The sequence below is a fragment of the Pandoraea bronchicola genome (genome assembly GCF_902459805.1).
Taxonomy (GTDB): domain Bacteria; phylum Pseudomonadota; class Gammaproteobacteria; order Burkholderiales; family Burkholderiaceae; genus Pandoraea; species Pandoraea bronchicola.
Genome location: NZ_CABPST010000008.1, coordinates 1 through 57,281, shown reverse-complemented (window position 1 = coordinate 57,281; position 57,281 = coordinate 1). Strand labels below are relative to the sequence as shown.

49 protein-coding genes, 1 other RNA gene, 1 pseudogene and 1 riboswitch (1 of these 52 running past the window's edge) are annotated in these 57,281 nt (G+C 64.4%); of the genes and pseudogenes, 23 read left to right on the top strand and 28 right to left on the bottom strand.

What is annotated here, in order from left to right; all coding sequences use genetic code 11:
• Positions 1-208 carry the start of an FAD-binding oxidoreductase gene (locus PBR20603_RS15460; protein ID WP_150560405.1) on the bottom strand. The gene continues 1,229 nt to the left of window position 1, outside the view, so 208 of the gene's 1,437 nt are visible here — the first part of the coding sequence; it begins with the start codon at positions 206-208; the stop codon falls past the left edge of the window.
• A 260-nt stretch (positions 209-468) separates the two neighbouring features.
• On the opposite strand from PBR20603_RS15460, the gene PBR20603_RS15455 reads away from it, so the two are divergent.
• From PBR20603_RS15455 to PBR20603_RS15440, 4 genes are all read left to right on the top strand, one after another.
• A complete protein-coding gene (locus PBR20603_RS15455) occupies positions 469-1,926 on the top strand; it encodes an aldehyde dehydrogenase family protein (protein ID WP_150560404.1) in 1,458 nt (485 codons plus the stop codon).
• Between the two features lie 157 nt (positions 1,927-2,083).
• Entirely contained in the window at positions 2,084-2,842 is a 759-nt protein-coding gene (locus PBR20603_RS15450) for an SDR family oxidoreductase (RefSeq protein ID WP_150560403.1), read from the top strand.
• Positions 2,843-2,937: 95 nt separating this feature from the next.
• Positions 2,938-4,254 (top strand): MFS transporter, encoded by a 1,317-nt coding sequence (locus PBR20603_RS15445; protein ID WP_246174732.1) that lies wholly within the window; start codon positions 2,938-2,940, stop codon positions 4,252-4,254.
• A 146-nt stretch (positions 4,255-4,400) separates the two neighbouring features.
• Positions 4,401-5,912: an MDR family MFS transporter gene (locus PBR20603_RS15440; RefSeq protein ID WP_174977940.1), complete on the top strand. Its 1,512-nt coding sequence runs from the start codon at positions 4,401-4,403 to the stop codon at positions 5,910-5,912.
• A 108-nt stretch (positions 5,913-6,020) separates the two neighbouring features.
• Here the strand turns inward: PBR20603_RS15440 and PBR20603_RS15435 are convergent, their stop codons facing one another.
• Positions 6,021-6,254, bottom strand: a complete 234-nt coding sequence (locus PBR20603_RS15435) for a hypothetical protein (RefSeq protein ID WP_174977939.1) — start codon at positions 6,252-6,254, stop codon at positions 6,021-6,023.
• Here PBR20603_RS15435 and PBR20603_RS15430 point away from each other — a divergent pair.
• Positions 6,253-7,482, top strand: a complete 1,230-nt coding sequence (locus tag PBR20603_RS15430; RefSeq protein WP_174977938.1) for a hypothetical protein — start codon at positions 6,253-6,255, stop codon at positions 7,480-7,482. The genes PBR20603_RS15435 and PBR20603_RS15430 overlap by 2 nt on opposite strands.
• Positions 7,483-7,590: 108 nt before the next feature.
• On the opposite strand, the gene PBR20603_RS15425 is transcribed toward PBR20603_RS15430, so the two are convergent.
• Genes PBR20603_RS15425 through hemC form a run of 4 tightly spaced genes read right to left on the bottom strand, consistent with a single transcriptional unit; the run spans position 7,591 to position 11,887 of the window.
• Positions 7,591-8,763 carry a heme biosynthesis protein HemY gene (locus PBR20603_RS15425; protein WP_150560399.1) on the bottom strand — a complete coding sequence of 391 codons (1,173 nt, stop codon included), beginning with the start codon at positions 8,761-8,763 and terminating at the stop codon, positions 7,591-7,593.
• Between the two features lie 10 nt (positions 8,764-8,773).
• Positions 8,774-9,928, bottom strand: coding sequence for a uroporphyrinogen-III C-methyltransferase (locus tag PBR20603_RS15420; RefSeq protein WP_174977937.1), 1,155 nt, complete (start codon positions 9,926-9,928; stop codon positions 8,774-8,776).
• Positions 9,915-10,922, bottom strand: a complete 1,008-nt coding sequence (locus tag PBR20603_RS15415) for a uroporphyrinogen-III synthase (protein WP_174977936.1) — start codon at positions 10,920-10,922, stop codon at positions 9,915-9,917. Before PBR20603_RS15415 ends, PBR20603_RS15420 begins: the two co-directional genes overlap by 14 nt.
• The gene (gene hemC / locus PBR20603_RS15410; RefSeq protein ID WP_150560396.1) at positions 10,919-11,887 is read right to left on the bottom strand and encodes a hydroxymethylbilane synthase; all 969 of its coding nucleotides are present in this window, start codon (positions 11,885-11,887) and stop codon (positions 10,919-10,921) included. The genes PBR20603_RS15415 and hemC overlap by 4 nt, the downstream gene beginning before the upstream one ends.
• Before the next feature lie 79 nt (positions 11,888-11,966).
• Between hemC and ppc the strand changes: the two genes are divergently transcribed.
• The 3 genes from ppc (at position 11,967) to argH (ending at position 17,458) form a co-directional block, all read left to right on the top strand.
• The gene (gene ppc / locus PBR20603_RS15405; RefSeq protein ID WP_174977935.1) at positions 11,967-14,924 is read left to right on the top strand and encodes a phosphoenolpyruvate carboxylase; all 2,958 of its coding nucleotides are present in this window, start codon (positions 11,967-11,969) and stop codon (positions 14,922-14,924) included.
• A 194-nt stretch (positions 14,925-15,118) separates the two neighbouring features.
• Positions 15,119-15,928: a gamma subclass chorismate mutase AroQ gene (gene aroQ, locus PBR20603_RS15400; protein ID WP_150560395.1), complete on the top strand. Its 810-nt coding sequence runs from the start codon at positions 15,119-15,121 to the stop codon at positions 15,926-15,928.
• 132 nt (positions 15,929-16,060) lie between these two features.
• Positions 16,061-17,458, top strand: a complete 1,398-nt coding sequence (gene argH, locus PBR20603_RS15395; protein WP_150560394.1) for an argininosuccinate lyase — start codon at positions 16,061-16,063, stop codon at positions 17,456-17,458.
• Positions 17,459-17,581: 123 nt separating this feature from the next.
• Here argH and gltS read toward each other — a convergent pair whose 3' ends face one another.
• The 4 genes and pseudogenes from gltS to apbC form a co-directional block, all read right to left on the bottom strand.
• Entirely contained in the window at positions 17,582-18,796 is a 1,215-nt protein-coding gene (gene gltS, locus PBR20603_RS15390; protein ID WP_150560393.1) for a sodium/glutamate symporter, read from the bottom strand.
• Between the two features lie 352 nt (positions 18,797-19,148).
• A complete protein-coding gene (locus PBR20603_RS15385) occupies positions 19,149-21,434 on the bottom strand; it encodes an arginine/lysine/ornithine decarboxylase (RefSeq protein WP_150560392.1) in 2,286 nt (761 codons plus the stop codon).
• 104 nt (positions 21,435-21,538) lie between these two features.
• Positions 21,539-22,108: a dCTP deaminase gene (dcd, locus tag PBR20603_RS15380; protein WP_150560391.1), complete on the bottom strand. Its 570-nt coding sequence runs from the start codon at positions 22,106-22,108 to the stop codon at positions 21,539-21,541.
• A gap of 123 nt (positions 22,109-22,231) precedes the next feature.
• Positions 22,232-23,323 (bottom strand): annotated as a pseudogene (gene apbC, locus PBR20603_RS15375) (iron-sulfur cluster carrier protein ApbC); the annotation flags it as partial.
• Positions 23,324-23,589: 266 nt separating this feature from the next.
• Here apbC and PBR20603_RS15370 point away from each other — a divergent pair.
• Positions 23,590-24,249, top strand: a complete 660-nt coding sequence (locus tag PBR20603_RS15370; protein WP_150560389.1) for a YiaD family glycine zipper/OmpA-like lipoprotein — start codon at positions 23,590-23,592, stop codon at positions 24,247-24,249.
• A gap of 396 nt (positions 24,250-24,645) precedes the next feature.
• Positions 24,646-26,763, top strand: a complete 2,118-nt coding sequence (metG, locus tag PBR20603_RS15365; RefSeq protein WP_150560388.1) for a methionine--tRNA ligase — start codon at positions 24,646-24,648, stop codon at positions 26,761-26,763.
• Positions 26,764-26,910: 147 nt separating this feature from the next.
• Here metG and PBR20603_RS15360 read toward each other — a convergent pair whose 3' ends face one another.
• Positions 26,911-27,639: a class I SAM-dependent methyltransferase gene (locus PBR20603_RS15360; RefSeq protein WP_150560387.1), complete on the bottom strand. Its 729-nt coding sequence runs from the start codon at positions 27,637-27,639 to the stop codon at positions 26,911-26,913.
• 92 nt (positions 27,640-27,731) lie between these two features.
• The gene (locus tag PBR20603_RS15355; protein WP_036662003.1) at positions 27,732-28,193 is read right to left on the bottom strand and encodes an Lrp/AsnC family transcriptional regulator; all 462 of its coding nucleotides are present in this window, start codon (positions 28,191-28,193) and stop codon (positions 27,732-27,734) included.
• 117 nt (positions 28,194-28,310) lie between these two features.
• Here PBR20603_RS15355 and PBR20603_RS15350 point away from each other — a divergent pair, with 117 nt between their 5' ends.
• Entirely contained in the window at positions 28,311-28,544 is a 234-nt protein-coding gene (locus PBR20603_RS15350) for a DUF6356 family protein (protein WP_150560385.1), read from the top strand.
• Positions 28,545-28,583: 39 nt separating this feature from the next.
• On the opposite strand, the gene bamE is transcribed toward PBR20603_RS15350, so the two are convergent.
• The 3 genes from bamE to PBR20603_RS15335 form a co-directional block, all read right to left on the bottom strand.
• Positions 28,584-29,120: an outer membrane protein assembly factor BamE domain-containing protein gene (gene bamE, locus PBR20603_RS15345; protein ID WP_150560384.1), complete on the bottom strand. Its 537-nt coding sequence runs from the start codon at positions 29,118-29,120 to the stop codon at positions 28,584-28,586.
• Positions 29,121-29,247: 127 nt separating this feature from the next.
• Entirely contained in the window at positions 29,248-33,375 is a 4,128-nt protein-coding gene (locus tag PBR20603_RS15340; protein WP_150560383.1) for a translocation/assembly module TamB domain-containing protein, read from the bottom strand.
• Complete coding sequence (locus PBR20603_RS15335; RefSeq protein WP_425495823.1) at positions 33,375-35,132, bottom strand: autotransporter assembly complex protein TamA; 1,758 nt, start codon at positions 35,130-35,132, stop codon at positions 33,375-33,377. Before PBR20603_RS15335 ends, PBR20603_RS15340 begins: the two co-directional genes overlap by 1 nt.
• 315 nt (positions 35,133-35,447) lie before the next feature.
• Between PBR20603_RS15335 and PBR20603_RS15330 the strand changes: the two genes are divergently transcribed.
• From PBR20603_RS15330 to panD, 4 genes are all read left to right on the top strand, one after another.
• Positions 35,448-35,630, top strand: a complete 183-nt coding sequence (locus PBR20603_RS15330) for a DUF3460 family protein (RefSeq protein ID WP_039373917.1) — start codon at positions 35,448-35,450, stop codon at positions 35,628-35,630.
• A gap of 234 nt (positions 35,631-35,864) precedes the next feature.
• A complete protein-coding gene (locus PBR20603_RS15325) occupies positions 35,865-36,728 on the top strand; it encodes a segregation and condensation protein A (protein WP_150560522.1) in 864 nt (287 codons plus the stop codon).
• A 170-nt stretch (positions 36,729-36,898) separates the two neighbouring features.
• The gene (gene panC / locus PBR20603_RS15320; RefSeq protein ID WP_150560382.1) at positions 36,899-37,735 is read left to right on the top strand and encodes a pantoate--beta-alanine ligase; all 837 of its coding nucleotides are present in this window, start codon (positions 36,899-36,901) and stop codon (positions 37,733-37,735) included.
• Between the two features lie 127 nt (positions 37,736-37,862).
• Positions 37,863-38,285, top strand: a complete 423-nt coding sequence (gene panD, locus PBR20603_RS15315; protein WP_150560381.1) for an aspartate 1-decarboxylase — start codon at positions 37,863-37,865, stop codon at positions 38,283-38,285.
• A gap of 79 nt (positions 38,286-38,364) precedes the next feature.
• Here the strand turns inward: panD and PBR20603_RS15310 are convergent, their stop codons facing one another.
• Both PBR20603_RS15310 and PBR20603_RS15305 read right to left on the bottom strand, forming a co-directional pair.
• Positions 38,365-38,988, bottom strand: coding sequence for a ParA family protein (locus tag PBR20603_RS15310; protein WP_150560380.1), 624 nt, complete (start codon positions 38,986-38,988; stop codon positions 38,365-38,367).
• Positions 38,989-39,076: 88 nt separating this feature from the next.
• Positions 39,077-40,585, bottom strand: coding sequence for a cobyric acid synthase (locus PBR20603_RS15305; protein ID WP_150560379.1), 1,509 nt, complete (start codon positions 40,583-40,585; stop codon positions 39,077-39,079).
• Between the two features lie 40 nt (positions 40,586-40,625).
• Between PBR20603_RS15305 and cobU the strand changes: the two genes are divergently transcribed.
• The 4 genes from cobU to PBR20603_RS15285 all read left to right on the top strand — a co-directional run bounded on the left by cobU (position 40,626) and on the right by PBR20603_RS15285 (position 43,693).
• Entirely contained in the window at positions 40,626-41,177 is a 552-nt protein-coding gene (gene cobU / locus PBR20603_RS15300; RefSeq protein WP_150560378.1) for a bifunctional adenosylcobinamide kinase/adenosylcobinamide-phosphate guanylyltransferase, read from the top strand.
• 6 nt (positions 41,178-41,183) lie between these two features.
• A complete protein-coding gene (gene cbiB, locus PBR20603_RS15295) occupies positions 41,184-42,164 on the top strand; it encodes an adenosylcobinamide-phosphate synthase CbiB (RefSeq protein ID WP_150560377.1) in 981 nt (326 codons plus the stop codon).
• A gap of 26 nt (positions 42,165-42,190) precedes the next feature.
• On the top strand, positions 42,191-43,243 hold the full coding sequence (gene cobD, locus PBR20603_RS15290; RefSeq protein WP_150560376.1) for a threonine-phosphate decarboxylase CobD: 1,053 nt from the start codon (positions 42,191-42,193) through the stop codon (positions 43,241-43,243).
• Between the two features lie 225 nt (positions 43,244-43,468).
• On the top strand, positions 43,469-43,693 hold the full coding sequence (locus tag PBR20603_RS15285) for a hypothetical protein (protein WP_150560375.1): 225 nt from the start codon (positions 43,469-43,471) through the stop codon (positions 43,691-43,693).
• A gap of 241 nt (positions 43,694-43,934) precedes the next feature.
• Here PBR20603_RS15285 and PBR20603_RS24170 read toward each other — a convergent pair whose 3' ends face one another.
• Positions 43,935-44,099: a hypothetical protein gene (locus PBR20603_RS24170; protein ID WP_174977934.1), complete on the bottom strand. Its 165-nt coding sequence runs from the start codon at positions 44,097-44,099 to the stop codon at positions 43,935-43,937.
• A 254-nt stretch (positions 44,100-44,353) separates the two neighbouring features.
• On the opposite strand from PBR20603_RS24170, the gene PBR20603_RS15280 reads away from it, so the two are divergent.
• Positions 44,354-45,289, top strand: coding sequence for a cobalamin-binding protein (locus tag PBR20603_RS15280; RefSeq protein WP_150560374.1), 936 nt, complete (start codon positions 44,354-44,356; stop codon positions 45,287-45,289).
• Positions 45,290-45,344: 55 nt separating this feature from the next.
• Here the strand turns inward: PBR20603_RS15280 and cobC are convergent, their stop codons facing one another.
• The 7 genes from cobC to PBR20603_RS15245 all read right to left on the bottom strand — a co-directional run bounded on the left by cobC (position 45,345) and on the right by PBR20603_RS15245 (position 52,511).
• Complete coding sequence (gene cobC, locus PBR20603_RS15275) at positions 45,345-45,944, bottom strand: alpha-ribazole phosphatase family protein (RefSeq protein ID WP_150560373.1); 600 nt, start codon at positions 45,942-45,944, stop codon at positions 45,345-45,347.
• Positions 45,935-46,804, bottom strand: coding sequence for an adenosylcobinamide-GDP ribazoletransferase (locus tag PBR20603_RS15270; protein WP_150560372.1), 870 nt, complete (start codon positions 46,802-46,804; stop codon positions 45,935-45,937). Before PBR20603_RS15270 ends, cobC begins: the two co-directional genes overlap by 10 nt.
• The gene (gene cobT / locus PBR20603_RS15265) at positions 46,801-47,883 is read right to left on the bottom strand and encodes a nicotinate-nucleotide--dimethylbenzimidazole phosphoribosyltransferase (protein WP_150560371.1); all 1,083 of its coding nucleotides are present in this window, start codon (positions 47,881-47,883) and stop codon (positions 46,801-46,803) included. The genes PBR20603_RS15270 and cobT overlap by 4 nt, the downstream gene beginning before the upstream one ends.
• A 31-nt stretch (positions 47,884-47,914) precedes the next feature.
• A complete protein-coding gene (gene cobO, locus PBR20603_RS15260; protein WP_150560370.1) occupies positions 47,915-48,571 on the bottom strand; it encodes a cob(I)yrinic acid a,c-diamide adenosyltransferase in 657 nt (218 codons plus the stop codon).
• Positions 48,572-48,663: 92 nt separating this feature from the next.
• The gene (locus tag PBR20603_RS15255) at positions 48,664-49,488 is read right to left on the bottom strand and encodes an ABC transporter ATP-binding protein (RefSeq protein ID WP_150560369.1); all 825 of its coding nucleotides are present in this window, start codon (positions 49,486-49,488) and stop codon (positions 48,664-48,666) included.
• Positions 49,485-50,480 (bottom strand): FecCD family ABC transporter permease, encoded by a 996-nt coding sequence (locus PBR20603_RS15250; protein WP_150560368.1) that lies wholly within the window; start codon positions 50,478-50,480, stop codon positions 49,485-49,487. The genes PBR20603_RS15255 and PBR20603_RS15250 overlap by 4 nt, the downstream gene beginning before the upstream one ends.
• 30 nt (positions 50,481-50,510) lie before the next feature.
• A complete protein-coding gene (locus PBR20603_RS15245; RefSeq protein WP_150560367.1) occupies positions 50,511-52,511 on the bottom strand; it encodes a TonB-dependent receptor plug domain-containing protein in 2,001 nt (666 codons plus the stop codon).
• A gap of 151 nt (positions 52,512-52,662) precedes the next feature.
• Positions 52,663-52,914, bottom strand: a riboswitch (cobalamin riboswitch).
• Between the two features lie 89 nt (positions 52,915-53,003).
• Between PBR20603_RS15245 and PBR20603_RS15240 the strand changes: the two genes are divergently transcribed.
• From PBR20603_RS15240 to ssrS, 3 genes are all read left to right on the top strand, one after another.
• Positions 53,004-53,315 carry an ATPase gene (locus PBR20603_RS15240; protein WP_150560366.1) on the top strand — a complete coding sequence of 104 codons (312 nt, stop codon included), beginning with the start codon at positions 53,004-53,006 and terminating at the stop codon, positions 53,313-53,315.
• The gene (locus PBR20603_RS15235) at positions 53,312-53,623 is read left to right on the top strand and encodes a cell division protein ZapA (protein WP_150560365.1); all 312 of its coding nucleotides are present in this window, start codon (positions 53,312-53,314) and stop codon (positions 53,621-53,623) included. The genes PBR20603_RS15240 and PBR20603_RS15235 overlap by 4 nt, the downstream gene beginning before the upstream one ends.
• Positions 53,624-53,658: 35 nt before the next feature.
• Positions 53,659-53,840: non-coding RNA, 6S RNA (gene ssrS / locus PBR20603_RS15230), on the top strand.
• 207 nt (positions 53,841-54,047) lie between these two features.
• Here ssrS and PBR20603_RS15225 read toward each other — a convergent pair.
• The 3 genes from PBR20603_RS15225 to PBR20603_RS15215 all read right to left on the bottom strand — a co-directional run.
• Complete coding sequence (locus PBR20603_RS15225) at positions 54,048-54,617, bottom strand: hypothetical protein (protein ID WP_150560364.1); 570 nt, start codon at positions 54,615-54,617, stop codon at positions 54,048-54,050.
• A 415-nt stretch (positions 54,618-55,032) separates the two neighbouring features.
• Positions 55,033-56,814 (bottom strand): acyl-CoA dehydrogenase, encoded by a 1,782-nt coding sequence (locus PBR20603_RS15220; protein ID WP_150560363.1) that lies wholly within the window; start codon positions 56,812-56,814, stop codon positions 55,033-55,035.
• Between the two features lie 179 nt (positions 56,815-56,993).
• The coding region (locus PBR20603_RS15215; protein ID WP_217425969.1) for an electron transfer flavoprotein subunit alpha/FixB family protein at positions 56,994-57,281 on the bottom strand (288 nt) is incomplete at its 5' end.

Genomic DNA, 57,281 nt, shown 5'->3' with positions numbered 1-57,281 from the left:
GCACACCTGCGGCAGCGCACAGCTTCACGACATCGCTCACTTGCGCGGTCGACGACGGCAGCACGACACACAATGCCTCGCCGCGATAGCGTCCGCGCCAGTCTTCCGTGTAACCGGCGGTATCGGGCCCGCCGCTGAGTACGGCATCCACGCCAAGTGCGTCTTGCAACCGTTGGACCAGCGTCTCGCGCGTCACTGCATCACTCATTTCCTGCCGACTCCTGAATGCTTCGGTTCAACTGGCTCGCCATGACGTCTGTGACAACCCGCAGCGAGCGGTAATGCTCATCCAGACGCACGTCTGGCGATTCGATGTGATCAAGGATAGGCGATAAAAAATTGCAATAAAATATCTTTAATTGCAATGCGCTCGTTTTAGGTGTTTATGCGGATGTGACCGATACGACGGTCAACGCCCTCGTGAGTTAAGTGATAATGAGTGCCACCCCCACACGAGGTGACGTCGACATGCCCGAAGCTACACACTTCATCGGCAATCAATGGGTCGCTAGCGCGAAGCGTCCTGCCATTTCCGCCGCGCCCGCGATCCCGGTTATCGACCCGTCCGACGGTCAACCCTTTGCCGAAATCGCCCGAGGCGACGCCGAAGACATCGACCGCGCCGTGAAGGCCGCGCGTGCCGCCTTCGAAGGCGACTGGGGACGCACCGCCGCCGCAGAGCGCGGCCGCGTGCTGTATGCACTGGCGAATACGCTCGCCAAACATCACGAAGAACTGGCGCAACTCGAAGCCCGCGACACCGGCAAGCCGCTCAAGCAGGCGCGCGCCGACGCTGCCGCCATCGTGCGCTACTTCGAGTTCTACGCGGGGGCCGCCGACAAGCTGCACGGCGAGACGATCCCCTACCAGCAGGGCTTCACCGTGTTCACCCTGCGTGAGCCGCATGGCGTGACCGGCCACATCATTCCGTGGAACTACCCGCTGCAGATCTTCGGACGCAGCGTGGCCGCCGCCCTGGCGACCGGCAACGCCTGCGTCGTCAAGCCGGCCGAAGACGCTTGCCTGTCGCTGTTGCGCGTTGCCGAGTTGTCGCTGGAGGCGGGACTTCCCCCCGGGGCCCTCAATATCGTGACGGGGTATGGCGCGGAAGCCGGTGCGGCGCTCGCGCGGCATCCGGGGATCGATCACCTCTCGTTTACCGGCTCGCCCGCGACAGGCACGCTGATCTCGCAGACGGCCGCCGAGAACCATACGCCAGTCACGCTGGAGCTTGGCGGCAAGTCGCCCCAGATCGTTTTCGCCGATGCCGACATGAACGCCGTGCTGCCGGTCGTCGTCAACGCCATCGTGCAGAACGCCGGGCAGACGTGTTCGGCAGGCAGCCGTCTGTTGGTCGAGCGAGACGCCTACGAGACCGTACTCGCGCATCTGGCCGAGGCGTTCGCGCACCTGCGCGTCGGGCCGTCGCGTGACGATCTCGATCTCGGCCCGCTGATTAACGCCCGTCAACAGCAGCGCGTGTGGGACTTCCTGTCCGAAGCACAACACGACGGCATTGCCGTGATGTCGCAGGGTGAAGTCGTCGGCAGTGCGCCGGAGGCTGGCTTCTATCAGGCGCCCACGCTCCTGCGCGACGTGCCCGCGACGCATCGTCTCGCCCGTGAAGAAGTGTTCGGCCCGGTACTCGCGGCCATGCCGTTCACCGATGAGGCCGACGCCGTGCGTCTGGCCAACGGCACCCTCTACGGGCTTGCGGCCGGCGTGTGGACGCGCGACGGCGCACGCCAGATGCGCATGGCGCGTGCCATCCGCGCAGGCCAGGTCTTCATCAACAACTACGGCGCAGGCGGTGGCGTGGAGCTGCCCTTCGGCGGCATGCGGCACTCCGGTCACGGACGCGAAAAAGGCTTCGAAGCCCTTTATGGCTTCACCACGCTCAAGACGGTCGCCATCCGGCACGGCTAACGTCCATTCGGCAATTCGGCAATTCGGCAATTCGGCAATTCGACGATTTCTTAGCAACACCCTGCGGCACGCAACCTGACTTAGATCGCAGCGACACGCGGGACACCGCTGATCGGCCCCGCGCTTCGCCACAACAAGGCAACTCAGGAGACAAGGCATGCGTTTGCAAGAGAAAGTGGCCATCGTGACCGGCGCCGGTTCCGGCTTCGGCGAGGGCATCGTCAGGACATTTGCGCGTGAAGGCGCAGCGGTCATCGTCAACGACCTGAATCGCGAAGCCGGCGAGCGCGTAGCGAGCGATATCGTCAACGCGGGCGGGCGCGCCGCGTTCGTGTACGGCGACGTGTCACACGAAGACGATCACGTCACCCTGCTCGATGAAGCCGTCACACGTTTCGGTCATCTCGACATCGTGGTCAACAACGCTGGCACCACGCATCGCAACAAGCCGCTGCTCGAAGTCACGGAGGCCGAGTTCGACCGCGTCTATGCCGTGAACGTCAAAAGCATCTTCTGGAGCGCTCGCGCCGTCATCCCGTACTTCATGCAACGCGGCGCCGGCGTGATGATCAACATCGCCTCGACGGCGGGCGTGCGCCCGCGCCCCGGACTCGTCTGGTACAACGGCAGCAAAGGGGCCGTGATCACCGCGAGCAAGGCCATGGCCGCCGAGTTCGGCCCGCACAATATCCGTGTGAACTGCGTCAATCCGGTGATTGGCGACACGGGACTGACCGCCGAATTCATGGGCGTGCCCAATACCCCCGAGAACCGGGCCAAGTTCCTCGCCGGCATTCCGCTCGGGCGCTTCTCCACGCCGCAGGACATTGCCAATGCCTGCCTCTATCTCGCCAGCGACGACGCCGCCTTCATCACCGGCGTCTGCCTCGAGGTCGACGGCGGACGTTGCATTTGAGCCGTCCACCGCTTCTTTGCAGTCTGTAGCACTCGTAGTTGTCGCACTCACACCATAACGACAGACAACACAACGTCAAACCGGAGGAGATCCGTATGAACAGCGTTCCGACGCCCCCCTCGCCCATGGCCAACACGCCGTCGGCGGACTTTGAAGCGAGCACCTACCGCAAGGTCGGCTGGCGGCTGATTCCGTTCTTGCTGCTGTGTTATGTGGTCGCGTATCTCGACCGCGTGAACGTCGGCTTCGCCAAGTTGCAGATGGTTGGCGAGCTGCAATTCTCCGAGACAGTGTTCGGTCTCGGCGCGGGCATCTTCTTCATCGGCTACTTCATCTTCGAAGTGCCGAGCAACGTGATCCTGCATCGTGTGGGCGCGCGCGTATGGATCGCACGGATCATGATCTCGTGGGGCATCATTTCGGGCGCGATGATGTTCGTCACCACCCCCGCGATGTTCTACATCATGCGATTCCTGCTTGGCGTGGCCGAGGCGGGCTTCTTCCCGGGCATCATCCTGTACATCACGTATTGGTACCCGGCCTCGCGGCGCGGACGCATGACCGCCTGGTTCATGACGGCCGTGGCGCTGTCGGGGCTGATCGGCGGACCGCTCTCGGGATGGATTCTCAAGGACATGAGCGGCGTGTCCGGCCTCGCCGGCTGGCAGTGGATGTTCCTGATCGAAGCCGTTCCGTCGGTGCTGATCGGCATCGCCGTGCTGTTCGTGCTCGACGACCGTATCCGCGACGCCAAATGGCTTAGCGAGGCCGAGAAGTCGATGCTCGAGCGCAACATCGCCAGCGACGTGCTCACCAAGGAGGACCTTCCGCTGCGCCAGGTGTTCTCCAGCCCGCGCGTCTGGATGATGAGCCTCATCTACTTTTCGTTCGTGATCGGCCTGTACGGCGTGGGCTTCTGGCTGCCAACGATCATCAAGGGTACGGGCGTGACCGATCCGTTGCAGATCGGACTGCTCACGGCAATTCCGTACTTCTTCGCGGTGATTGCGATGGTCGTGGTCGGGCGTCGCTCCGATCTGCGCGGCGAGCGCCGCTGGCACATCGCGATTCCCGCGTTCCTCGGTGCGATTGGCCTGTTCCTGTCGACGGTCTGGAGCCACAACACGCAGCTCGCCATGGTCGCACTGACGCTCGCCACGATGAGCATCATGATCGTGCTGCCGCTGTTCTGGAGTCTGCCCACCGCGTTTCTCGGCGGCACGGCTGCCGCCGCCGGCATTGCCATGATCAACTCGCTGGGCAACCTGGCCGGCTTCGTTGGCCCTTACCTGATCGGGTTTCTCAAGGATGCTACCCAGAGCACCAACAGCGGCATGTTCCTGCTCACGGTCTTCATGATTCTGGGCGGGCTGCTCACGCTGTCGGTGCCCGCGCGGCTTGTGAACAAATGATGACCACGCGGATCGCCTGATGAAACCTCGTCTCGGCAACCGAGACCCAGGCGCCACGGGGCCGCTGGCCCGGCGGCACCCTTGGGAGTAACATGCGTGAGGCCGTCCCCGCCGGGACGGCCTGTTTTTTGCCCCCAAAGATCCGCATGCCCGCCAACGACTCACAGACGACGCCGGCCAGCGTCTCGCTTACCCCCGCCGAGGTCAAGTCGATCCTCTCCGGCCTGCTGCTCATCATGTTTCTCGGCTCGCTCGATCAGACCATCGTCGCGCCTGCCCTGCCGACCATCGCCCGGGACCTGGGCAGCTTCGATGCCGTTTCGTGGGTCGTCACCGCGTACCTGCTTTCCTCCACCGCCATTACCCCCATCGTCGGCAAACTCTCCGATCTGTTCGGACGCCGCGTCGTCATCGCCGTGAGCGTGGCAGTCTTCCTCGTGGGATCGGTGTTGTGCGCACTGGCGCCGAGCATGCTCGCGCTGATCCTCGCGCGCGGCGTTCAGGGCCTGGGGGGCGGCGGCCTCATTGCCCTGTCCAACACGGTCATCGCGGATATCGTCTCGCCACGTGAGCGAGGCCGGTATCAGGGCTATATCTCCGGCATGTTCGCCGTCTCCGGGGTGGCCGGCCCCGTCACCGGCGGCGTGTTCGCACAGTACCTGAACTGGACGCTTATCTTCTGGATCAACCTCCCGCTCGGCGTGCTCGCCATCTACCTGAGCGACCGGGCGCTGCGCCGTCTGCCCCGCCGCGAAGGCAAGCCGAGCATCGATTATCTCGGGTCGCTTTTGCTCATCGTTGCCACCGTCTGTCTGTTGCTCGCGCTGACATGGGGCGGGCATCGCTACGCTTGGCTCTCGACGGAGATCGGTGGTCTGATCGCCGCCGCCGTCATCGTGGGCGCCGTCTTTCTGCGTCATCAGCGCGCGGTGCGCGAACCGCTACTGCCGCTCGCGCTGCTCGCCAACCCGGTGTTCCGGATGACGTCGACGATGGCAGTGCTGGTGATGATGGTCAACATCAGCATCGGAATCTACGTGCCGCTGTATCTTCAGTTGCAGCGTGGCGAATCCGCCAGCAGTTCGGGGCTGATGCTGATCCTGCCGCTGCTGGGTATCGTGGCAGGCGCGCTCGGCGCGGGGCATTACATGCGCCAGACGGGACATTACAAACGTCCGCCGCAGATCGGTTTGCCCGTGGCATTTCTCGGGCTTGCGACGATCGCGCTGGGTGTGCAGTCGCTTCCGCTCGTGGTGATCGGGTTGTGCCTGGGGCTCGTCGGCATCGGTTTCGGCTCGGCCATGCCGGTCATGACCGTGGCGACGCAAAACGCCGTCGCGCCTCGCGACATCGGCATCGCAACGGCGGCGCACGCGTTCTTCCGGGCACTGGGCGGGATGATCGGCGTGGCGATGTTCGGTGCACTCATCGTCGGCCTGCTGGTCTCTGGCGACGACGGCAGCGCACCGCGCGAACTCACCGACTTTTTGCGCCCGGGCGGCGCACCGGCCGGAATGGCGGAGCATCTGCGGCTCGCCTTCGGCGCCTTCTTCGGCGGGAGCGCACTGATCGCAGCGCTCGCCATCGTCGCACTCGCGCGGCTGCCGGAATTGCCGCTGCGTCAGAGTTCGGGGAACGAGGCGACGGCCATCGAGTAACAAAGCAGCCAGCGCCGCACGCGCGCTGCGCGGTTCTGCAAAGCCCGGACACACGCCGCAAAGTCGTGCGTCCGGCACCACGGCACAGTGCGGACTCCCGTTATCACTTCAGGAGTCCGTATTGTTCCCGTCTTCACCTTCGAGCACCACCGCGTCGTTTACCTCGACAACCAACACGACTACTGCCACCACCACCGCCACCGCCACGACGGCCAGCGGCCCGGGAACAACCACGGCAGCAGCGTCACATGCCGCCTTTCTGGCAGATTTCTGGCAGGCAACGCAATTCTCACTGAGTCCGCCGACGCTCCCTGCAACGACGCAGGCCGGCGCGCCCGACATGGCAACCGCGACCGGCCTCTCAAGGCCCGACATGGGTTACGCGTTTACCGGTCTCTTCCAAAATCCCGACGCGAACTTCCTCACGTTTGAAAGACCCGGCGGATCGGACCTGACGACGCCGTGGCATGCCATGCTGCCGCAAACGGCCAAGCGGCCTTTCGATGTGGCATTCAGCGACGAAAGCCGTGCCGCCTTGGCGGCGAGCCGGGTTCGGCTCATGGCCTTGCCGGAGATCCCCGCGCTGGAGCCTGCGCCGTCAACCTCCGGGATCGGGCGCAGATCCGGCATTTCGGTCTCGGATAACGTATTGCGTAAGACGCTGCTCGCCCTGTCCGACGCGGGCACACAGGCCGCCGACTGGCTTGCCACACTCGAGTCGCGGGCGGTCGACACCGCACTGGAACAAGGGCCGTATCTGGATGCGCGCTACCTGCTCGAAGGGCTTGTCAGGCGATTGGAGGCCGAACAGGCAATCGATCCCTGGCCGGTAGCATTCGAGCGCGTCGTGTCGCTTATCACGCGCTTCGAGTCTCGTACGATGGATGCCGCAAAGACGCTGTTGCTCACCCACGACAGCGCATCTCGCGACGAGGCACAACTCCTCGCCAGCGCGTCGACGCACGCGAGCATCGATCGCCTGATCGCCCATCGGCTTCATGCGATTGCGGATATGCCTGCGGAGATCCGTACAAGCGCGTGGGCCGATATGCTCGCCAGCCTCCAGCGTTCGACGGCAGGGGGCAACACCGAGCGGCTCGTGACGCTGGCGACATTTATCACACTGTTACCCGAGTCCGAGCGGCGAAGGGCCGCCGAGTCGATCGTCACCGCGACCCGCACGCTAAGTGAGCGTGACGGATGGAGCGAACTCACGAAAACGCTCCTGGAAGCCGTGCCGCCCGCCGACAAGACGGCAATCGCACGCGCGATGGTTCATCCGGACCGGGGGGTGTACGGCATTCCCATGAAAGCCACGGTTGCGGTGATCTCCGACCATATCGAACGGATCCCGTTGCAAGATGCCCGCCCGTTGCTCAGACATCTCATCGAAATCGCCACGATGGCGGGCGAGTTCGATCACCTCGTCTTCTCGAGCGGCGAGTGCATCGAGATGCTCCACGATCTGCATTCGACGTGCCTGAGCCGGCGCTTCGGCGACCTCGTCACGGAAGTGCAAGACAAGCTCGTCGAGGCGTTCGACGATTACAAGGCCGCCGTGCTGGACTGACCGGCGGGAGAAAACGAAGACTGGGAGGGATCGGTGCGCTTCGGAGCGCTCCTGTGACAGGCACCGATGCAGCCGCATTGCGCGGATGCCATCGGTGCCTCGCAGGGCTTACGCGGTCGCGCAGGCCCGATAGTGACGGTTGGCCTGATCCATCTGGCCAAGACCTTCGAAGAGTTGCGCCAGCGCCAGATGCACGCGCTGCTGCAACTGACGCTCGTCGGTGTGACGCAGCGCCCCTTCGAGGAACGTCTGCGCCTTGCCCCACAGACGTTGATGCTGACACAGCTTGCCCAGCGCGAAGAGCAGATCGGGATCGTTCGGATGGCGCTGCTGCCACGCCTCGGCCTTCTGGATAAGCGGCAGCGCGTCGCCCCCTGCACACTCCGCATACCGCCGCAGCAGACGCGGGTCCCAATGCTCGGCCAGGGCGGCTTCGACGATGTCACGCGCCTCACGCGGCCGGTCGAGCGAAATCAACAACTCCGCCGCCACATCGGCGATTCGCGCCGACGTGCGGGTGTCGGCCGGCAGTTCCTGCCAGCACTTGAGCAGTGCGTCGGCGTCGTGCCGGTGATCGCGCAGAATCCCCTCGCTGGCCGTTTGCTTGAGCTTGGCCGCCAGCGCCGGATGCAGCGCCTCGCGCTTCTCCAGCACCTTGAGCAGGTTCAGCACTTCCGGCCAATGCTTCAGATGCTGATGCGCCCGCAGCGCGACAAGTTGTGCCTGCATGCGACGTGCGCCCTGCGCCCGCATCTCGGTGAGCGCTTCGAGCGCCCCTTCCGCATCGCGGGTGTCGACGCGCAACTCCGCCGTCTGCAACAGACGCGCCTCTTCCAGATTCGCCCCTTGCGCCTCGGCCAGCCATGCGTCGCGACGCGCAAACTCACGCATACGATGTGCCGCCCTCGCCCCGATAATCGCCGCCACACCGCGATTGTCGTCTTGCTCGGCGGCCTCACGCGCGGCCTTCTCCGCACGCGTGTAGCGCCCCGCGAAGAGGTTGGCGACCGCGTCGCGCAACGCAATGTTCGCGCGACGGCTGCGTTGGCGATTGCGGTAAGCGGCCACACGCTCGGGCATCTTGTAGATGTTGCGCAAGATACGAATGATGACGTACAGCGCAACGAACAAGGCCAACAGCGCCAGCACGAAAAGGTTCAGCGACACGTCCACACGGTACGGCGGCACCAGCATCACCACCTGCCCGTGATTGAACGTGGCCAGCACGGCGAAGCCGGCCGCCACCGCGAACAGGAGCGTCAACCAGATCAATCCTCGCATGCCCGGCTCCTTACGGCTTTTCCTTGACGTCCTTGACCTGACCGATGGCGGTCAGGCTGGCGTCAAGGGTCGGCAGTTCGATCGTGCGCGAGCCCGAGTCGATCTGATCGAGCAGCGTTTTCACGGCAGCGATGCGGCGTGATTTCGCATCGAAGTACTTGTCGAGTGCAGCTTGCGCGACCAGCACGTCGCTATGTACCGCCGACGCGTTGCGCGCCAGCAGCGCCAGACGCGCGTTCAGCAAACGCAGCTTCAGATTGGCGCGCAGGAATGCGCCTTGCTCCGGCGCTACGAGCATCACGTCCGGATCGTCCAGACGGCGCACCTGCACCAGTTGCTTCAGGCTGCCCAGCATCTCGGACGACAGGCGGTGCCACGTCGCGGTCCAGCCCGTCTCGCCAGCACCGCTCGGGCCGCTGATGTCCGTCTTCGGCGCGGCGCGTTGCTCCTCCGCCTGCAACGGCAGCGTGTCGATCATGGCGATCGCCTGATCGAGCTTGCCCGTCAGTTGCGGCAGATCGGCGGCCGGCACAGCCTTCAGGCGGTCGATGTCCTTCTTCAGCGCATCGCGCACACCCGCGAGTTGCGGAGCGCCGGTACGGGCCAGACGGGCGTCCGCGCCCTCCAGCGCAATCAGCGCGCCACGCACGTTACCGGTGAGTTGCAACTGTTGGTTGGCACTCGTGACGATCTGCTCGGTTTCCGCCAGCACCCATTCGTCGCGGTTGTGCGCGAGTTCCTGGTAAAGCTGTTCGAGCGCCGCCTGCTGGCTGCGCGAGTCGGACACGCGGCCCTCGAGCGACGTCAGCCGGTTTTGCAGATCGCGTTGATTGTCGAGCGCCTGCGCAGTCCGGACTTGCGCCTGCATGAGCTGTGCGTCGCCCGCCTGCTGACGGCGCGCCATTTCCTGCTGCACGCGGTCGAGCTTCTGGTTGAGCGACCAGCCACCGATGCCGGCCCCCGCCGATACGAGCACGAAGAGCAGCCACGGCAGCGCGGCCCCCGAGCCGCGACGCTTCTGCGGCGGCTCAGGCGGTTGCCACGCGGGTGGCACGCCTGCCGTGCCGTAGGAGGCACCGCCGGTCGCAGTGGAATTCGACGCCGCCGGGCCGGTCGACGCCGACGGGTTCTGGGAAGACTCTGGAACGCGATTATCTGTCGTCATGCTTGACTTGAATGGGATCCGCCCATGTTTTGAGTGCCGCCAGCAGGTTCTCATCGCCGGGCGCGCATTGCGTAATCCTATCAAACCCCGCTGCGCGCGCGGCATCTGCGATGCGCGCATGTGACGTAAAGCACGCCGCAGCAAGGATTTGCGCCAGCACTTGCGGGGTGCCCGGCGTGTGAAGGCCCTCGCGCGTACCGTAACGCGCAGCGAGCAATGTGGCCAGATGCCGCACGGCCTCGGAGCTGGTCAGCACCCAGGCGCAGCGTGCAGGCGAGGCCAGCCGGGCTTCGAGTGCGGCCCAGGCGGCGGCGTCCGGCGCGGGTGCGCGGCGCGTGTAGGCGCTCACGATGTCGACCTGCGCGCCACTCGCGCGCAACGTATCGGCCAGCAGATCGCGGCCGCCGTCGCCCCGCACGAGCAGCACGCGCTGTCCGGCAAGCGCCGTCAGATCGAGTTGTTCGAGCAAGGCTTCCGAGTCGAATCTCGCCGCCGGACCGCCCGGCGGCACGATCACCCGGTGTCTCGGTGCAGCGATGCCCGCATCGGCCAGCGCCTGCGCGCTGCCTGGACCGACCACCGCCACCGGCAACGCAGCCGGCCAGAGGTCTCCGGCGATGCCGCAGGCATCCGTTGCACGGGCAACCCCGCGACCATCGAGCGACTGAAGATGCACCAGCCGCGTCAACGCATGCGCGACCGCATTGGGCGAAACAAACACCGTCAGCGCGTAAGCCGGCAGCGAGCGCAACGCCCGATCGAGAGCCGCCAGCGCGCTGGGGTCGGCTTGCGCCGCAATGTCCAGCAGCGGGAACGCTAGCGTGTCGACGCCTTCAGCATTCAGCGCTTTGGCAAGGGTGTCCGCCTGTCCGTCGGGCCGCGTGAGAATAGCGCACGGCGCGGCTAGCGCAGCAGCACCCGTGACAACGCGGGCAGCAGCAGTCGCCGGCGAAAGACCGGCGGCGGGCGGCAGGACCGGCGCGCGCGGGCTCAAACGGGAGGGTCCTTCGGCTCGGACGGCGGCACCAGCGCCAACCCGCCCGCGTCGATCAGTTCCTGCGCCACACGCTGCCCCAATGCCTCGGCGCCTGCCACATCGCCCTGGGCGATATGGGCCGCACCCTGCGCGCGAAGCACCGTGGCGCCATCGGTCGACGCAATGAAAGCTCGCAACGCCAACTCGCCCTGCGGGGTAAATTCGGCGAATGCCCCCAACGGAACCTGACACGACCCGCCCAGTGCCCGTGAGACTGCGCGCTCGGCGCTGACCGCCAGCGTAGTTCGGGCGTCATGCAGCGGTGCGAGCCAGTGCAGGATTTCGGGACGTCCGGCGCGCACTTCGATGCCAAGCGCGCCCTGTCCGGCCGCCGGCAAGCTGACCTCGGTCGGCATCGTGGCGCGAATGCGTGCGCCAAGCCCCAGCCGCTTGAGGCCCGCCGCAGCGAGAATGATCGCGGCGAAATCGCCCCGGTCGAGCTTGCCCAGACGCGTATCGAGATTGCCGCGCAACGGCGCGACCTTCAGATGGGGATATCGGGCGCGCAAGCTCACTTCACGGCGCAGACTCGACGTGCCGACCACCGCCCCGGCGGGCAGCGCATCGAGGCTGTCGTAGTCATTACTGACGAAAGCGTCGCACGGATCTTCGCGCTCGAGCACCGCCGCCAGCGTGAAGCCGCCGGGCAGTTGCATCGGCACGTCCTTGAGCGAATGGACGGCGAGATCGGCGCGTCCGTCGGCCAGTGCAAGCTCGAGTTCCTTGACGAAGAGCCCCTTGCCGCCGACCTTCGCGAGCGATCGGTCGAGAATCTGGTCACCACGAGTGGTCATTCCGAGAATACTCACGTGACACTGCGGATATAATTTGTGCAGCGCGTCACGCACGTGTTCGGCTTGCCACATGGCGAGCCGGCTCTCGCGCGAAGCGATCACCAGGGTTTCAGGAGCAGCGAAGTTCATTCAGCAACCGCGTGAAGACCAAAAGAAAAAATGGTAACACGCTTGGCCGGCCCGAAAGGCTGGTCTCGAGAGGAGCGACATGAAGAGCAGCGCAAAGGTAAAAGCCCCGCAAGAGGGCCTCGCCACGTCGGTCGGCAAGACTCCCCCCGCGAAGTTGGCAGCCGCGGCCCCATCCACCTCTGATCCGGCATTGGATGTGCCGGCCAAGTCCAAGGCTCGCCGCTCGCGCGAAGACAAGGACGCCCCGTTGCGTGAGGACATACGCTTCCTCGGCCGCCTGCTCGGCGACGTGCTGCGCGAGCAGCAAGGCAGCGCCGCCTTCGATCTGGTCGAAACGATCCGCCAGAACGCCGTGCGCTTTCACCGCGAAGGGGACCGCAGCGCCGCCCGCGCGCTCGACACGCTGCTCAACGGCCTGACCAACGAGCAAGCCATCCAGGTGGTGCGCGCGTTCAGCTACTTCTCGCATCTGGCCAATATCGCAGAGGATCGCCACCACAACCGGCGCCGCCGCGTACACGCGCTCGCGGGCAGCCGCGCGCAGCCGGGCAGCCTGAGCGCCGCCCTGCAAAGCCTGAAAGACGCCGGTCGTGCCGACCCCGCCACGCTGCAGGCGTTCTTCGCCAGCGCGCTCATCGTGCCGGTACTCACCGCACACCCGACCGAAGTCCAGCGCAAGAGTATTCTCGACGCCGAGCGCGAAATCGCCCGTCTGCTGGCGCATCGCGACGACGCCCTCACCGAGCGCGAGTCGTCGCGCAATACCGAATCGATGCGCGCCTATGTCACCACCCTGTGGCAGACCCGCATGCTACGTAGCTCACGGTTGACGGTGGCCGATGAAATCGAAAACGCACTGTCGTATTACCGCAGCACCTTCCTCACGGAAATTCCCGCGTTGTACGACGATGTGAGCGCCGAGCTGCACGACGCCGTGCCGAGCGTACGCGCCGAAGGTCTCGGACGCTTCCTGCAAATGGGCAGTTGGATTGGCGGCGATCGCGACGGCAATCCGAACGTCACGGCGCAAACGCTGCAACTGGCGATCACGCGTCAGGCCACCGAGATCTTTGCGCATTACCTCGAGGAAGTGCACTTGCTGGGCGCGGAACTGTCCGTCTCGCAATTGCTCGCCGGGGCAAGCGACGCGTTGCTCACACTCGCCCGCCGCTCGCCCGACGACTCGCCGCACCGCACCGACGAGCCCTATCGACGCGCCCTGATCGGTGTGTACTCGCGGCTGGCCGCCACCGCGCGCGAGTGGGTTGGCCACGTGCCTCACCGCGGCGCCGTCGGCGACGCCCGGCCGTATCTCGACGCCAGCGAATTCATCTCGGATCTGAACACGGTCGTCGCGTCGCTCATGGCGCACCACGGCGGGGCGCTCGTCTCGCAGCGGCTTGGCCCGCTCGTGCGCGCCGCAGAGGTGTTCGGCTTCCATCTCGCGAGCATCGACCTGCGCCAGAGTTCGGATATTCACGAAGCGGTGATCGCCGAGTTGTTCGCCAAGGCGGGCGTCGAAGCGAATTACGCGAAGCTCGACGAAAACGAGAAGCTCGCGCTGCTGTTGCGCGAACTGCGCGAGCCGCGCCCGCTCTTCTCGCCGTACCTCGACTACTCGCAGCGCACCCGCGACGAGCTGGCCGTGTTCGCCGCCGCGCGCGACATCCGTGCCCGCTTCGGGCCGCGCGCGGTACGCAACTACATCATTTCGCATACGGAAACCGTCAGCGATCTGGTGGAAGTCATGCTGCTGCAAAAGGAGACAGGGCTCTTTCAAGGCGCGCTCGGCAGCGACAGCACCCGGGCCGTCGAGCCCAAAGTCGGCGCCATGGTCATCCCGCTCTTCGAGACGATTGCCGACTTGCGCAATGCGCCCGTCATCATGCGCGAGTTGTTCGACATTCCCGGCATGTCAGATGTGGTGACGCAGCAAGGCGGCGAGCAGGAAGTCATGCTCGGCTATTCCGATAGCAACAAGGACGGCGGATTCCTCACGTCGAACTGGGAACTGTACAAGGCGGAACTCGCGCTGGTACGTCTGTTCGAGGAGAAGGGGATTCGCCTGCGTCTGTTCCACGGCCGGGGCGGTACGGTGGGACGCGGCGGCGGCCCGACCTATCAGGCCATCCTGTCGCAGCCGCCGGGCACGGTCAACGGACAGATTCGCCTCACGGAGCAAGGCGAAATCATCGCGAGCAAGTTCGCCAACCCGGAAATCGGGCGGCGCAACCTGGAGACGATCGTGGCGGCCACGCTCGAAGCGACGCTGCTGCCGAGCCGCAACCAGCCGCCGCGTCTGGCCGTGTACGAGAAGGTCATGCAGACGCTCTCCGACACGGCCTTTGCGGCGTATCGCAACCTCGTCTACGAGACGCCGGGCTTCACCGATTACTTCTTCTCGGCAACGCCGATTGCGGAAATCGCCGAGCTGAACATCGGCTCACGTCCTGCATCGCGCAAGTTCTCGGACCCGAAAAATCGCCGCATCGAAGACTTGCGCGCCATTCCCTGGGGATTCTCGTGGGGCCAGTGCCGTCTGCTCATCACCGGCTGGTACGGCTTCGGCAGTGCAGTCAGCGCGTATCTCGACAGCGACGAAGCGCAGGACGGCCAAGCGGGTCGCGAGAAGCGTCTTGATACGCTGCGACAGATGGTCAAACGCTGGCCGTTCTTCGCGAACCTGCTCTCGAACATGGACATGGTGCTGGCCAAGACCGATCTGGGCGTGGCATCGCGTTATGCCGAGCTGGTGGCGGACGAGAAGCTGCGCAAGCGCGTTTTCGATCGCATCGTGAGCGAGTGGCACAGCACGTCGCAGGCGCTCGCCCTCATCACCGGTCACGAGGAACGGCTTGCAGACAACCCGCTGCTCGCACGCTCGATCAAGAACCGCTTCCCGTACCTCGACCCGCTCAACCACTTGCAGGTCGAGTTGTTGCGACGGCACCGGGCGGGCGAATCGGACGAGCGCGCACGTCGTGGCATCCATCTGTCCATCAACGGCATCGCGGCCGGTCTGCGTAACACGGGCTGAGGCCCGCAATCGTCCGCAATGGGCGACGCCGCGCCAGCCCCGTAGCACGCGGGGTTGGCGCGGCGCATCGGCTCGCCGGAGACCTCGGCCAGTCAACCTGCAAGGCCCTTGGGATTCTCCCCAACGACAGTCGACCGATAGGACGGTATATTTCGTCGGATTCGACACGATGGCTGCCGGGGGGCCCATCCATCATGCATTCCGATTCCAACGCACTACCAACCTACCCGTCGCGCATGCCACGCATTGCCCTGGCGCGACGTGCCACAACGCTCGTCACGGCGACGGCGCTCGCGCTGCTGTGCGCCGGTGCGCAGGCTGGCACGGCGTCCACGATGCCGTCACGCGACGCCCATACCCATGCGTCGCCCTCGAATTCGCCCACGGCCGCCGCACCGCATGGCGTGCGGGGTCTGGCCGTGCGTCTGGTCTCGCAGACACTGGCGGCCGCGCCCGGCACGCCGGCCAAGCCACGGCCGGTCGTCGATCCGGTGCTCGATCCGTTGATGAACGGCATCCTGGAGCGTCTGGCCATTAGCGAAGCGGTGGCGCGCACAAAGTACGCGTCGGGCAAACCGGTTCAGGACACGCCGCGCGAACAGGCGCTGCTTGACAACGTAGGAGAGCGAGCGACCCAGTTCGGCCTGACGTCCGCCCAAGCCCGCACCTTCTTCCGCTTGCAGATCGAGGCGGGCAAGCTCGTGCAGACCGCCCTGCTGGCCCGCTGGGCGCGTGAGGGTCGAGCCCCGGGCGAGCCGGTCGATCTGGCCTCGCGTCTGCGCCCGGCCCTCGACCGGCTCGGCACCTCGCTCCTGCACGATCTCGGACGCCTGTGCGCGCTGCCCGACGACCCGTCGCGCATGGCGCGCATTCATCAGGCCCGTGAGCGCATTGCGAAGGCGGCGAAGCTCGAAGCACTGCAACGCGCGGCGTTCGACGAAGCGACCTCGGGCCTTTGCCTGTCGGCGCCGCCGCGCGTCTGGACGCTGTCGATGGCGAACTGACCCGGGCCGCCCTGCCCCGGCGCCGGGCGTGTCGTGGCGACGCCGCCGGGGTTGTATAATCACGGTTTGCCGTGTTTCGCCACGGTTCGCTTCAATCTGCTCTCACGGGCAACGATTCGCCACCCTACGACAATGACCTCCCAACTCCACAAGAAGGGCGAAGCCTGGTCGGCCCGCTTTTCCGAACCCGTTTCCGAACTCGTCAAGCGCTATACGGCGTCGGTGTTCTTCGACAAGCGCCTCGCGCTGTTCGACATCGAAGGCTCGCTCGCCCATGCCGACATGCTCTCGGCGCAAGGCATCATCAGCGCTCAGGATCTGGCTGACATCCAGCGCGGCATGACGCAGATTCGCGGCGAGATCGAGCGCGGCGAGTTCGAGTGGCAACTGGATCTCGAAGACGTTCACCTGAACATCGAAGCGCGCCTGACCGCCCTCATCGGCGACGCCGGCAAGCGCCTGCACACCGGCCGCTCGCGTAACGATCAGGTCGCGACCGACATCCGTCTGTGGCTGCGCAGCGAAATCGACCGAATCGGCGATCACCTTGGCGATCTGCGCCGCGCGCTGCTGGATCTGGCCGAGCAGCACAGCGCCACGATCCTCCCGGGCTTCACCCATCTGCAAGTGGCGCAGCCGGTGACGTTCGGCCATCACCTGATGGCTTACTTCGAGATGTTCAGCCGCGACGCCGAGCGCATGCTCGACGTGCGCCGCCGCGTGAACCGCCTGCCGCTGGGTGCTGCGGCGCTGGCCGGCACGAGCTATCCGATCGATCGTGAACGTGTCGCCGCGACGCTCGGCTTCGAAGAAGTCTGCGCGAACTCGCTCGACGCCGTGTCGGATCGCGACTTCGCCATCGAATTCACGGCCGCTGCGGCCCTCGTGATGACGCACGTCTCGCGCTTCTCGGAAGAACTCGTGCTGTGGATGAGCCCGCGCGTGGGCTTCATCGATCTGGCCGACCGCTTCTGCACCGGCAGCTCGATCATGCCGCAGAAGAAGAACCCGGACGTGCCCGAACTGGCACGTGGCAAGACCGGCCGCGTCAATGGCCACCTGATCGCCCTGCTTACGCTGATGAAGGGCCAGCCGCTGGCGTACAACAAGGACAACCAGGAAGACAAAGAGCCGCTGTTCGACACGGTCGATACCGTCATCGACACGCTGCGCATCTTCGCCGACATGGTGCCAGGCATCAAGGTGCGCGAAGCCAATATGCGCAACGCTGCGCTGCAAGGTTTCTCGACGGCGACCGATCTGGCCGACTACCTTGTCAAGAAGGGCCTGCCGTTCCGTGACGCCCACGAAATCGTGGCCCATGCCGTGAAGATCTGCTCGGATCGTGACATCGATCTGGCCGACCTGTCGCTCGCCGAGCTACAGAAGTTCTCGCCGCTGGTCGGTGAAGACGTCTTCGATTACCTCACGCTCGAAGGCTCGGTCGCCAGCCGTAACCATATCGGCGGCACGGCCCCGGCACAGGTGCAACGCGCGATTGCCGCAGCACGCGCAAAGCTCGCCAAGTAAGGCCGTCTGAGCGCGAGCCTCGCGCTGCCCCGGACTCGCTCCGGATCCGCCTGCACCAACGAAAATGCCACCCGCTTCGGGTGGCATTTCTTATTGGCACGAGACAGTGTCACCCGCCTCGCATCAGAACAGCGGCAACGACAGGAATCCCTTGATGATGAGCGCGTTGAGGATGTCGATGAAGAACGCCCCCACCATCGGCACGATCAGGAACGCGATGTGCGACGGACCGAAACGCTCGGTCACCGCCTGCATATTGGCAATGGCCGTCGGTGTGGCGCCCAGCCCGAAGCCGCAATGGCCCGCTGCGAGCACCGCTGCATCGTAGTTGCGCCCCATCACGCGGAACGTGACGAAAATCGCATACGAGGCCATCGCCACCGCCTGCACGACGAGAATCACAATCATCGGCAAAGCCAGCGTCGAGAGATCCCACAGACGCAGGGTCATGAGCGCCATCGCCAGGAACAGCGACAGACTCACGTTGCCCATCACCGACAGCGAGCGCTCGAACACTTCGTAACCCACCAGCGACAGCAGATTGCGCACGACGACACCGGTAAACAGCACGCACACGAACGTCGGTAATTCGAACGCCGTTCCCGAGAGCCAACGGGCAATGACCTCGCCGCCGAGCAGACAAATCGCAATCATCGCAACCGTTTCGATCAGCGCCTGCGCGGTGATCAGACGCACGGTATGCGGTTGCTCGAAGCCTTCCGGCGCAGCATCCTTTGCGGCATCGAAGCCCGGCACCTTGTTGCCCAGACGGCCCACCAGATAACGCGCCACCGGCCCGCCCAGCAAGCCGCCGAGCACCAGCCCGAACGTGGCACACGCCATCGCGATCTCAAGGGCCGACTGCACGCCGTAGCGCGCGGTCAGCGTCTCACCCCAGGCCGCCCCCGTGCCATGCCCGCCCGCCAGCGTAATCGACCCGCCCAGCAGACCGACGCCCGGCGCCAATCCCATCAGCGTGGCAAGACCAACGCCGATCGCGTTCTGCATGATCAACATGCCCGCCACGACGGCGAGGAACAGCACCAGACGACGGCCGCCCGCCTTGAGGCTGGCCAGATTGGCCGACAGACCGATCGTCGCGAAGAATGCCAGCATCAGCGGCGTTTGCAGCGACGTATCGAACTTCAGCTCGAAATGCCCGAACTCACGCAGCGCCAAGGTGCCCAGCGCCACCAGCAACCCGGCGGCTACCGGTTCAGGAATGCTGTACGTACGAAGCGGTGTGATCCACTCGACCAGCTTGCGGCCCAGCAACAAGACCAACGTGGCACACACGAGCGTGCCGTAGTTACTGAACACCAGTTGTCCGGCTTCCATGAACCCTCCTGCTCGAAAAAAGTGCGTTGAGTGTAGCAATCGAACCGGCGCAAATTGCTGGGAAATAACCCAAATATTAGAAGTTCAAGCCAAAGCACAAAGCGCGTGTTTTAGATCTCGTCGCGTTAATATACCGGCCTTTTTTCGCCTTTTCGCGCCTATTCGATGTGATTTAGACCGACTTCTCATGGATAACTGAAGTACGTCGGCCTGCGATGTACCGGCCATGAAATCCAGACGCCGCAAACAGGCGTATAAGGCGCCTCCCGTGAGGACGATGGGCGCCCGGACAAAAAAACGGCCCCATGCTTTCACATGGGGCCGTCCTGGACGTCGGGTCAGGTGCAACGAGTTACTGTCGCACGCAATCCACGAAGTACTCGGGGCGTCCGTCCACTTCCTCGACGACCAGACCGTGGATATCGGTATGGAAGCCCGGGAAGCGCTCATTGAAGTCGCGCGCGAAGCGCAGGTACTCGATGATCGCGGCGTTGAAGCGCTCGCCCGGAATCAGCAGCGGAATGCCCGGCGGGTACGGCGTGAGCAGCACGCTCGTCACGCGCCCTTCCAGCTCGTCGATGGGCACCCGGTCGATCTGACGGTGAGCCAGCTTCGAGAACGCATCCGTCGGCTTCATCGCCGGCTGCATGTCCGAGAGGTACATCTCGGTCGTCACGCGCGCAACGTCGTTCGCCTTGTACACGCTGTGAATCTGATCGCACAGGTCACGCAGGCCGATGCGCTCGTAGCGCGGGAATTGCGCCACGAATTCCGGCAGCACGCGCCACAGCGGGCGGTTGTGATCGTAGTCGTCCTTGAACTGTTGCAGTTCGGTCACCATCGAGTTCCAGCGGCCCTTGGTAATGCCGATCGTGAACATGATGAAGAACGAATACAGCCCCGTCTTCTCGACGATGATGCCGTGCTCGGCCAGATACTTGGTGACGATGGCCGCCGGAATGCCGCTCTCGCCGAACTCGCCCTCCACATCCAGCCCCGGCGTGATGATCGTCGCCTTGATCGGATCGAGCATGTTGAAGCCGTCGGCCAGATCGCCGAAGCCGTGCCAGCGGTCGTTCGCGCGCAGCACCCAGTCTTCGCGCTGAATCGTGCCCTCGTCGCCCAGATTTTCCGGACCCCAGACCGAGAACCACCACGAATCGCCGTACTCCTTGTCCACCTTGCGCATCGCGCGGCGGAAATCGAGCGCCTCGACGATCGACTCTTCCACCAGCGCGGTGCCGCCCGGAGGCTCCATCATGGCGGCCGCCACGTCGCACGATGCGATGATCGCGTACTGCGGCGACGTCGACGTGTGCATGAGATAGGCCTCGTTGAAGCGGTACGTATCGAACGTGCGAGCATCCGAGTCCTGCACCACGATCTGCGAGGCCTGCGAGATACCGGCAAGCAGCTTGTGCGTCGAGTGCGTGGCGTAGATGGTCGCTTCCGACGAGCGCGGACGGCCTTCGCCGATGGCGTGCATATCGCGGTAGAAATCGTGGAATGCCGCATGCGGCAGCCAGGCCTCATCGAAATGCAACGTATCGATGTTGTTGCCGAGCACTTCCTTGATCATCTCGACGTTGTAGATCACGCCGTCATACGTGCTCTGGGTGATCGTCAGAATGCGCGGCTTGGCGTTCGGATCGCGCTCGAGCACTTCGCGGGCAAACGGGTTCGCCTCGATCTTGGCGCGGATGACTTCCGGCGAGAACTCCGACTTCGGAATCGGGCCGATGATGCCGAGGTGGTTACGCGTGGGCGTGAGGAACACCGGCACGGCCCCTGTCATCGTGATCGCATGCAGGATCGACTTGTGGCAGTTGCGGTCGACCACGACGATGTCGCCCGGCGCCACGGTCGCGTGCCACACGATCTTGTTCGACGTCGACGTGCCGTTCGTCACGAAGAAGAGATGGTCGGCGTTGAAAATGCGCGCAGCATTGCGCTCGGACGCGCCCACCGGGCCGTTGTGATCGAGCAATTGGCCCAACTCTTCCACGGCGTTGCACACGTCGGCGCGCAGCATGTTCTCACCGAAGAACTGGTGGAACATCTGGCCGACCGGGCTCTTCAGGAATGCCACACCGCCCGAGTGACCCGGGCAATGCCACGAGTACGAACCATCGGCAGCATAGTGCGTGAGCGAGCGGAAGAACGGCGGCGGCAGCGAGTCGAGATACGACTTGGCTTCACGAATGATGTGACGCGCCACGAACTCCGGCGTGTCTTCGAACATGTGAATGAAGCCGTGCAGCTCGCGCAGGATGTCGTTCGGGATATGGCGCGACGTGCGCGTCTCGCCGTACAGGAAGATCGGAATGTCGGGGTTGCGACGGCGCACTTCCTGCACGAAGGCGCGCAGGTTGATGATGGCCAGCGCCAGCTCTCCCTCGCCTTCACCGCCCGCTTCGCTCGAGAAGGTGCCGAACTCGTCGTCGTCGATGGACAGGATGAAGCTCGATGCGCGGCTTGCCTGTTGCGCAAACGAGGTCAGGTCACCGTAGCTCGTGAGACCGTTGACTTCCATGCCCTCGGCTTCGATGGCCTCCGCCAAGGAGCGAATCCCGGATCCGGAAATATTTTCGGAGCGGAAGTCCTCGTCGATGATGACGATCGGAAAACGGAATTTCATTGGCGTTCCTTCGACAAAAGAACGAGCCACGGTCCGAGATGGCCGTGGCTCTTGGGCAGTGCGATTTGGGGGATGCTCACCGGCGGCGAGTCGAGGGTAGCAGGCTAGGTTTTCGGCAGCGTGACACCACGCTGTCCCTGATACTTGCCGCCGCGGTCCTTGTACGAGGTCTCGCAGACTTCGTCGGATTCGAAGAACAGCACCTGAGCCACGCCTTCGTTGGCGTAGATCTTGGCCGGCAGCGGCGTCGTGTTCGAGAATTCCAGCGTCACGTAGCCCTCCCACTCGGGTTCGAACGGCGTCACGTTCACGATGATGCCGCAACGCGCATACGTCGATTTGCCCAGACACACGGTGAGCACACTTCGCGGAATGCGGAAGTACTCGACAGTGCGCGCAAGCGCGAACGAGTTCGGCGGAATGATGCAGACATCGCTCTCGACGTCGACAAAGGACTTCTCGTCGAAGTTCTTCGGATCGACGATCGTCGAATTGATGTTCGTGAAGACCTTGAATTCAGGCGCACAGCGGATATCGTAGCCGTAACTCGACGTGCCATAGCTGACGATCTTCTGCCCGTCCTGGGAATACCGGATCTGCGACGGCTCGAAGGGCTCGATCATGCCGTGCGCTTCGGCCATACGCCGGATCCATTTATCGGACTTGATGCTCATGTGTGGGCCTGAACTTGCGTGGTACGTGAAAAAGTGGGCGTATTTTACGCGATTGTTGCGGTGCGGTGACTTTTTCACTCGCACCGCTGCGCGCGGGGCTTCCCGGGTCCCTGCCGGCCGTCCTTACGTGTTCTGAACGACGATCGACGGGAACTTGCTCGTCATGTCCTTCTGCTTGGCCGCGATCTTCACCGCCACCTTGCGGGCAATCGCCCGGTAACGCTCGGCCACCGGGCCATCGGGGTCGCCCACCACGCTCGGCATACCGGCGTCTGCATGCACACGGATGCTCATCTCCAGCGGCAGCTTGCCCAGCAGATCGACGTCGAAATCGTGGCTCATGCGCTCGCCGCCGCCCACGCCGAAGATCGGCTCCTCATGACCGCAGTTCGAACAGATATGCAGGCTCATGTTCTCGATGAGGCCCAGAATCGGCACGCCAACCTTCTCGAACATCTTGAGCCCCTTGCGGGCGTCGAGCAGCGCCAGGTCCTGCGGCGTGGTCACGATGACCGCACCGGTGACAGGCACCTTCTGCGCGAGCGTGAGCTGGATATCGCCCGTGCCCGGCGGCATGTCGACGATCAGGTAGTCGAGGTCGTGCCAGTTCGTCTGGTTGAGCAATTGCTCAAGTGCCTGCGTGACCATCGGGCCGCGCCAGACCATCGGATTGTCCGGTTCGATCAGAAAACCAATGGAGCTCGCCTGCAAGCCGTGGCCGATCATCGGCTCGAGCGTCTTGCCATCCTTCGATTCGGGTTTGCCGTGAATGCCCAGCAGCGTGGGCAGCGACGGACCATAGATGTCGGCATCGAGAATGCCGACGTTGGCGCCTTCGGCCGCCAGCGCAAGCGCCAGGTTCACGGCCGTGGTGCTTTTGCCCACACCGCCCTTGCCCGAGGCCACGGCCACGATGTTCTTCACGTTCGGCAGCAGCTTCACGCCGCGTTGCACCGCGTGCGAGACGATTTTCTGGCTGATCTCGACGGCCACGCGCTCGACACCGGGCAGCTTGCCGACGGCCTCGGTAATGCGCGCGCGCATCGCTTCGAACTGGCTCTTCGCGGGATAACCGAACTCGATCTGGATGCCGACGTGGCCGTGCTCGGCCACGACCTGTTTGACATACTTTCCGGCGATCAGGTCGAGCCCCGTGTCGGGATCGACGATGCCACGCAGCACTTCATTGATTTGGGCGACTTCCATGTGGGTCTCTCGCTCTGTCGAGGCCCGCCGGGAAAGTCCCGGCGAGCGCTAACAACTTGTAACATCCGTGGCGCACGCTCTCGATTAGCATGCGAGGCGCGCGTGTTTTGGGGAACCAGCCGTCGCGGCAATCTGTCCTTGCCTGCGGTTGACACTCAGCGCTATTGTAAAAGACGGCGCGCCCGCAGGTTCAAAACCCCTGCAACGCGCGCGTGCTTCGGCGAAGTGCTCACGCGTTGTTTCATGACTGCTAGCTAATCGAGAAGGAGCCTTAAATGAATAAGAACACTCTGCGCGCTTCAGCGCTCGTCCTGGCCGCTGCCGCCATGCTGGCGGGGTGCCAGACCGAGCAAGGCACCAATACCGCGGTCGGCACCGGTGTCGGTGCAGCGGTCGGCGCAGGCCTGGGCAACCTCATCGGTGGCAATACCACCGGCACGCTGATCGGCGCCGCCGTGGGCGCCGCCGCAGGCGGTGCGACGGGCTACAACTGGGGCGCCATCAAGAACAAGCTGGGCGGCCACACGGCCGGCACCGGCACCACGATCTCCGAGCAGCCGGATGGCTCGCTCAAGGTCGCCGTCCCAAGCGACGTGACGTTCGATACCGGCCGCGCCGACATCAAACCGAACTTCCGCGCCGTGCTCGACGACGTCGCCGCCACGCTCAACCAGAACCCGGGCATCACCGCCAACGTCGTGGGCCACACCGACAGCACGGGCGGCGATCGCATCAATGTCCCCCTCTCGCAGAATCGGGCGGCCAACGTCATCCAGTATCTGAACAGCCGTGGTGTTGCGATGAACCGCATGAGCGGCATGGGCGTGGCCTCGAGCCAGCCGGTCGCCTCGGATGCCACGGCCGAGGGCCGCGCCCAGAACCGTCGCGTCGAAATCCTCCTGCACGCGCCGAATCAGCAAGCCCCGCGCGGCTGATCGGCTCCCGCCTGCCAGCTAACCGTTCAAACGCTTGCCCGGTCCGCCGGGCTTGCGTTTGACGGACGGCCGGCGCCCGCATGTTGCGCCGCAGCATAGAAAATTCCGCACATCGGTTGAACTAAACCCCCGTCACGTCGCTCAGACCCTTCGGAAGTGCCTACCGTGGGCGCTTCCATCTCCTCTTTGTTATTGACGTTACGTGTGCCTAGTTATGCCGGAACCTGGTTCCGGCTTTTTTTTGGCCGCGCGATCCCGAATTGAAGCAGCGCACCGGCCAATGCATGCGCAGCCGACTCGCCCCGACGCCCCCGCCGGAACGCCCGGTTGGGCGTCATCCCGCTCTGCCTGCTAGAATCGTCCTTTCCCTGTCCCCTCATCAAACAATCCATCCTCATGTCCCGCCGCATCTTAGTCACCTCCGCCCTGCCGTACGCCAATGGCCAGATTCACATCGGTCACTTGGTCGAATACATCCAGACAGATATCTGGGTACGGTTCATGCGGATGCAGGGCCATGAGGTGTACTACGTGGGTGCGGACGACACGCACGGCACGCCGGTCATGCTGCGTGCCGAGAAGGAAGGCCTCACGCCCAAGCAACTGATCGAGCGCGTCTGGAAGGAGCACAAGCGCGACTTCGACAGCTTCGGCATCTCGTTCGATAACTACTATTCGACAGATTCCGAGGAAAACCGCGAATTGTCGGAAAGCGTCTATCTGGCCCTCAAGGCGCAGGGCCTGATCGAAGCACGCGATATCGAACAGGCGTACGACCCGGTCAAGGAAATGTTCCTGCCGGACCGCTTCATCAAGGGCGAATGTCCGAAATGCGGCGCCAAGGACCAGTACGGCGATTCGTGCGAAGTCTGCGGCTCGACCTACGCGCCGACCGACCTGCTCAACCCGTATTCGGTCGTCTCGGGCGCCACGCCGGTGCGCAAGACGTCTACCCATTACTTCTTCAAGCTCTCTGACAAGCGCTGCGAGCAGTTCCTGCGCAAGTGGGTGGCCGGTCTTGCCCAGCCCGAAGCCGCCAACAAGATGAAGGAGTGGCTCGGCGAAGACGGCGAGTCCACGCTGGCCGACTGGGACATCTCGCGCGACGCCCCGTACTTCGGCTTCGAGATTCCGGGTGCCCCGGGCAAGTATTTCTATGTGTGGCTCGACGCCCCGGTCGGCTACTACGCCAGCTTCAAGAACCTGTGCGCTCAACGCGGCCTGAACTTCGAAGAATGGGTCAAGCCGGGTTCGACGACCGAGCAGTATCACTTCATCGGCAAGGACATTCTGTACTTCCACACGCTGTTCTGGCCGGCAATGCTCGAGTTCTCGGGCCATCGCACGCCGACCAACGTGTACGCGCACGGCTTTCTGACGGTGGACGGCCACAAGATGTCGAAGTCGCGCGGCACGTTCATCACGGCGCAAAGCTTCATCGACACGGGCCTCAATCCGGAATGGCTGCGTTATTACATCGGTGCCAAGCTGGGCAACACGATGGAAGACATCGACCTGAATCTCGATGACTTCATCGCGCGCGTGAACAGCGATCTGGTCGGCAAGTACGTGAATATCGCCAGCCGTGCGGCGGGCTTCCTTATCAAGCGCTTCGACGGCCGTGTGTCGCCGCACGCCATGCAAGCGCCGCTGCTGGGGCAGTTGCGCGCGGTTGCACCGCAGATCGCCGCGCACTACGAAGCCCGCGAGTTCGGCAAGGCATTGCGTCTGGTGATGGAACAGGCCGACGCCGTGAACGGCTACGTCGACACGGTCAAGCCGTGGGATCTGGCAAAGGACCCCGCGCAAGGGGCCGCGCTGCACGAAGCCTGCTCGGTATGCCTCGAGGCGTTCCGTCTGCTCACGCTGTACCTCAAGCCGGTGCTGCCCGTGACGGCCGAGGCCGTAGAGCGCTTCCTGAACATCGCGCCGCAAACGTGGCAAGACGTGAGCCGTCCGCTCACCGCCGACACGGCCATCACCGCTTACAAGCATCTGATGACGCGTGTCGAAGGCAAGCAGGTCGAAGCACTGCTCGCGGCCAACCGCGACTCGCTGCAAGCGAGCGCGCCGGCCACGGACGCTGCCGCCGCCAAGGGCAAGGACAAAGCCGCCAAGGCAACGGAGAAGGCCGACAAGGCAGATAAGGCAGACAAGAGCGCGGACGACGGTGTCATCACCATCGACGACTTTGCCAAGATCGATCTGCGCATCGCGCGCATCGTCGATTGCAAGGCGGTCGAAGGATCGGACAAGCTCCTGCAACTCACGCTCGACGCCGGTGAAGCGCGAACGCGTAACGTCTTCTCGGGGATCAAGTCGGCTTATCCGCAGCCGGAAGTGCTGGTGGGCAAGCTCACGGTGATGGTCGCCAATCTTGCGCCGCGCAAGATGAAGTTCGGTCTGTCCGAAGGCATGGTGCTCGCGGCATCGGCGGCCGACGACAAGGCCGAACCGGGCATCTACATCCTCGAGCCGCACGACGGTGCGAAGCCGGGCATGCGCGTCAAGTAAAGCGGGGCAAACGCAACATCAGGGAAAGTAAGCCGCGTCTCGCGGCAACGCCCTTCCCTGGCAAAACACCCCGGTGCCGGACATTTCGTTCGGCACCGGGGTGTTTTGCTTTGCAATGCCGGGTTCGCGCTCAGCCTACCTCTCAACCTACCGCTCAGCCGACACCATCAACATCATCGGACGCTCCAGCTCTTCGGCCAGCGATGGCATCTCGCGGATCTGCTCGGCGGTCGGTGCAAACTCCTCGACCTTCCGAATCCGAAAGCCAGCATCGATGAGCGTGTTCAGCGTTGTGCCAAGCGTGCGGTGGTACTTCAGCACCCCCTTGGCGAACCAATCGGTGCGACGCTCCCCCTCGACGGCATAGCCGTTGACCGGCCATGTCTTGCGACCGTCCTCGTCGGCGATCCAGTGCGGGCGCGCCGCTGCCATGAAAACCGGGTGCTCGATGGTGAAGACGAAATGCCCCGAAGGCGCGAGTCCCCCATGGATCGCACGCACGAGACGTCCGAAATCGCGCACGTAGTGAAAGGTCAGCGCGCTATAAGCAAGATCGAAGGACGCGGGCGGCAGGTCGAGTGTATCGAGGTCTGCGATGCGAAATTCAATGGCGGTGTCAGACGTGCCGGCCTTCGCGCGATCGATCATGTTCTGCGGCAGATCGAGCCCGAGCACGGACACGGCGCCCTGCTCGCGCATCCAGCGCGACGCCCAGCCGAAACCGCAACCGAGGTCGACCACGCGTTTGCCTCGCAGATCCGGCAACATCGATCGGATGGCGGGCCACTCGGGCGCGCCATCCAGACCCTGCACTTGCCGGGGCAACTGGCTGTAACCAGCGAAGAACTCGGGATTGTCGTAGATGTTCTGAGCCATGAATTTTTCCGAACGAATGCTCCGATGAGGTGACTGCCCGCAGCACATCTCGAATCCTTCGGAACATCGTCTGGCCGATACTGCGCCGCTGGCTAGCGCAAATGATCCACCGGCAATGCCGTGGTGAACTTCACCGTTTCCATGGAAAAACTCGCGCTGATGTCCTGCAGATCGGCCACGCGGATGAGTTTTTTGTAGAAACGGTCGTAAGCGGCAATGTCCGGCAGGTAGACCTTAAGCAGATAGTCGATCTCGCCTGCCATGCGGTGAATTTCGACGATTTCAGGCAATTCCCGCGCCCCCGCGACGAAGCGAACCATCCAGTCCTCGCTGTGTGTCGCCGCCTTGATGAACACGAAGGCCGTCACGCGCAGATCGAGTTGCTGCGGATCGCACAGCGTTACCTGCCCCGTGATGACGCCATTCTCGCGCAGACGCTGCACACGCCGCCAGCACGGCGTAGGCGACAGGTGAACCGCTTCGGCGAGTTCGCCCAGCGAGCGTGAGGCATCGGCTTGCAGATTTTCGAGAATTGCGAGATCGGTTTTGTCCACGATAGCCACCCGGGAGGAAAATTTTTCCAAATCCTACCCGATTCGGCCGAATATTTGAAAGCCTTTACCCTACGTCGGCAAGTAAACTTCACAAACATTCCGAAAACAGGGGATATCATGAAAATCTTCACTCAGCACCCAGCCTCTGTCGGCGAAAACTACCTCCAGCACATGGGATCGGCGCTGTCGTTCGCGCTGCCGTTGCTGGGCGCGTTTCTGGCCTGTCTCGTGCACGCGCTGCTGCCGTTCCTGTTCGCGAAGACGGGCAGCCGGATCATCGGTCGACTGCACGAACGCATGGTGACGAACCGTCACCGGCATGCCCGGCAACCCCAACAGGCGACCCGGTAAGCAACGGCATCCCCCTGCCGTCGCCCTGTCAGCCCTCCATCAAGGACGCTCCGACGCCGGGTCCGGTGAGCGCGACGTGACCGTCACCCGGCCGTCCGGGCCGAAGTGGGCGTTAAACATGCCCGGCGTGTTGACGCCGTCCTCAAGCCAGCGCCAGCTCCACACCGTTTCCTTCTTCAACCGGTATTCCGCCACAGTCGTCGGTTTGCCCAGCAAACGCCGAACCTCATCCTGCGTCATGCCCGGCTGGACCTGCTCGAAGTTCTCCGCCGCGAGCGCCTGAATGACGGCCCGCAGCTTCCCGTCTGGCGCGATGTCGACCATATAGGTCCGCAAGCCGCCCGGCGCGCGCGGATACTCCAGCCGGCGCGAGCCATCGTCGTTCTCCCAGACGATCTCCGGCTTGCCCATCTGCTCACGCACCTGCGCTTCGGTCGTCACGCCCGGCGTGAGGTTGCGCAGCAGCATGTCGTCCGGCTTGATGGCGTTGAACGTGTCGCGCGCCTTCTCGCGCGCCTTGTCGATCTGCTGCTGATCACAGCCGAACAGTCCCAACAGACTCGCAAACAATCCCATGGCGACTCCCCATCGCAAACCTCGGCGCAGCCCCTGCGCCGAATGAACGGAACTACGCGACGTTAGCATTGGTGACATCTCCTCTCCACAGTTGTCCACCGCCCTTGCGCCTGCACCATTGCCTGCGTCAGTCGAAGCGACGGTTGAACAGCACATCGAAGCCGGACAGCGAGCCGGTGCGCAGCACCAGTTGCCAGCGGCGCGAGACCTGCCATGTGATCTTCACGATACTCGCAGCGCTGGTGAGACTCTGCTCGTATCCCAGCGCGAAGTTGTCCGAGATCGCCTTGCCCACCTTCACCACTTGTTCGTCGTCCGACAGACCCGAGTCGCTGGTGCCAATGCTGAACTCGTCGATCCCCAGATCCTTGATGATGCGCTTGCCGCCGGCCGCCCCGAGCAACGCAGTGGCCGCCCCGGCCATCGCCTGACGCTGACCGAGGCCCGCACCGTCCGGGCCGTGGCCGAACATCAGCCACGAGAGCTTCTCCTCGTCCGACACGTTGGGCTCGGACACAAGCGTCACGCGCGGCTGACGCACAGTGCCCGTGACCAGCACGCCAGCGGCGACCTCCTGATTGCGGCGCATCGCCTGGATGTAGAGGTTGGGATTGTCCAGCGGACCGACGAAGTTGATCTGACCGCGCTCGATGGTGAGCTTGCGGTCGAAGGCTTCGTAGGTGCCCTCTGCCACAGTGATCGTACCGAGGGCACGCATTGGCGAGAGCGGATCGCTCTGCACACGCATGCTGCCGCGCAACAGCAGATCGGCGCCCGCACCGACGAAGCGGAAATCCCGCCCCAGATCCACTTCCACGTTGATGTGCGGCGAGAATCGGCTGGCCGGTTTCGCACTGATGCGCGCGGCCTCATCCTTCGGATCGAGCGCTTTGGTGCGGGACTGTGCACCGCCGCGCACGACCACGACGTCGTCGCCCAGCTTCGGTGCGCTCGTGGGCGGCAAGGCAAAACGCGCGCGGTCGATGGTGAACTTGCCGTTCACCGCCATCGCCTCGCCGCTGCCGGTTGCCTTCGCTTCGCCGCTCAGCGAAAGCTGCCGGTCGGGGGCCGAGAAGAGTTGCAGCTTGTCGGCGGAGAGTGTGATGCCGAGCGTCGGCTCGGGCGTGTCGAGACGAATGTTGCCCGTCGCCTTCGCCGTGCCGCCACCGCCGCCCGTCACCGCCACGTCGCGCAGCACGATCTCGGTCGGTGTCAGCGCGATGCGCAGCCGTCCGTCCTTCACGCTCATGCCCGTATCGAACATCTGCGCCGACAGATCGTCGGCCGTCAGCTCGCCCGTGGGGCGCAGCTTGGCCACGGTGCCCGCCAGCGTCACTTGCAGGTTGGCGCGTCCTTTGAAAGCGAATTGCGCACCGGCAAGCGTCTCGAACTTCGAGAGGTCCGGAATGGAGACCGCAATGCGTCCGGTCAGGGGCGCGTCGTCCGGCACATTGGGAATGCCGCCTTGCACACGCAAGCCGGTCTTCAGGTCAGCATCCACCGTACCGACGAGCGACGAGACGGCCTTGACGGTCGCGCGCGCCGTCAGCCCGGACAGGTCGATGCGCGTGCGCAGCTCGGAGATACCGAGCGGCACACGTGCCCCGGCGCCGCCCTTCTCTGCGCTCAGACCGGGAATGCCCGTTATCGTCACCTTCACGTTTTCGTTCACACCGCCGCGGCGCAGCGTCACGTCGCCACTGCGACGCACGATCTCGACAAACCCGTCGGCGCGCTGACCGGCGCGCACGTCCCATTTGCCGTCAAGCACGAGGTCGCTCGCGACCGGCGAGGGCTCGCCCGTGAACGACTGCACCACGCGCAGCACCTGCGCGATATCGAGGGTGTCGATGGTGCCGGCCGTCTTCAGTTGACCGTCGCCATAGTCGAAGTTAGCGAGCGACAACGCGCCGGCGGCCGTCACCAGCTTGGCCGCACCAAGATGCACGCGATCGGCACTCGCTTCGACTTGCCACGGGGACGCCAGATTGAGCTTCGGCACCCCCCGATTCTCGAGCGTCTGAATCGTGCCGCGCCAGCCCGGTTTGCCGCGCGTGTTGGTCACGGCGCCGGCCGCGTCGAGATTCATGTCGAGCGGTGCTTCGTGCAGCTTGCCCGCCGCCTTGAGATGCAGCGTATGTGCGCCTCGGGTGCCTGCCAGCGCTACCGAGAGTTTGTCGAGCCGCGCGAAGTCGCTGGTGAAACCCCGGCCATCGAGCGTCACGTTCAGACGGTCGCCGGGCGCACCGGGCAAGCCACCGCTGACGTCCACTTTGCCGGTCAGATGCTCGAGCTTGCGCGCCCCGAAGACCAGCTTGTCTGCCTCGAGCGTGGCAACCACGGCCGGACGCTCGATCGTGCCCGACACCTGCCCGTCGAGTCGCACACGGCCGGCGAGACCAAAGCCGAGCTTGTCGAGCGACGGTGCATCGATGTTCACGGCCATCTTGTCGCCGGGGGCGCCGAAGCTGCCGCGCAGGGCCACCTTGTTGCCTGCCACGAGCAAGTTGGCGTCGCTCGGCAGCATGCGCGTGCCCGCGAGCCTTACGGTGCCCGCCCCGCTCATCGGCAAGTCCGCGTAGATGCTGTCCTTCAGCGCAAACTTGAGCGCGAGGCCGAACGCCGGGCGCAATGTGCCCTGCGCGTCGAGCTGTCCCGTGACGCTCGCTGCCGGTGTCTTCGCCCCGCGCTTTTGCGGACCATAAAGGTCGTACCACGCGGCCGGGTCGAAACGCGTGAGCTTGATCTGCGCCTGATACGCGCCGGCATCCCCCTTCTCGAGCACGCCGGTCGCGGCGACCTTGCTGTTGCCGGCCTCCAGCGAGAGGCTGTGGAGAGTGGTGCCCCTGGCGTCGAGACCCACGTCGGCCAGCACGCGACGCGCGGCGTCGCGCCAGTCGAGAACCATCCGCTGCCCGGTGGCGTCGAGCTTGATATCGAGGGGGCCTGCCAGCTTCGTCGCTGGCAGCTTGCCGTACAAGGCACGCAGGTCGAGATCTCGCATCGTGAGGGTGAAGCCGCCGACCGTTGCCTCGGCGGGCGCTGCCGCCTGCCTGGCAACGCTGGCGCCGCTCGCGCCCGACGACGCCACGGGCGCGGCAGGCGCCGTCGCAGCGATCTTCTCGCGGCGTAGTTCGCCGCTACCGGTGAGCAGCGCGCGGCCCGCAAGCCTCAATTCGATGCCGGTCAACGCCTGACGCGTCGCATCGAGCAGCACCTGCGTACGCAGGCTCTCCACGGGCAGCCACCCGGCATCGATGGCCCCGGGTTTGGCATTGGTCACGGACACCGGCCCCAGTACGCGGAATTCCTTGGCGCCGGGTTCGGGTCGCAAGTCGGCCTGCACAGCGAGATCGGCTTGCGGCGCACCGGCGGCGAAATCTCGCGGATTCAGGTGATCAAGCGAAATCTGCGCGCGCGATAGCGGCACGGGGCCAAATGGCGACGCCGCGATGTGCGCCGTCCCGTTCAACGTCTCGCCGCTGGCGCGCAGATCGACGACGAGCGCGTCGAGCGAGCCGGACAAACTGGCCTGCAACGCCACCGGAATATCGCCCGCCTTGGCTTGCAAACCGACATTGCCGCCGAGGGCAAACGGACGCTGCCCGTTCAATTGCAGGCTCGCTTGCGCCTCACCGTAGGGCGTGCCGAGGTGCTCGACCTGAATCGTATGTTGCGCGCCGTCGCTGCGCGCTGAGACGCGAATGTCGTCGAGCACCAGCGCGGGCGAATCCAGCGTGAGCTTGGCGACGCGAACGTCGTTCAGCGTCAGGCCGAACGGCAGGCGCAGGCTCGAGGGCATCGTCGTTGGCGTGCTCGAGGGCGGCGACGGTGCGAACGCCATCTCCACATCGCCTGCGTGCAACTTGTCGACGATGAAATGCAGCGGGCGCAGACGCCATTCCCAACGGCTCTCAAGCCGGCTCACGGTAATACGCGTCGCGCCGTCGAGATAGCGCACGTCGCTCACGGTAAAGCCATGGGCAAAGCTGCCGCTGCGCCATTCGCCCGAGAGTTTGCCGCCAAGGGTCGACACAGCGGCCTGCCACAACCAGCGGCTGCCGCGCTCGTTCGACATCGCCCAGAGTAGCGCGCCGATCGCGAGCACGACGATGAGCAACAGCGTGAGCAGGACGCCCGCCAGAGAGCGTCCCCAGCGCCAACGGCGCGGGGGCGGAGGGGAAGGTGGCGAAGGTGGCGAAGGCGGGGGAGCGGGCGCGTCGCCGGGCGTCGGATTGAGGGGCATTGTGCTCATCAGAATGCCACCCCCAGCGAAATGGCCGGACGGAAGCGCCGGTCATGCACGCCGTAGCCGAGGTCAAGATTCACCGGTCCGACCGGGCTGCGCCAGCGCACACCAAAGCCCACGCCGTGATACAGCGGCGTGGGATGCCGATAGTCGTCGGTGGCCGTGCCGACGTCCCAGAACACCGCGCCACCCCAGTCGTGCGTCACCCAGCGTTGGTATTCGAGACTTGCGGTACCGAGATACTTCGTGGGGAATGTGGTGCCGTTCTGCTGACGCCCGATGCTCTGGTACGTGTACCCGCGAATCGACGACGTGCCGCCCGCGAAGAACAGCAGCGACGACGGTATGCGATTGCTGTTGCCGTTCGTGAGCACGGCGCCAAGCTCCAGACGTGCGATCACGAGATCGCGCTGCCCGACCGGAAAGTACTGACGGATACGGCCATACAGACGCGCAAAACTCTGATCGGTAAGCAGCGGCTTCGCGGCAAAGCCGATCTGCGTATTGATGATGTTGCCCTTGCGCGGAAAGATCAGGTCGTCCACGTCGCGGCGGTTCCACGAAAACGCGGGTACGAGCGCCTTGTTGAGGAATCGCTGGCCGCCGTCGGGACGTTCGTCCGTGCGGTAGAAGTCCAGCGTGTAGGCCCAGTCGTAGCGCTCGCGCGAGCGCGAGCGCTTGACGCCGATCTGCGTCGAGCGTTGATCGAGGCCGTTGAGGTAGGTGCGGTCGAACGATCCGCGCAGGCTGTTGGTGTAGCCGATGCTATCGGGTGGCATGCCGATCTCGGCGTAACCGCCCTGCCGGTATTGCTCCAGACGCGCCTGCGTATCGAATGTCCATGCGCGGCCGAACAGGTTGTAGTACGAATACCGGCCATTGACGCTCGCGCCGGTATCCGTCGTGTAACCCACGCCGCTTTGCACGCGCTGCGTCGGAAATTCGCGCACCTTCACTTCGACCGGCGCGTTCTCGGCCTTCTCCGGATCTTCCGTCACCGAGATGATGACGTTCGAGAAATACGGCGTGGCCTGAATCTGGCGTTGCAGTTCCTGCAGACGATCGGCGTCGAACGGCTCGCCCACGGACAGCGGATTGACATTGCGGATGATCTGCTCGGGGTAGCGCCGGGTGCCGGAGACCACGAGCGGGCCGAGCGTAAACGGCGGCCCGCTCTCGAAGGTCGCGGCAAGCGAAGCGGTGTCGCTATCGGCATCGACCACCGCACGCGAGAACGTCATCTTCGACGCGTGATAACGCTTCTGTCCCAGTTGAAACAGCGTGTCGTTTTTCGCCTTGTCCCAGTCGGCCTGGCGGAAAGGAGCATCCACCGGCAGCGCCCAGGCGTTGCGCAATTGCGCGACGCGCTGCGGCTCCTGCTCGAGCACCGGGCCGTCGAATTTCAGGTCGAGATTCTTGATATGCGTGCGCGGTCCCGATTCAACCGTGACGTGGACGTCACGCTTGCCATTGATCGTGGCCACGTCTACATGCGTGACGGGGACGAAATAGCCTTCCGTCGACGTGAGTTCCTGCACCTGCTCACCCACGGTCGCAATGAGGTGCTCGAACTGCGCCTCGCCGATGTCGTCGCGCTCGGCGTAGCGCACCAGGTCGAGATTGTCGTTGAGGAGTTTGGCCAGACCATTGGGAGCGTCGACATGAACGCGATAGTCGGCCTGCGCCACCCCCGGCACCAAGAGGCCACAGGTCAATGTGGCCAGTGTCAGGAGCGCGGCAGGTAGGGTGCGCAAAGGGCGCACACCGAAGCGACGGAAAACGTCGTAACCGGGTTTGATCTGCGAGACGGTCAAAACCTTCCTTGGAGTCTTTAATGCCGCCGCGGGTCGTCCCGCGTGCAGCTCATGATGCCTAATCGAACAATATTGGCAAGCATCGCATAACGACGTAACGTGCGATGCGTATATGTCCCGTATTTGATCATATCCCTGCGGCCGCTTCACCCGCATCTCCCAAATCCGCCAAAAAGGCGAACCGTGACGGGTTTGCGGTAGAATCGGCGTCGATTGGCGCCATTGCGATGGCGCCGCTTCTGCCTATTTTTAAAGCAATCGACCATGTACGAGTCCGACATCACCCAATTCATCAAGCAATTGAAGTCCGAGAAGCCGGCGCTGGAAGCCGAGCAACGTCAGGGCCGCTCGCTGTTGTGGGACAAGCAGCCGATCGATATGGAAGAGCGCCGCCGCGCCCAGCAGTCGCGTGTGGCCCAGCAGCCGTACGTCTACCAAAGCGAGTAAGTCACCGCCTCCCGGCCGAGTTCTGCCTTGAATCCGAGTTCGCCCGACGATCCGTCGCACACGTCCGAGCCGATCCCCGAGATCGCGCCGGTGTCTGCGCACGTCCATGCGACGCCCGGTGTTGAGCACAACGACGACGCGGCCGAAGCGCCGGGCGCCGCCACGGGGGAGTCTGCCGATGCCGATGCGTCGGCCGCCGGGGTAGCGCCGCCGGAGGCATCGGAAGCCCATCCGATCAAGCCCCATCCCATTGTCGTTACGACGACGGAATTGCCTGCGCCACAGAACGGGCAGGACTCCACGCCCGACACGGTGGACGGCGTGGCGCGCGCGCGCCTGTATGGCGAGCCGCTCTTCGCACTGCCGAACGATCTGTACATCCCGCCGGATGCGCTCGAGATCTTCCTCGAAGCCTTCGAAGGCCCGCTCGACTTGTTGCTGTATCTGATCCGCAAGCAGAACTTCAACGTGCTCGACATTCCGATGGCTCAGGTCACGAAGCAGTACCTGCTGTACGTCGAACAGATCCGCCGGACCAATCTCGAACTGGCCTCAGAGTATCTGCTCATGGCGGCGATGCTCATCGAGATCAAGTCGCGCATGCTCTTGCCGGTCAAGAAGGCCGACACGGGCGAAGAAGCCGAAGATCCGCGTGCGGAACTCGTGCGCCGCCTGCTCGAGTACGAGCAGATGAAGCTCGCCGCGCAGAAGCTCGACACGCTGCCGGTGCTGGGGCGCGACTTCCTGCGCTCGCAGGTGTATATCGAGCAGAGCCTCCAGCCGCGCTTTCCCGATGTCGACGCCGAAGATCTGCGCTCGGCGTGGGCCGAAGTGCTGCGCCGGGCCAAGCTCGTGCAGCATCACAAGATCTCGCGCGAAGAGCTGTCCGTGCGCGAGCATATGAGCCAGATTCTGCGACGCCTGCAAGGTGCGCGCTTCATGGAGTTCACCGAACTCTTCGACGTCACGCGCGGCGTACCCGTCGTCGTGGTCAACTTCATCGCCATGCTCGAACTCTCGCGCGAGTCGTTGCTGGAGATCACTCAGGCCGAACCGTTCGCGCCGATCTATGTCCGCCTGACCTATTCCCCTAACTGAGCGCCAGTCGATCCTCGAGGCCGAGGGAGTCCGTTGGATGCGCGCGGTTTTGCGCACGCCCATTGAGATTTCCTCTACAATCCCCCGGACATTTTGGCGGCCGCGCCCTTGCCAGACAAGGCGCGCGCCACTCCTGGACGTCATCAACGTACGCCACGCACGGAACCTCAATGAAAGTCATCCCCTCGATTCACGAACTGCGCGATCAACTGCGCGGACAGAATCGCGTCGCCTTCGTGCCCACCATGGGCAACCTGCATGAAGGGCATCTGTCGCTCATGCGGCTGGCGCGCCAGCACGGTGACCCGGTCGTCGCCAGCATCTTCGTGAACCGTCTGCAATTCGGGCCGAACGAAGACTTCGACAAGTACCCGAGGACGATGGCCGACGACATCGAGAAGCTCACACGCGAGAACGTCTACGTGCTGTTCTCCCCGGACGAGAAGGAGATGTATCCGGAGCCTCAGGAATACCGCGTCGAGCCGCCGCACGATCTGGGCGACATTCTCGAGGGCGAGTTCCGCCCGGGCTTCTTCAAGGGTGTGTGTACGGTCGTCACCAAGCTGTTCTCGTGCGTGCAGCCGCGCGTGGCCGTGTTCGGCAAGAAGGATTACCAACAACTGATGATCGTGCGCAGCATGTGCCGTCAGTTCGCGCTGCCCATCGAAATCATTGCGGCCGAGACGGTGCGCGCCGACGACGGCCTCGCGCTGTCCTCGCGTAACCGCTACCTGTCGGAGACCGAGCGGGCCGAAGCGCCGCAGCTCTATCGTTTGCTGGGCCAGATTCGCGACGACGTGAGCCGTGGCAAGACGGACTACGCTGCACTCGAAGCCGCAGCCATGCAGACGTTGACCGAGCGTGGCTGGAAGCCGGATTACGTGGCGATTCGCCAGCGTGCCAACCTGCGCGCACCGGCACCGGGTGCCGCCCCCGCCGAGAGCCTCGTCGTGCTCGCGGCGGCCAAGCTCGGGGCCACGCGTCTGATCGACAATCTCGAAATCTGAGCGCCGGGCACGCCGCACACGGTCGCATGACCGGTGTCGCGTGCTCCCGACGCAAGCCGCGCGTGCCGGTTGCACGCGCATCTTTCGTCGCGCCGCTTGCGCGACACCGCAACACTAGAGGCAAGCCATGTACCGCACCATGCTCAAGTCGAAGATCCACCGCGCCACCGTGACGCATTGCGAATTGCATTACGAAGGCTCGTGCGCGATCGACGAAAACCTGCTCGAAGCCTCGGGCCTTGTCGAAAATGAGCAAATCGACATCTTCAACGTCAACAACGGCGAACGCTTCACGACCTATGCCATTCGCGGCGAGCGCGGAAGCGGCATGATCTCGCTCAATGGCGCCGCGGCACGCCGCGCGCAGTTGGGCGACATCGTCATCATCGTGTCGTACGCACAGGTCGAGGAAAAGGAAGTGCTGGCCGGCTTCAAGCCGAAGCTGGTGTTCGTCGACGACAAGAACGTGCAAAAGGGCGAACGCGATCACGTGCCGCTGCAAGCGTGGGAAGAGACCCGCGCCTTCGAGGCCGCTCAAGCCGCCAAGTAAAGCCAGCGCTTCGACGCTAACGACAAAAGGGGCCCGAGGGCCCCTTTTTCGTTGGCTTGCCGGCTGCCGGCGCCGGCCCTCACTTCGCCACGAACGCCGTGATGCCCTCCCACTGGGGCAGATCGCGTTCGACACGCCCCGGCGCCACGTCCCACAGCGTGAGGCCGTGCGCGGCGAGTTGCACGTAGTTCTGCGTGTTGCGCAGCATACCCAGCACCGGCAGGCCGGCCTCCTCGCAATAGCGCGAGAGCTGATCCGCTGCGCGGGTGCGGGCATCGACCCGCATGCCGACCACGCCGATACGCACATCCCCCTGACGCACCGCCTTCTCCTCGCCCAGCTTCTGCAGGAAATCACGCGTGGCGAGAATATCGAAAATCGACGGCTGCAACGGCACCAGCACGTGATCGGCGAGTTTGAGGATCGAATCGAGCCGCTTGCCGTGAAGGCCGGCTGGTGTGTCGAGCACCGCGTGAGTGGTGCCCTTGGGGGGACGGGCGACGTCGTTGTGATCGACTTCCCAGGTGCCTATCGGACGCAACGCGGGCGGGCGCAAGCCCAGCCAGGCCCGCGACGACTGCTGCCGGTCGGTGTCGCCAAGCATCACGGCATGGCCCTGTGCAGCCAGATACCCCGCCAGATTCGTTGCCAGCGTGCTCTTGCCCACGCCACCCTTTGGATTCGCCACCACGATCACCGGCATTGCAGACTCCTCGAGGTCGATTTGCCGCTCATCTTACAACGGCTGGATGGCGGCCCGATGTCCCGGCCGCCATCCAGCCGTCTCTGCGCTAGCGCAGGCATGCCCAGACGCGCGGGAGATCGAGATGGGCGGCGAACGAATCCGCGAGCCGGTCGAGCGACGCCTCGCGCAGTGCGTTGTAGTCCTGCGCCTCGAGATCGTGGGCACCGGCCCACGTCAGCAGCGCCTGCAGGGCCTGCGGCGTGTCGAACAAGCCATGCAGATACGTCCCCATCACCTGATCGTCGGCCGAGCGGGCGCCATCGGCACGTTCAGTGCCGCCGTCCTGCAGCCAGACGGCCGGACGTTCGAGCGCCGCCCCGTGCGTGACGCCCATGTGGATCTCGTAGCCGTTCACGGGGGCATCGCCCGCGCTCAGACGTCCCGTCACGACGCGGAGCTGCTTTTGCGTCTGCATGGTGGTCTCGATATCCAGCCAGCCGAGGCCGCCAGTTGTCCCCGCGTCGCCCTCGAGCCCCAGCGGATCGTGAATCGCCGTCCCGAGCATCTGCAAGCCACCGCAGATACCGAGCACCTTGCCGCCGTAGCGCAGATGCCGTGCTATCGCCGGCGCCCAGCCCTGCGCGCGAAGCCACGCCAGATCGGCGCGCACGTGCTTGCTGCCAGGCAAAATCACGAGGTCGCTCGCGGGCCACGATTCGCCTGCGCCCACATAGCGGAAGTCGACTTGCGGATGCGCCCGCAACGCGTCGAAATCGGTGTGATTGCTGATGCGTGGTAAGGCGGGCACCGCGACGCGCAATCGCGTCTCGCCGCTGGCCGCCTTGTGGCGCTCGCCGGGCAGCATGTCTTCGCCGTCTAGATGCAGGCCGTGAAGGTACGGCAGCACGCCCAGCACCGGAACGCCCGTGCGCGCCGCAATCCACTCGAGCCCGCTGGTCAGCAGCGACGGATCGCCGCGAAACCGGTTGATGATGAACCCCTTGATGCGTTCGCGCTCGCTGTCCGACAGACACGCGAGCGTGCCGAGCAATTGCGCGAACACGCCCCCCCGGTCGATGTCGGCGACGAGCAGCACCGGGGCGTCGACCGCCTCGGCAAAACCCATGTTCGCGATATCGCGCGAGCGCAGATTCACCTCGGCCGGGCTGCCGGCGCCTTCGACAAGCACCGCGTCGTAGCCGCTGCGCAAACGCTCGTAGGCGGCCAGTACGGCCGCCATCGCGCGCGGCTTGTACTCGTGATAGGCGCGCGCATCGAGATCGGCCACGACCTTGCCGCCGATGATGACCTGCGCTCCCCGGTCGCTGCTCGGCTTGAGCAGCACGGGATTGAAGTCAGTGTGCGGGGCGACGCCAGCCGCCTGCGCCTGCAGGGCCTGCGCGCGTCCGATCTCGCCGCCGTCGGCCGTCACGGCACTGTTGAGCGCCATGTTCTGCGGTTTGAATGGCGCCACGCGTGCGCCCTCGCGATACAGCAGGCGGCACAAGCCGGCGACCACCGTGCTCTTGCCCGCGTCGGAGGACGTCCCCTGAATCATCAGGGTGCCCCGGTAAGCGCGTGGGGGCGCGCCGAAATTGACAGGGATTTCACTCATGGCGCGAATTATCGCATCGGGCGCTCGTACAATATCGCCCATGAGTGCCCTCGACCTGACTTTCGTGCTGGGTGGCGCGCGCTCCGGCAAGAGTGCGTTCGCCGAACGCCTCGCCGGACAAAGCGGCCTGCCAGTCACCTACGTTGCCACCGCCGCCGTCAGCGACGAGCCCGAGATGCGTGCTCGCATTGCCCATCATCGCGCCAGCCGTCCCGCGCACTGGCAAACCGTGGAGGTCGGGCGCGACCTTGCCGGCGCATTGCACGAAGCGGCCCGCGACGGTCATTGCGTGCTGGTCGACTGCCTGCCCTTGTGGCTGGCCGGCTGGCTGTGTCCGCCCGACGATCATCCCGAGGGCCCCGCCAATGAGGCGCAATGGCATGACGTCGTCGAATCGTTGGCCCGAACGCTGGTGTCGCTGCCCGGCAAGATCGTCATCGTCAGCAATGAGATTGGACTCGGCGTCATCCCCATGGGCTCGCTCACGCGCCGTTATGTCGATGAACTCGGACGTCTTAACCAGCGTGTCGCTGCGCTGGCCCCGCAAGTGCGCTTTGTCGTCGCCGGACTGCCGATGGCCGTCAAAGGATAATCGCCGATGCTCACCGGACTCGCTCCCGAATCGCTCTGGCTCGCCGCGCTGATCGGCGTGCTGCTCGACGCCTGGCTCGGCGAGCCTCGCCGATGGCATCCGCTGGTCGGGTTCGGCTACGTCGCGAACGGCGTCGAGGCCTGGCTCAACGATGCCGAGACGCGCGACAAGCCGTTCAGCGCCATGACGCGCGGCACGTGGGCATGGATGATCATGCTGGTGGTGCCGGTGCTCATCGCCTGGGCGCTGACGTTCCTGCCGGGCTGGGGCGGCATCCTCTGGCAGGCCCTCGCCTTGTACGCGGCGCTCGGTGCCCGCAGCCTGCGCGAGCACGTGATGCCCATCGCCCAGGCGTTGCGCGACGGCGACCTCACAGGCGCGCGTGCGTTGACTGCTCGCATCGTTTCGCGCGACACCGACGACGCGAGTGCGTCCGATCTCGCACGTGCGGCGGTGGAATCGACACTGGAGAACGGCAATGATGCGATCTTCGGCGCGCTCTTCTGGTTCGCTATCGCGGGGGCGCCGGGTGTCGTGCTGTTCCGGCTTGCGAACACGCTCGATGCCATGTGGGGCTATCGCACCGACAAGTTTCTGTATTTTGGCCGGCCGGCCGCGCGCATCGACGATGTGCTCAATTGGATTCCTGCCCGGCTGACGGCGGCGAGCTACGCCATCTTCGGCGATGTGGCTCGTGCCATCGATTGCTGGCGCACACAGGCCGGCGCGTGGTCCAGCCCCAATGCCGGACCGGTGATGGCCGCCGGCGCGGGCAGTCTTGGCGTTCAACTGGGTGGGCCGGCACGCTATCACGGCGAGTGGGAGACGCGTCCGGCGCTGGGCTGCGGCACGCAACCCTCGGCACAGCACATCAAGGCCGCGTGGCGGCTCATCTCGCGCTCGATGTGGATGTGGCTGGTGGTCAGCGGTGCGTTGGCGCTGTTCGCCGCGTCGCATGCCGATGCCATGCCTGTTGGCGTGTGGTAACCGCAGTGGCAGTCCCCGCTTCCCCCATGTCATCCTCATTCATCTCGTCCCCCTCCCAAGCACCTCGCCATGGCGGCAATCTCGGCGAAGCCATCCAGCGCTATCAACGCCCGCGCGAGGACTGGCTCGACCTATCCACCGGCATCAATCCGAATGGCTATCCCGTGCCGATGCCGCCAGCGAGCGTCTGGCGTGACTTGCCCGATGCCTGCGACGATCTTTGCGAGGTCGCCGCGCACTACTACGGCGTGCCCGTTCGCACCGTGGTGCCCTGCGCAGGATCGCAGGCGGTCATCCGCTCGCTGCCCGCGCTGTTGCGTCCGGGACGCGTAGCCATCGCCTCGCTCACCTACAGCGAGTACGCCCCCGCCTTTGCCAAGGCGGGTCATACGCTGGTGCCGTGGCTCGGTCCCGAGGCCGGTTTGCCCGATATCGACTATCTCGTTTGGGTGAATCCGGACAATCCCACGACGCGATGCGTCTCCCGCGAGACCCTGTCGCAATGGCAAGGCTTGCTGTCGGCGCGCGGCGGAATGCTGATCGTCGACGAGGCATTCGCCGACGTCTCCCCGCAAGCATCGATGACACGTCACGCCGGCGAGGATGGCCTGGTCATATTGCGCTCCGTGGGCAAGTTCTTCGGGCTTGCGGGCATTCGCGCGGGCTTTGCGCTGTGCCCGGAAGGGTTGGCGGCGCGTCTTGCCGAGGGACTCGGCGCGTGGACGGTGAGCGGGCCGGCAAGGTTCGCTGTCCGAACCGCCCTGAGCGATACCGCATGGCAGACGAGAACGCGCGAACGTTTGTTGCACGACGGCGAACGGCTCCTCGCGTTGTTGCGCTCGCACGGCTGGCCCGCCAAGGGCACGCCGCTCTTCGCATGGACACCGCACGCGCTGGCCCCGCGATGGCACGAACAGTTGGCGGCAAAGGGCATCTGGACACGCCGCTTCGACGACCGGCCCGTGACGCTGACAAACGGGGAAACACGGACGTTGCCGAGCCTGCGCCTGGGTCTGCCGTCGACCGAGAATACATGGCAGCAACTGCAATCCGCACTGGCCGAATTGCGTCCCGGGTAGCGTTTTCGGGAACTGCTGAAGACCGCGGCCATCCAATTTCCCCGTGGGGCTTCCGACCGGACACACGGACGATGCTTACGTTGTATTAAAAACCGTGCGCTTGGCCCCCTTTTCGTTACAAATTGAAGCATTTTTGCAACAAATGCACACAGTCACCGCTAGATGGCGCCGTTAGACTGAAAGTTCTTTCGCAAGGGCTTTCCCCAGATATAAAAGGACGACCAAATGAAAAAACTGCCTCTGTTGCTTGCTACGCTTCTGACCGCTGCTGTCGTGACGGTCGGTTGTTCGAAGAAGGAAGATCAAACGGCCGCGCCGGCCGCCGACACGTCGGCATCGGCGCCGGCGGCTCCGGCAGAGAGCATGGCTCCGGCCAGCGATGCTGGCGCGGCCATGAGCGCTCCGGCGTCGGATGCAGGCGCCGCAGCCCCGGCGCCGGCCTCCAACTAACGCAGCAGACCGGCTGGCCAGACACTGTCGCGGGCGCCGCGCCATCGTACGGTGTCCTGCCCACCCCGGTATCGCAGTGGCGCTCCAGTAACGCCCTGACGACGCGTTAATGTGTCATTAACGCCCCGCTAACGCGTCGTTCGCGACCGCGCCCCCTGAACTCCGCGGAGTCAGGGGGCGCGGTCGTTTTCGGCCCGTTTTTTGGGCCTGCCGACGTCGAGAGTGGCGAAAGCTCCCTCCGCTATTTCACCAGCGTCACCCCGCCGTCGATCACGCCGTAGGCTTCCACCTTGCTTGTCCCGCCGCTGGCGCTGGACCCCGCGCTGCCGCCGGGGGCGGCACAAGCGCCAAGCATGGTCACCAGGGCTAGCGCCAACGCGCCCATCCATCCGATATTTCGTTTCACGACTTCCACTCCTCGAATCCCGCGCTGACTGGCCGGACACATTGCCTGCCGACGATCTGACGCCTGCCGACACATGACGTCACGCCTCGTTCGACAGCCATCGCGTAACATCGGTTCGTGGCGGCCGCCTATCTAGCCCTTGCCGCACCAGCGCAACACGCCGAGAATGTCGAGTCCGCCGGCCGCGCGGAGCGGCGCTATTACGTTTCGCCATCGCCAATTTATGCCCGCTAACACCTCTGCCACCCGCCTCGATGTCGCTTAACCTTTCGGCCATACGCCACTCCCACCGTCACCTGCTAGCGCTGGTGGCCGCCTGTTTTGCAACGCTCGGCGCCCACGCGAGCGTCAGTGTCAAGGATGACTCCGGCGCCACTGTCACGCTCCCTGCCCCGGCACAGCGCGTGGTCAGCCTCGCGCCGCACGCGACCGAGTTGCTGTTTGCGGCAGGCGCAGGCGACAAGGTGGTGGGCGTCGTGGCCTATTCCGATTACCCCGAGGCGGCACGCAAACTGCCGCGCGTGGGCGACAACAGCGCACTCGACCTCGAGCGCATTCTCTCGCTCAAACCGGACCTGCTCGTCGTGTGGATGCATGGCAATTCGCAGCGGCAGGTCGAAGCGCTGCGTCAATTGAAACTGCCGGTGTTCTACTCCGAGCCGAAGCATTTGACCGACCTGCCCGCGGCCATCGAGACGCTGGGCACGCTCACTGGAACCCCGCTCAAAGCGAAGGCGTCGGCCGAAGCCTTCCGTGCACGCTACGAAGCGTTGCGCAAGCAATACGCGTCGCGCCCGCCGGTCTCCGTCTTCTATCAGGTCTGGATGCAGCCGCTCATGACCCTGAACGGCACCCATATGGTGAGCGATGTGATCCGGCTATGCGGCGGCGTGAATGTCTTTGCCGATGAAGCGCCGCTCGTGCCGCGCGTGTCTGTCGAAGCGGTGCTGGCCAAGCGGCCGGAAGCGATGTTTACTGCTACGCAGGGGGTGACGAAGTCCGACAAGCCGCTTGCCACGCTCGACAGTTGGCGCAAGTGGCCCCAGTTGCCCGCGGTGGCCCGCAACAACCTGTTCGGCATCGACGGCGACCTCATCAATCGGCCCGGTCCGCGCATTCTCGATGGCGCACGCACGATGTGCGAGGACCTCGACATTGCCCGCTCGCGTCGCACGCAGACCTCGCAGTGATGCGGCATCAAGGGCTCGGCGCATCAGTCAGGGGGTGACGACCGGCGCGGGCGCGTTACGCATTCCAGCGAATGAGGCGCGCATGGCCATCGTCGGCGAGGTGAAGGTGGCAAATGCCACCGAAGTCGAGCGACCACGATAGACATGCCGTGGTCGGCATACGCAGTGCAGTCGCTGCGTGCAGACGAATCGGGCCGGCATGCGCCACGGCCACATGCACGTCGTGCGTCGCGCTCGCGGTACGGCGCAAGTCTCTCGCCCAACCGTCCATGCGTTGCACGATGTCGCGCGCCGACTCGCCGCCAGGCGGAGAAAATCCGGCGACATCGCGTGCCCAGGCGTCGAGATCGTTCCGCTCGATCGCGTCCCAAGGCTGCATTTCCCATGCGCCAAAGTCCATCTCGGCAAGGCGCGCATCTTGCGTCACGCCCAGACCCAACGACGTTGCCAACACCTCGGCGGCGCGGCGTGCGCGTTGCAGGGGGCTGCTGTGGATTGCCACCGGCGTACGGCCATCGAGCAACGTCGCGAGCCGGGTCTGCATCGCGCAGACCGACGCATCGAAGCGCGTTACATCGACGGGCAAATCGGTCCGTCCGTAACAAACGCCCGATGCGACCTCCGGCGGCGGATGCCGCATCAGAATCAGATCCATGCGCACACCGTAAGGTACAGCGCGAGTTCGCCGATCTGTTGGGCGAAGCCCAGCGTGTCGCCGGTGTAGCCTCCGAGACGCCGGCGCAAATAGCGGATGAAGCCAGCGCGCACGGCGATCAGCACCATCGCGCCGGTCAACCCGGCCCGCCAGTCCGGCCATAGCCACCACGGCACGCTGCATGCAATGCCGAACATCAATCCGCTTATGCTCAGGCGCTGGGCAACAGGTTTGGCCTTCCCTTCCGGGCGCACGTAATCGAGCGTGCGCAGCAGACTGATCGCCATGCTGCGGCTGGCCGCATGCGCGCCGATCAGCACGACAGCGAACCCGCCCCACCCCGCCGCCGCCTGAATGTCGACGAGCGCCTGCCATTTCACCGCAAGCGCCAGCCACAAGGCCACTGCGCCGTAGGTGCCGATGCGCGAGTCGTGCATGATGTCGAGCACGCGCTCACGTGTGAACGCACCGCCGAACGCGTCGACCGAATCGGCCAGCCCGTCCTCGTGAAATGCGCCCGTGAGCAGCACGCTCACCCCCAACCCCAACGCGATGGCAAGACGAGGCGACCACAACAGGCCCATCGCCACCGTCAGCAAGGCGACGAGCGCGCCGACGACCACGCCGACGAGCGGAAAATAGCGCGTGGCCGCGTTCAATTGCTCGGGGGAGTAGCCGACCCACTGCGGAATCGGTATACGCGTGAAGAACCCCAGTGCGCTCAGGAAAAGCTGCAACTGTCCCTTGATGCCCTCAAACGACGCCGCAGCATCCCCCGCATGCCCCGGGGGATCTTGCGTCACCAGATCGCGCGACGGCTCGGCCGCGCCACGGGAGGGATCGCGAGACGGGGCCGTCATTGTCCCGCCGCCTCGCGATCGCTCACGCCAGCGCCTTCGAACGTCGCCATCTCGCGCAGAAATGCGGCTGCGGCCTGAATCAGCGGCATCGCCAGCGCTGCGCCCGTGCCTTCGCCCAGACGCAGGCCCAGTTGCAGCAACGGTGTGGCGCCGAGAATGTCGAGCATTGCGCGATGGCCGGTTTCGTCCGAGGCGTGCGCGAAGACACAGTAATCAAGCACGGCTGGCGACACACGTGCGGCCACGAGCAGCGCCGACGTACTGATGAAGCCATCCACCACGATCACAAGTCCCAGCTTGGCGGCAGCCAGATACGCGCCCGTCATCATGGCGATCTCGAAGCCGCCGAAGGTGGCAAGCGTTTCCAGCGGATCGGCCTTGTCGCCGGTCGCCGGATGCGCGGCGAGCGCCCGTTCGAGAATTGCCGTCTTGCGCGCCAGCCCCTCGTCGTCCACGCCCGTGCCGCGGCCAACGCAGGCGGCGAGCGGCAAACCGCTCAGACGCTGCATCAGACACGCCGCTGCGGACGTATTGCCAATGCCCATCTCGCCGAAGCCGATCATGCGCGTGCCCCGCGACGCGTGCGCAACGACACGCGCGGCGCCGGCGGCCAGCGCTGTTTCAAGTTGCTCGCGCGTCATGGCCGGTGCTTCGAGGAAGTTCTGCGTGCCGCGCGCCACCGGAATGTCGACGAGCGACGCATGCGACGGGAAATCCGCGGCCACGCCCGCGTTCACCACCTCAAGCTCGATGCCGTGCGTGCGGCAGAACACGTTGATGGCCGCACCGCCGCGCAGGAAGTTGAGCACCATCTGGGCCGTCACGGCCTGCGGATAAGGACTCACGCCAGCGGCCACAACGCCGTGGTCGCCGGCGAACACCAACATGGTCGGGCGCGCGAGATCGGGTGTCGCACTGCCCTGAATCCGGCCGATCTGATGGGCCACGCGTTCTAGCGCACCCAGGCTGCCGGGCGGCTTCGTCTTGATGTCGATAGCGTGCCGGAGCGACGCGTCCATCGCCGTCGAAGGGGCAGCGATATCGAACAGTTCGGTGAGCAACGGGCTGAAAGCGGTCATACGAAGACGTCCTGAAACGATGAAGCGATGGTTACATTTCCACGCCGGCCTGCGCGCGGATGCCCTGGGCAAACGCATGCTTGACGGGCGTCATATCGGTCACGGTGTCGGCGGCATCGATGAGCGCCTGCGGGGCGCCGCGCCCCGTGATCACCACGTGCTGCATGTCCGGCCGTGCCTGCAAATCGGCGATCACGGTATTCACGTCGAGATAGCCGAGCTTGAGCGCGATATTCAGTTCGTCGAACAGCACGAGACCGAACGACGGGTCGCGCAACATCCGGCGCGCCTCGTCCCATGCCGCTTCCGCCTTGGCGATGTCGCGCGAGCGGTCCTGTGTCTCCCACGTATAGCCTTCTCCCATCACATGAAAATCGCACGCCTCAGGAAAGCGTCGCAGGAATTTTTCCTCACCGGTCGGAATCGCGCCCTTGATGAATTGCACGACGCCCGTCTTCATGCCGTGCCCCATCGCGCGCACTACCATGCCGAAGCCGGAACTCGACTTTCCCTTGCCATTGCCTGTGGTGATGACGATCACGCCGCAGTCACGCTGCGCCTGTGCGATCTTGTCGTCGATGAGCGCTTTCTTGCGCACCATGCGCGAGCGGTGACGCTCGTTGCGCCCGTCGTCGTCGGCCTGGGTTTCGGGTGGGGTTTGCGGGGTTTGCGGGGTTTCTTGCGTCATGGACAGCACCTGTGAAAAGCGGGCGTACGGCACACGATGGCCGCACGCGAATGAGAGTGTAAGCCTGCGCATCGTGGCGTCATGCGCGGCGCTCAGGAACGGTGCCGCGGCACGAGCGCCTCGTCGTCGCCATCGCGAATGAGGCGCAGCGGATAGCCGAAGGCGTCGCTGCAATGCTCGGCCGAGAGCACGTCGCGCACCGGGCCGGCGCGCCAGCCGCCGCGACCGTCGAGCAGTAGCGCATGCGTGGCGAAGCGCCGTGCGAGATTCAGATCGTGGCACGAGAAAATGACGGCAGCGCCGTCACGCTCGGCATGGCGCGCGAGCTGTTCGAGGGCATCGATCTGATGATGCAGATCGAGATGCGAGACCGGCTCGTCGAGCAGCAGCAACGGCGTGGCCTGCGCCAGAACGGCGGCCAGCGATACACGCTGACGCTCGCCCCCCGAGAGCGTGGTGACGTCGCGCGTTGCGAAGTCCTCCAGGCCGACTTGCGCGAGTGCAGCCACGGCGGCGGCGATATCGTCATCAGATTCCCAGGCGCCCCAGCGGCCTTGCGCCAGATACGGGTGACGTCCTGCCAGCACGACTTCGAGTGCCGTGGCGCCAAACGCGTCGCGCGTCTGTTGCGGCATGAGCGCGCGCACCTTGGCGAGCGGCGCGGGACGCCACTGCGCCAACGGCTTGCCGCCAATCTCGACACGGCCGCTCGCGCTGATGGCCGAGTCGCGTTGCGCTTTGTCTTCGATGGGACGCAGCCCCGCGAGGGTGCTGAGCAGGGTCGTCTTGCCTGCGCCGTTCGGCCCGGCCAGACACCAGCATTGCCCCGGCGCGACGGCAATATCGAGCCAGTCGACGAGTACGCGCTTGCCGGCATGCAGCGTCAGAGCGTGAGTTTGGAGCAATGGTGTGCTCATCGGATGGCCCGCCGGGAAAGCAGCCACAGGAAGACCGGCACACCGATCATCGCGGTAATCACGCCAACGGGGAGTTGCGTTGGCGCAATGACGGTACGTGCCACAAGATCGGCCAGCATCAACATCGCACCGCCCGCGAGCGCCGCGGCGGGCAACAACATGCGCTGATCGTTGCCGAAACGCAGGCGCAGAATATGCGGCACGACGAGACCGACGAAGCCGATGCTGCCGGCGGTAGTCACGGCAATCGCAGTCGCCAGCGACGCCGCCAGATAGATGCGTGCGCGCAACGGCCCGACCGCCACGCCAACCGCTTGCGCCACCGCGTCACCGCGCAACAGTACGTTCAGGCGGTGCGCGACCGGGCACACCATGAGCAGCGTCGCGGCAAGCGCAATCAACGGCAATGAGGCACGGTCGACACCGTTCAGATCTCCCGTGAGCCAAAACAGCATGCCGCGCAGACTGGCGTCGGGTGCGAGCGTAAGAATGAGGGTCACGAGTGCGCCAAAGCCCGCAGCCATCATCACGCCGGTGAGCAGCAGTTTGGTACTGCTGTCCTGATCGCCGGGACGTAAAAAACTGCGGTGCGAGAGCGCCATCACGATGGCGATGGCGGCGAGGGCGCCGAAGAAAGCACTCGTCTGCACCCAGAAGAAGGGCAGCATGAGCGCCAGCGAGGCAAGCGCTGCAACACCTGCGCCGCCGGAAATACCCAGCACATACGGGTCGGCGAGAGGATTGCGCAACAGGCTCTGCATCAGCGTGCCTGCGACGGCGAGCAGGCCCCCGCAGGCGAACGCCGCGAGCGCACGCGGCAGGCGCAGACGCCAGACCACGTCGCCCGCAAGACCCGCGTCGTGGCCAAGCAGTAACGTACCGATCTCGCGCGGCGAGACCGGCACGCTCCCCAACATGAGAGACGCCAGCAGAATGACCAGCGCAAGGCCGGCCAGTCCTGCCCAGATGGCGAGCGCGCGACGCAGCGTCATGATGCGGCGTGACGCCGCGCCGGCGCGTCGTTAGAACTGCTTCCAGCCGAGCGAGACGTAAATCGCACGCCCGAGGGTGTTGTAGCCATAGACCGTCTGGTAGTTCTTGTTGAAGACGTTGTCCAGGTGCGCCGAGACGTACCAGGATTTGTCGATATCGTAGCGAGCCTGAAGGTTCAGGAGCGTGTAGGCACCGAGATGCTGGCCGCCTGTATCGTAACGCTCGCCGCTGTAAAACACATCGCCGCCAACGGTGAGCTTGTCGAACCGCTTGGACAGCCCCACCGAACCGAACTGCCTGGCACGACGTGCAAGTTGCTTGTCGGCATCCAGATCCGTCGGATTCTGACGCGTGAACGACGCGCGCACATCCACGCCGAACAGCGGACGGCCCGTGTAGGTCAGCTCAAGACCTTCGACACGCGCCTTGGCCACGTTCGCGGCAGTGTACGGGAACACGGTCAGCGACTGAATCAGGTTCGTGTAATTGGTCTGGAAGCCCGTCAACTTGACCAGGCCAAGACGTTCGCCGCCGTTGAACTGAACGCCCAATTCCTTGGAGATCGAACGTTCCGGCTGCAGGTTCGGATTGCCGTAGCCCGGGTAGAACAGTTCGTTGAAGGTCGGCGCGCGGAAGCCGTCGGACGCATTGGCCATGAACTTCCACTGATTCGTCAGGTTGTAGCCGTAGCCGAGCCAGTAGCTGTTCGCCCCACCGAAGTCGGAGTACACGTCGCGACGCACGTTGGCCTGCACCTGATGCTTGCCGAATGTCCCTTCGTAGCCCAGATACGGCGAATCGAGATGGCGGTTGTTGCGGCCATAGTTGGTGTTGCTCTCGAGCGTCTGCTCCAGACGCGTGTAGCCCGCAATCAGCTTCTGATCCGGCATGAAGGCGTATTCGTTGGCCCAGTCGATCTGATTGCTCGACGTGTGGAAGTTGCCGTTCCCCTTGCCGTTCAGATAGTTGTAGCTGTAATCGTCGCCCTGCGTGACGGTGAAGCGCGTGCTCCACTTGTCGGTGATCTTGCCCTTCGCATAACCCGAAATCTGACGCACGCGGGTATCGGTGTCGTTCAGATCGGTCGGTTTGCCGAAGTTGCTATCGTAGCTATAGCTACCGTCGCTCTGGAACATGCGGGCGCCCACTTCCCACGTGTCGCCGAGCTTTCGCGAGACCGACGCCGTGACGCTGGTATTGTCGTCACCATTACGATTAGGGTTCGCATTCCGATTGAAACGCGGGTCCATTGCCGAAATGCCGTTGGTATGGAAACGGGAAACGTCCAGCGAGAAGCGTGTCTTGCCATCATCGAACGAACCGGCGATACCGGCATTGGCCTGCGTCGTGTTGTTCGTGCCATAGCCAACTTCAGCGTACGCGCGCGGCGGGCCGCCATCGCCCTTGCGCGTAAAGATCTGGATCACGCCGCCCACGGCTTGCGAACCGTACAGCGCCGAGACGTTGCCGCGCACGATCTCGATGTGATCAATCTGCGACACAGGAATCTGCGAGATGTTCGTCGTGCCCAGCGAGGCCGAATTGACAGGCACACCATCGATGAGCACTAGCGAGGCGTTCGACGCAGCACCGCGCATGAAGATGCTGGCCGACGTGCCGAAGCCGCCGTTCTGCACGATTTCCACGCCGGCCTGACCGCGCAGCAGCGTCGGCAGGTCCTGCTCCTGGCTTTGCTCGATGTCTTCACGCGTAATCACCGAGGTTGCAGCCAGCGTGTCGGCCAGCTTCTGCTCGGTACGCGAGGCCGTCACGACGGTCGTCTTGAGCTGGGCGGCCGTCGGGCTGTCGACGGTGTTGGCGGCAACGACAACCGGGGCTGCGGGAGCCACCGGAGCAGCGGGCGTGGCATCGGCCGGCTGGGCCGACTGTGCATGGGCGCCGACACTGGCGGCCAGCATGGCAGCGGCGAAAGCGACGCGATGCAGGGTGGGAACAAAAGCGGCAGGTGCCGAGGCTAGGCGTGCAAAAGCAGGCGCGTGCGGCGCCATCGCGCGAACGTGGGTGCGCATGGTCTGGTGTGACTTCCGTAGTTTTCTTATTGCCTAGACCCGTTCCCCCGCGGGCCGCCGGCGCAAGGGGAGCGCCGGTGACACGTCACAGATGCAAAGCATCGACACATGAAAACGACAGCAGGCCACCAACGGCAGTGCCGGGCGGCATGGTTCCCCACTCACTCCGGCCGGTATCCGGGCTGGTCATCATCGCGCCTGACCGGCCTTCCCGCGAGCGGACAGCTCACAGTGGCGATAAAGGCGAAGCGCGTTTTCGGAAACCTTTCGGGCCGAAAGGATGACTTACCGTTGCGGGGGCAGCACAGGTTGGCCAGCCCGTGTGGGGGCGCGGCTCCCTGTTTCCCGTTGAACTGCGCATGCCGGAGGGGCGTGCGCGAGCACCGAAGTGCCGCAAGTGTAGGGGCCATTGGAGCGAGCGTCAATGCTCGTTCTTCGGGCATTGGCCGCCGATTCCGTTAGAATGTAGGGCAATTAAGAGGACGCAGCCCGATGCTCACCGATCTCGATCATCTCACCGACAAAATTGAACAGTTGGTTCTGATAAGCCAACGTTTTCATCAACACAATCAAGCGCTGCTCGCCGAACTCGATCGCGCGCGCGCCGAATGCGACGAAACCCGCGTCGCTATCGAGCAGTTGCGCACCGAGCGCGACGCCCTGCGTTTGCAGCGCGATCAGCTCGCCGCCAAGATCGACGAGGCACAAGTTCGCCTGAACGCCATCCTGGAAAAGCTCCCTACGCAAAACCCCGCTGAGGGTCAAATGGATCTGCTCGGCACCCCCGGTGGAGAAAACGCATGACGATCAAGCAGCTCGAAGTCAACATTCTCGAACAGTCCTACCGGCTTGCCTGCCCGCCGGAACATGAGGCTGACCTGCTGTCCGCCGTGTCCCGCGTCGATGCCGAAATGAGCAAGGTTCGCGCCCAGAGCAGTGTGCGTGGCACCGACCGGATTGCCGTCATGGCAGCGTTGAGCCTGGCATCCGAATTGCTAGCGCTGGAAAAAAGTATTGCTGCTGGACAAGCATTCCCCGCCGAAGAAATTCAGAGTAGAATGAACCGCATGAACGAACGACTGAGCGCTGTGATCGATCAGTATCAGAACTGAAAATTCACTCGCTGCCGTCCGATTCAAAAAGTTAGTTTTCCCTGCCTGGTTCGCGAAAGTCATAGATTCCTTGAACCAATGATCTGTTGCAGGTTGCGGAAGTTTGTAGTGCTGGCGTGAGCGTCACTCTGTCTGATGAACCCAAAGCGCTACTAACCGCGACCACCTTGAGCCTCACGGTTCAGGATGCCGGCTTAGCGGCTGTGGCGGGGACCCAATGCACGGCACTGCGCAAGCAGTGCCGTTTTTTTTCGTCCGCTCAATTCGCGTCGGCACGGTATCTGGCCCTGGACTCGGCATGCGCACACCACTGGCGCTCGCCGCCGCAAGACAAGGCCCGCACCCGACAACGACGGCTTACGCCTTAACGCTCGCGGTGTGTGTCGATTCCGGCGCACTGCACCGCACATCCGGTCAATCGGCCTTAAGTTGAATTTCCCGGGCTGCGGGTAGCGACGTCGAGGGGCGACTGAGCGTCACATGCTGCTTTGGCAAGTGCCGCATTCGTCATCCTGATCAGCCGCCAGTGAACTCCCCAGAGCGGCAGCGCGAACAATCCTGCGGCCGCACCCAGTTCATGCGGTATCAGAGACACAATCTGCGCAGTGCACCAGCCAAGGCCCGACACCAACCCGAAGCTTCGAAACGGCCGCAGCGCTTCATTGCGCCGAGCCTCGCGTCGCAGCGATTGGGCCACATGCACAACAATAAAAAAATCCTCGATGAAGTTGTAAGGCAGCACAAACATAAGCCATACGCTTCGCGGGGACGCCGCACGCGATTCAGGTTTGACAAGGGTGAGCGAGCGCTGAAGATCGCGACAGTAGAGGAAGACCGCCGCCAGGAATACGAGCGTGACAACCACGCCGCCCGTAGGGCCGATCGCGTTTAGCTCCCGAAACACCCCCGCATCCGCTGCGGGATTCAGTAACGGGTATACCAACGCGTACGCGACGGGCACGGTCAATATGAGTTTTCCAATGAACAGCGACATCGTTCAATCCTCGTGGACGGCCTGACGATTAGCTTAGGAGTACGGTGCTTTGTGCTTTCCGAGCAGCGAGCGTCAGGCCACGCGATCTGACTTCTCACGGCCAAGGCACTCGCACCGCTCGCACTTTGGCATTTCTTCGCGCGACGGGAGCGCGCATTTACCATCTCAGGCAGAGAATGGATTGTTGCCGAATCCCGCCGCGATGTCGAATGCCGTCTTTTGTCCGTTCAAGCGTCTCTGTCGCAGACCGTGCGCCGCCGGACGGCTCAAGGAAAAACGGCCCAGAGGACAAGCCCCTGAGCCGTCAAAGCCCGACATCCGAAGTACACCGTACCGCTTCGCAAACAATCCCTTGGCTAAACGGCATTGGGTCCGCAGACCGCCCTTTTTACGTCTCGCTCACGCGGCCGGACAATCAGAACTGCGCTTCGTTCAGCGACAGCGCAGAGTCTGCGCCCTCGGTAATCGCCTGTGCGAGGCCCGGCGCCTGCGTGAGGATGTGGTCCGCAAAGAAGCGCGCGGTTCCGATCTTGGCGTCGTAAAACGACGGGTCCTGATCTCGCGATTTCTGTGCCGCCAACAATGCACGTCCCATCTGCCAGCCGCCCAGCACGATGCCGGCGAGCTTCAGATACGGCACGCTGCCCGCAAACACGGCATTCGCGTTGTCCTGCGTGTTCGCGACCACGTAGTCGACGACGATCGACAGCGCTTCGCGTCCCTTCGCCAGGCGCTCCGCCACCGCTTGCCCCACACCACCCGATGCCCGCAGTTGGTTCTCCGTCGAGAGGATCTGCTCGCACAGCGCGCGCGCCACGGCGCCGCCATCGCGCAGCGTCTTGCGGCCGATCAGATCGTTCGCCTGAATCGCAGTCGTGCCTTCGTAGATAGGAAGAATGCGCGCGTCGCGATAGTACTGTGCCGCCCCCGTCTCTTCGATAAAACCCATACCGCCATGCACCTGCACACCGAGGCTCGTCACCTCCAGCGACATTTCGGTGCTCCACCCCTTCACGATCGGCACGAGGAATTCGTAGACCGCCTGCGCGCGTTTGCGCTCGGCCGCATCTGCGGCGTGATGACCGATATCGGCCTGCGCCGCCGCCACGTACGCAAGCGCACGCGCACCTTCGGTCAGTGCGCGCATCGTCATGAGCATGCGCTTGACGTCGGGGTGGTGGATGATCGACACGGCGTCGCGCGACGAGCCATCCACCGGGCGGCTTTGCAGACGCTCGCGTGCGTAAGCCACCGCATGCTGATAGGCACGATCGGCGATGGCCACACCTTGCATGCCGACCGCAAAGCGCGCCGCGTTCATCATGATGAACATGTATTCGAGGCCGCGATTCTCCTCGCCGATGAGGTAGCCTTTCGCACCGCCGTTGTCGCCGAATTGCAGTACCGCCGTCGGGCTCGCCTTGATACCGAGCTTGTGTTCAATGGACACGCAATGCACATCGTTGCGCGCGCCGAGGTTGCCTTGCGCGTCAACGTCGAACTTCGGCACGATGAACAGCGAAATGCCCTTCACGCCCGGCGGCGCATCGGGGGTACGCGCCAGCACGAGATGCACGATGTTCCCGGCCATGTCGTGCTCACCGAATGTGATGAAAATCTTCGTACCGAAGATGCGGTAAGTGCCGTCGGCTTCCCGGTCCGCCCGCGTTCGCACCAGCGCCAGATCGGAACCGGCTTGCGGCTCGGTCAGGTTCATCGTGCCGGTCCACTCGCCCGAGAGCAGCTTCGGGACGTAGAGGGCACGTTGCGCATCGGTGCCTGCGGTGAGCAGCGCTTCCACCGCTCCGTCGGTCAGCAACGGACACAGGGCGAACGACAGGTTCGCCGCGTTGAGCATTTCCGTGCAGGGCGTGGCAACGAGCTTGGGCAGGCCCTGTCCGCCGAACTCCTGCGGATGCAGCACCCCCTGCCAGCCAGCGTCTGAAAACTGCCGGAAGGCTTCCTTGAACCCCGGCGTCGTAGTGACAACGCCGTCCTTCCACGTGCTCGGCTGCTGATCGCCAATGACGTTCAGCGGCGCCAGCACTTCCTGATTAAAACGTGCGGCTTCCTCGAGCACGGCCTGCGCAAGTTCGGGCGAGGCATCCTCATAGCCTGGCAGCGCCGCGATACTCGCCAGGTCCGCCAGTTCGTTCATCACGAACTGCATGTCCTTGATCGGGGCCTGATAACTCATGTCGTTCCTCCAAGGGATTCCGATTGCCTGCTGATGGTGGCAAATGCCGGGGTTCTTATTATTTTGTTTGACCGATTCGCATAAAGACACCGCACCGCCGCCGGTCTCCTCATGCGAATCGGCTGCGGGCAGCGCATCTTCCACCGACGCACTGCCCGCAACGTCACTTCACAACACGCTTACAGCGCACCCGTCAGTTCCGGCACCACCGTAAACAGATCGCCCACCAGGCCGTAATCCGCCACCGAGAAGATCGGCGCTTCCGGATCCTTGTTGATCGCCACGATCACCTTCGAATCCTTCATCCCCGCCAGGTGTTGGATCGCCCCCGAGATACCCACCGCAATGTACAACTGCGGCGCCACGATCTTGCCCGTCTGGCCGACCTGGTAGTCGTTCGGCACGTAGCCCGCGTCGACTGCGGCACGCGAGGCGCCCAACGCCGCACCCAGCTTGTCCGCCAGCGG

Excerpts from the sequence above, each read along its gene's own strand:
- PBR20603_RS15455 (WP_150560404.1), top strand. The coding sequence starts at position 469 with ATGCCCGAAGCTACACACTTCATCGGCAATCAATGGGTCGCTAGCGCG.
- PBR20603_RS15450 (WP_150560403.1), top strand. The coding sequence starts at position 2,084 with ATGCGTTTGCAAGAGAAAGTGGCCATCGTGACCGGCGCCGGTTCCGGC.
- PBR20603_RS15445 (WP_246174732.1), top strand. The coding sequence starts at position 2,938 with ATGAACAGCGTTCCGACGCCCCCCTCGCCCATGGCCAACACGCCGTCG.
- PBR20603_RS15440 (WP_174977940.1), top strand. The coding sequence starts at position 4,401 with ATGCCCGCCAACGACTCACAGACGACGCCGGCCAGCGTCTCGCTTACC.
- PBR20603_RS15430 (WP_174977938.1), top strand. The coding sequence starts at position 6,253 with ATGGCAACCGCGACCGGCCTCTCAAGGCCCGACATGGGTTACGCGTTT.
- PBR20603_RS15435 (WP_174977939.1), bottom strand. The coding sequence starts at position 6,254 with ATGTCGGGCGCGCCGGCCTGCGTCGTTGCAGGGAGCGTCGGCGGACTC.
- PBR20603_RS15425 (WP_150560399.1), bottom strand. The coding sequence starts at position 8,763 with ATGCGAGGATTGATCTGGTTGACGCTCCTGTTCGCGGTGGCGGCCGGC.
- PBR20603_RS15420 (WP_174977937.1), bottom strand. The coding sequence starts at position 9,928 with ATGACGACAGATAATCGCGTTCCAGAGTCTTCCCAGAACCCGTCGGCG.
- hemC (WP_150560396.1), bottom strand. The coding sequence starts at position 11,887 with ATGAACTTCGCTGCTCCTGAAACCCTGGTGATCGCTTCGCGCGAGAGC.
- ppc (WP_174977935.1), top strand. The coding sequence starts at position 11,967 with ATGAAGAGCAGCGCAAAGGTAAAAGCCCCGCAAGAGGGCCTCGCCACG.
- aroQ (WP_150560395.1), top strand. The coding sequence starts at position 15,119 with ATGCATTCCGATTCCAACGCACTACCAACCTACCCGTCGCGCATGCCA.
- argH (WP_150560394.1), top strand. The coding sequence starts at position 16,061 with ATGACCTCCCAACTCCACAAGAAGGGCGAAGCCTGGTCGGCCCGCTTT.
- gltS (WP_150560393.1), bottom strand. The coding sequence starts at position 18,796 with ATGGAAGCCGGACAACTGGTGTTCAGTAACTACGGCACGCTCGTGTGT.
- PBR20603_RS15385 (WP_150560392.1), bottom strand. The coding sequence starts at position 21,434 with ATGAAATTCCGTTTTCCGATCGTCATCATCGACGAGGACTTCCGCTCC.
- dcd (WP_150560391.1), bottom strand. The coding sequence starts at position 22,108 with ATGAGCATCAAGTCCGATAAATGGATCCGGCGTATGGCCGAAGCGCAC.
- PBR20603_RS15370 (WP_150560389.1), top strand. The coding sequence starts at position 23,590 with ATGAATAAGAACACTCTGCGCGCTTCAGCGCTCGTCCTGGCCGCTGCC.
- metG (WP_150560388.1), top strand. The coding sequence starts at position 24,646 with ATGTCCCGCCGCATCTTAGTCACCTCCGCCCTGCCGTACGCCAATGGC.
- PBR20603_RS15360 (WP_150560387.1), bottom strand. The coding sequence starts at position 27,639 with ATGGCTCAGAACATCTACGACAATCCCGAGTTCTTCGCTGGTTACAGC.
- PBR20603_RS15350 (WP_150560385.1), top strand. The coding sequence starts at position 28,311 with ATGAAAATCTTCACTCAGCACCCAGCCTCTGTCGGCGAAAACTACCTC.
- bamE (WP_150560384.1), bottom strand. The coding sequence starts at position 29,120 with ATGGGATTGTTTGCGAGTCTGTTGGGACTGTTCGGCTGTGATCAGCAG.
- PBR20603_RS15340 (WP_150560383.1), bottom strand. The coding sequence starts at position 33,375 with ATGAGCACAATGCCCCTCAATCCGACGCCCGGCGACGCGCCCGCTCCC.
- PBR20603_RS15330 (WP_039373917.1), top strand. The coding sequence starts at position 35,448 with ATGTACGAGTCCGACATCACCCAATTCATCAAGCAATTGAAGTCCGAG.
- panC (WP_150560382.1), top strand. The coding sequence starts at position 36,899 with ATGAAAGTCATCCCCTCGATTCACGAACTGCGCGATCAACTGCGCGGA.
- panD (WP_150560381.1), top strand. The coding sequence starts at position 37,863 with ATGTACCGCACCATGCTCAAGTCGAAGATCCACCGCGCCACCGTGACG.
- PBR20603_RS15310 (WP_150560380.1), bottom strand. The coding sequence starts at position 38,988 with ATGCCGGTGATCGTGGTGGCGAATCCAAAGGGTGGCGTGGGCAAGAGC.
- PBR20603_RS15305 (WP_150560379.1), bottom strand. The coding sequence starts at position 40,585 with ATGAGTGAAATCCCTGTCAATTTCGGCGCGCCCCCACGCGCTTACCGG.
- cobU (WP_150560378.1), top strand. The coding sequence starts at position 40,626 with ATGAGTGCCCTCGACCTGACTTTCGTGCTGGGTGGCGCGCGCTCCGGC.
- cbiB (WP_150560377.1), top strand. The coding sequence starts at position 41,184 with ATGCTCACCGGACTCGCTCCCGAATCGCTCTGGCTCGCCGCGCTGATC.
- cobD (WP_150560376.1), top strand. The coding sequence starts at position 42,191 with ATGTCATCCTCATTCATCTCGTCCCCCTCCCAAGCACCTCGCCATGGC.
- PBR20603_RS15285 (WP_150560375.1), top strand. The coding sequence starts at position 43,469 with ATGAAAAAACTGCCTCTGTTGCTTGCTACGCTTCTGACCGCTGCTGTC.
- PBR20603_RS15280 (WP_150560374.1), top strand. The coding sequence starts at position 44,354 with ATGTCGCTTAACCTTTCGGCCATACGCCACTCCCACCGTCACCTGCTA.
- cobC (WP_150560373.1), bottom strand. The coding sequence starts at position 45,944 with ATGGATCTGATTCTGATGCGGCATCCGCCGCCGGAGGTCGCATCGGGC.
- PBR20603_RS15270 (WP_150560372.1), bottom strand. The coding sequence starts at position 46,804 with ATGACGGCCCCGTCTCGCGATCCCTCCCGTGGCGCGGCCGAGCCGTCG.
- cobT (WP_150560371.1), bottom strand. The coding sequence starts at position 47,883 with ATGACCGCTTTCAGCCCGTTGCTCACCGAACTGTTCGATATCGCTGCC.
- cobO (WP_150560370.1), bottom strand. The coding sequence starts at position 48,571 with ATGACGCAAGAAACCCCGCAAACCCCGCAAACCCCACCCGAAACCCAG.
- PBR20603_RS15255 (WP_150560369.1), bottom strand. The coding sequence starts at position 49,488 with ATGAGCACACCATTGCTCCAAACTCACGCTCTGACGCTGCATGCCGGC.
- PBR20603_RS15250 (WP_150560368.1), bottom strand. The coding sequence starts at position 50,480 with ATGACGCTGCGTCGCGCGCTCGCCATCTGGGCAGGACTGGCCGGCCTT.
- PBR20603_RS15245 (WP_150560367.1), bottom strand. The coding sequence starts at position 52,511 with ATGCGCACCCACGTTCGCGCGATGGCGCCGCACGCGCCTGCTTTTGCA.
- PBR20603_RS15240 (WP_150560366.1), top strand. The coding sequence starts at position 53,004 with ATGCTCACCGATCTCGATCATCTCACCGACAAAATTGAACAGTTGGTT.
- PBR20603_RS15235 (WP_150560365.1), top strand. The coding sequence starts at position 53,312 with ATGACGATCAAGCAGCTCGAAGTCAACATTCTCGAACAGTCCTACCGG.
- PBR20603_RS15225 (WP_150560364.1), bottom strand. The coding sequence starts at position 54,617 with ATGTCGCTGTTCATTGGAAAACTCATATTGACCGTGCCCGTCGCGTAC.
- PBR20603_RS15220 (WP_150560363.1), bottom strand. The coding sequence starts at position 56,814 with ATGAGTTATCAGGCCCCGATCAAGGACATGCAGTTCGTGATGAACGAA.